This is a genomic window from Arthrobacter sp. 01N442 (genome assembly GCF_056399345.1).
The window spans coordinates 499689-557359 of sequence record NZ_JBFTRD010000002.1; the positions used below are offsets into that span (position 1 = coordinate 499689).

46 protein-coding genes and 2 tRNA genes (2 of these 48 cut by a window edge) are annotated in these 57671 nt (G+C 65.5%); 25 read left to right on the forward strand and 23 right to left on the reverse strand.

The features are described from left to right. Together AC1DNC_RS04765 and pknB are read left to right on the forward strand one after the other, a co-directional pair. Positions 1–1700, forward strand: the 3' portion of a protein-coding gene (locus AC1DNC_RS04765; protein WP_476861400.1) for a protein kinase domain-containing protein. Its footprint begins 112 nt before the window's first position; the window shows 1700 of its 1812 coding nt (coding positions 113–1812); the start codon falls outside the window, past its left edge; it ends in the stop codon at positions 1698–1700. A gap of 5 nt (positions 1701–1705) precedes the next feature. Further along, positions 1706–3688: a Stk1 family PASTA domain-containing Ser/Thr kinase gene (pknB, locus tag AC1DNC_RS04770; RefSeq protein WP_476861401.1), complete on the forward strand. Its 1983-nt coding sequence runs from the start codon at positions 1706–1708 to the stop codon at positions 3686–3688. 12 nt (positions 3689–3700) lie between these two features. Here pknB and AC1DNC_RS04775 read toward each other — a convergent pair whose 3' ends face one another. Further along, a complete protein-coding gene (locus tag AC1DNC_RS04775) occupies positions 3701–4342 on the reverse strand; it encodes an aminodeoxychorismate/anthranilate synthase component II (RefSeq protein WP_476861402.1) in 642 nt (213 codons plus the stop codon). Between the two features lie 171 nt (positions 4343–4513). Beyond that, the gene (locus AC1DNC_RS04780) at positions 4514–5323 is read right to left on the reverse strand and encodes a class E sortase (RefSeq protein WP_476861593.1); all 810 of its coding nucleotides are present in this window, start codon (positions 5321–5323) and stop codon (positions 4514–4516) included. 180 nt (positions 5324–5503) lie between these two features. Here AC1DNC_RS04780 and AC1DNC_RS04785 point away from each other — a divergent pair, with 180 nt between their 5' ends. Both AC1DNC_RS04785 and AC1DNC_RS04790 read left to right on the forward strand, forming a co-directional pair. Then, positions 5504–5758 (forward strand): cell division protein CrgA, encoded by a 255-nt coding sequence (locus AC1DNC_RS04785; protein WP_476861403.1) that lies wholly within the window; start codon positions 5504–5506, stop codon positions 5756–5758. A gap of 121 nt (positions 5759–5879) precedes the next feature. Further along, entirely contained in the window at positions 5880–6485 is a 606-nt protein-coding gene (locus AC1DNC_RS04790; protein ID WP_476861404.1) for a DNA-3-methyladenine glycosylase I, read from the forward strand. A gap of 1130 nt (positions 6486–7615) precedes the next feature. Here AC1DNC_RS04790 and AC1DNC_RS04795 read toward each other — a convergent pair. Together AC1DNC_RS04795 and AC1DNC_RS04800 are read right to left on the reverse strand one after the other, a co-directional pair. Further along, positions 7616–8509, reverse strand: coding sequence for a rhomboid family intramembrane serine protease (locus AC1DNC_RS04795; protein ID WP_476861405.1), 894 nt, complete (start codon positions 8507–8509; stop codon positions 7616–7618). 8 nt (positions 8510–8517) lie between these two features. Beyond that, entirely contained in the window at positions 8518–9063 is a 546-nt protein-coding gene (locus AC1DNC_RS04800) for a peptidylprolyl isomerase (RefSeq protein ID WP_476861406.1), read from the reverse strand. 154 nt (positions 9064–9217) lie between these two features. On the opposite strand from AC1DNC_RS04800, the gene AC1DNC_RS04805 reads away from it, so the two are divergent. Together AC1DNC_RS04805 and AC1DNC_RS04810 are read left to right on the forward strand one after the other, a co-directional pair. Further along, positions 9218–10168: a hypothetical protein gene (locus tag AC1DNC_RS04805; RefSeq protein WP_476861407.1), complete on the forward strand. Its 951-nt coding sequence runs from the start codon at positions 9218–9220 to the stop codon at positions 10166–10168. A gap of 155 nt (positions 10169–10323) precedes the next feature. After that, positions 10324–11199: a glycosyltransferase family 2 protein gene (locus AC1DNC_RS04810; protein ID WP_476861408.1), complete on the forward strand. Its 876-nt coding sequence runs from the start codon at positions 10324–10326 to the stop codon at positions 11197–11199. A gap of 30 nt (positions 11200–11229) precedes the next feature. Here the strand turns inward: AC1DNC_RS04810 and AC1DNC_RS04815 are convergent, their stop codons facing one another. The 12 genes from AC1DNC_RS04815 to dnaA form a co-directional block, all read right to left on the reverse strand. Next, positions 11230–12144 (reverse strand): DMT family transporter, encoded by a 915-nt coding sequence (locus AC1DNC_RS04815; RefSeq protein ID WP_476861409.1) that lies wholly within the window; start codon positions 12142–12144, stop codon positions 11230–11232. Positions 12145–12262: 118 nt separating this feature from the next. Further along, a tRNA-Ala gene (locus tag AC1DNC_RS04820) sits at positions 12263–12338 on the reverse strand. A 69-nt stretch (positions 12339–12407) separates the two neighbouring features. Next, positions 12408–12545: a DLW-39 family protein gene (locus tag AC1DNC_RS04825; protein ID WP_476861410.1), complete on the reverse strand. Its 138-nt coding sequence runs from the start codon at positions 12543–12545 to the stop codon at positions 12408–12410. A gap of 38 nt (positions 12546–12583) precedes the next feature. Further along, a tRNA-Ile gene (locus AC1DNC_RS04830) sits at positions 12584–12657 on the reverse strand. A 98-nt stretch (positions 12658–12755) separates the two neighbouring features. Further along, positions 12756–13379, reverse strand: coding sequence for a DUF3566 domain-containing protein (locus tag AC1DNC_RS04835; RefSeq protein WP_476861411.1), 624 nt, complete (start codon positions 13377–13379; stop codon positions 12756–12758). Next, positions 13376–16084, reverse strand: a complete 2709-nt coding sequence (gene gyrA / locus AC1DNC_RS04840) for a DNA gyrase subunit A (RefSeq protein ID WP_476861412.1) — start codon at positions 16082–16084, stop codon at positions 13376–13378. Before gyrA ends, AC1DNC_RS04835 begins: the two co-directional genes overlap by 4 nt. A gap of 59 nt (positions 16085–16143) precedes the next feature. After that, on the reverse strand, positions 16144–18231 hold the full coding sequence (gene gyrB, locus AC1DNC_RS04845) for a DNA topoisomerase (ATP-hydrolyzing) subunit B (RefSeq protein WP_476861413.1): 2088 nt from the start codon (positions 18229–18231) through the stop codon (positions 16144–16146). A gap of 430 nt (positions 18232–18661) precedes the next feature. Then, positions 18662–19219 carry a DciA family protein gene (locus AC1DNC_RS04850; protein ID WP_476861414.1) on the reverse strand — a complete coding sequence of 186 codons (558 nt, stop codon included), beginning with the start codon at positions 19217–19219 and terminating at the stop codon, positions 18662–18664. Continuing rightward, positions 19216–20415, reverse strand: coding sequence for a DNA replication/repair protein RecF (gene recF / locus AC1DNC_RS04855; RefSeq protein ID WP_476861415.1), 1200 nt, complete (start codon positions 20413–20415; stop codon positions 19216–19218). The genes AC1DNC_RS04850 and recF overlap by 4 nt, the downstream gene beginning before the upstream one ends. A gap of 21 nt (positions 20416–20436) precedes the next feature. After that, a complete protein-coding gene (gnd, locus tag AC1DNC_RS04860; RefSeq protein WP_476861416.1) occupies positions 20437–21321 on the reverse strand; it encodes a phosphogluconate dehydrogenase (NAD(+)-dependent, decarboxylating) in 885 nt (294 codons plus the stop codon). Positions 21322–21489: 168 nt separating this feature from the next. Next, complete coding sequence (gene dnaN, locus AC1DNC_RS04865; protein ID WP_476861417.1) at positions 21490–22614, reverse strand: DNA polymerase III subunit beta; 1125 nt, start codon at positions 22612–22614, stop codon at positions 21490–21492. A gap of 601 nt (positions 22615–23215) precedes the next feature. Beyond that, a complete protein-coding gene (dnaA, locus tag AC1DNC_RS04870; protein ID WP_476861418.1) occupies positions 23216–24637 on the reverse strand; it encodes a chromosomal replication initiator protein DnaA in 1422 nt (473 codons plus the stop codon). 466 nt (positions 24638–25103) lie between these two features. Between dnaA and rpmH the strand changes: the two genes are divergently transcribed. The 8 genes from rpmH to AC1DNC_RS04910 all read left to right on the forward strand — a co-directional run bounded on the left by rpmH (position 25104) and on the right by AC1DNC_RS04910 (position 30902). Beyond that, positions 25104–25241, forward strand: a complete 138-nt coding sequence (gene rpmH / locus AC1DNC_RS04875; protein ID WP_003800212.1) for a 50S ribosomal protein L34 — start codon at positions 25104–25106, stop codon at positions 25239–25241. Between the two features lie 41 nt (positions 25242–25282). Next, positions 25283–25693, forward strand: a complete 411-nt coding sequence (gene rnpA, locus AC1DNC_RS04880; protein ID WP_476861419.1) for a ribonuclease P protein component — start codon at positions 25283–25285, stop codon at positions 25691–25693. Further along, complete coding sequence (gene yidD / locus AC1DNC_RS04885) at positions 25686–26093, forward strand: membrane protein insertion efficiency factor YidD (RefSeq protein WP_476861420.1); 408 nt, start codon at positions 25686–25688, stop codon at positions 26091–26093. Before rnpA ends, yidD begins: the two co-directional genes overlap by 8 nt. Before the next feature lie 16 nt (positions 26094–26109). Then, positions 26110–27081, forward strand: a complete 972-nt coding sequence (gene yidC, locus AC1DNC_RS04890; RefSeq protein WP_476861421.1) for a membrane protein insertase YidC — start codon at positions 26110–26112, stop codon at positions 27079–27081. Continuing rightward, complete coding sequence (locus tag AC1DNC_RS04895; RefSeq protein WP_476861422.1) at positions 27081–27704, forward strand: Jag family protein; 624 nt, start codon at positions 27081–27083, stop codon at positions 27702–27704. The genes yidC and AC1DNC_RS04895 overlap by 1 nt, the downstream gene beginning before the upstream one ends. A gap of 16 nt (positions 27705–27720) precedes the next feature. Further along, a complete protein-coding gene (gene rsmG, locus AC1DNC_RS04900) occupies positions 27721–28371 on the forward strand; it encodes a 16S rRNA (guanine(527)-N(7))-methyltransferase RsmG (RefSeq protein WP_476861423.1) in 651 nt (216 codons plus the stop codon). Positions 28372–28456: 85 nt separating this feature from the next. Continuing rightward, positions 28457–29524 (forward strand): ParA family protein, encoded by a 1068-nt coding sequence (locus AC1DNC_RS04905; protein ID WP_476861424.1) that lies wholly within the window; start codon positions 28457–28459, stop codon positions 29522–29524. Positions 29525–29591: 67 nt separating this feature from the next. Continuing rightward, on the forward strand, positions 29592–30902 hold the full coding sequence (locus AC1DNC_RS04910) for a ParB/RepB/Spo0J family partition protein (RefSeq protein ID WP_476861425.1): 1311 nt from the start codon (positions 29592–29594) through the stop codon (positions 30900–30902). Positions 30903–36481: 5579 nt separating this feature from the next. Here the strand turns inward: AC1DNC_RS04910 and trxA are convergent. The 5 genes from trxA to AC1DNC_RS04935 form a co-directional block, all read right to left on the reverse strand. Further along, entirely contained in the window at positions 36482–36808 is a 327-nt protein-coding gene (gene trxA / locus AC1DNC_RS04915; protein WP_476861426.1) for a thioredoxin, read from the reverse strand. Positions 36809–36845: 37 nt separating this feature from the next. Continuing rightward, entirely contained in the window at positions 36846–37802 is a 957-nt protein-coding gene (gene trxB / locus AC1DNC_RS04920) for a thioredoxin-disulfide reductase (RefSeq protein ID WP_476861427.1), read from the reverse strand. 185 nt (positions 37803–37987) lie between these two features. Beyond that, positions 37988–39541 (reverse strand): ABC transporter substrate-binding protein, encoded by a 1554-nt coding sequence (locus AC1DNC_RS04925; protein ID WP_476861428.1) that lies wholly within the window; start codon positions 39539–39541, stop codon positions 37988–37990. Positions 39542–39712: 171 nt separating this feature from the next. Further along, complete coding sequence (gene murJ / locus AC1DNC_RS04930; RefSeq protein ID WP_476861429.1) at positions 39713–41809, reverse strand: murein biosynthesis integral membrane protein MurJ; 2097 nt, start codon at positions 41807–41809, stop codon at positions 39713–39715. Between the two features lie 100 nt (positions 41810–41909). Beyond that, positions 41910–42410, reverse strand: a complete 501-nt coding sequence (locus AC1DNC_RS04935; protein ID WP_476861430.1) for an NUDIX hydrolase — start codon at positions 42408–42410, stop codon at positions 41910–41912. A gap of 218 nt (positions 42411–42628) precedes the next feature. On the opposite strand from AC1DNC_RS04935, the gene AC1DNC_RS04940 reads away from it, so the two are divergent. The 5 genes from AC1DNC_RS04940 (at position 42629) to AC1DNC_RS04960 (ending at position 48581) form a co-directional block, all read left to right on the forward strand. Further along, a complete protein-coding gene (locus AC1DNC_RS04940; protein ID WP_476861431.1) occupies positions 42629–44101 on the forward strand; it encodes a CCA tRNA nucleotidyltransferase in 1473 nt (490 codons plus the stop codon). After that, on the forward strand, positions 44102–44686 hold the full coding sequence (locus AC1DNC_RS04945) for a histidine phosphatase family protein (protein ID WP_476861432.1): 585 nt from the start codon (positions 44102–44104) through the stop codon (positions 44684–44686). 673 nt (positions 44687–45359) lie between these two features. After that, entirely contained in the window at positions 45360–45500 is a 141-nt protein-coding gene (locus AC1DNC_RS04950) for a hypothetical protein (RefSeq protein ID WP_476861433.1), read from the forward strand. 163 nt (positions 45501–45663) lie between these two features. Further along, positions 45664–47133, forward strand: a complete 1470-nt coding sequence (locus AC1DNC_RS04955) for a glycosyltransferase family 87 protein (RefSeq protein ID WP_476861434.1) — start codon at positions 45664–45666, stop codon at positions 47131–47133. A gap of 5 nt (positions 47134–47138) precedes the next feature. Next, positions 47139–48581, forward strand: coding sequence for a phytoene desaturase family protein (locus AC1DNC_RS04960; RefSeq protein ID WP_476861435.1), 1443 nt, complete (start codon positions 47139–47141; stop codon positions 48579–48581). A gap of 18 nt (positions 48582–48599) precedes the next feature. Here the strand turns inward: AC1DNC_RS04960 and AC1DNC_RS04965 are convergent, their stop codons facing one another. Next, positions 48600–49298 (reverse strand): ABC transporter ATP-binding protein, encoded by a 699-nt coding sequence (locus tag AC1DNC_RS04965; protein WP_476861436.1) that lies wholly within the window; start codon positions 49296–49298, stop codon positions 48600–48602. A gap of 53 nt (positions 49299–49351) precedes the next feature. Then, positions 49352–50449 (reverse strand): ABC transporter permease, encoded by a 1098-nt coding sequence (locus tag AC1DNC_RS04970; protein ID WP_476861437.1) that lies wholly within the window; start codon positions 50447–50449, stop codon positions 49352–49354. A 199-nt stretch (positions 50450–50648) separates the two neighbouring features. Between AC1DNC_RS04970 and AC1DNC_RS04975 the strand changes: the two genes are divergently transcribed. From AC1DNC_RS04975 to AC1DNC_RS05000, 6 genes are all read left to right on the forward strand, one after another. After that, entirely contained in the window at positions 50649–51920 is a 1272-nt protein-coding gene (locus AC1DNC_RS04975; protein ID WP_476861438.1) for a sensor histidine kinase, read from the forward strand. Beyond that, complete coding sequence (locus AC1DNC_RS04980) at positions 51917–52573, forward strand: response regulator transcription factor (RefSeq protein WP_476861439.1); 657 nt, start codon at positions 51917–51919, stop codon at positions 52571–52573. The genes AC1DNC_RS04975 and AC1DNC_RS04980 overlap by 4 nt, the downstream gene beginning before the upstream one ends. Positions 52574–52627: 54 nt before the next feature. Further along, the gene (locus tag AC1DNC_RS04985) at positions 52628–54604 is read left to right on the forward strand and encodes a penicillin-binding transpeptidase domain-containing protein (protein WP_476861440.1); all 1977 of its coding nucleotides are present in this window, start codon (positions 52628–52630) and stop codon (positions 54602–54604) included. Positions 54605–54643: 39 nt separating this feature from the next. Beyond that, positions 54644–56326, forward strand: coding sequence for an ABC-F family ATP-binding cassette domain-containing protein (locus tag AC1DNC_RS04990; RefSeq protein WP_476861441.1), 1683 nt, complete (start codon positions 54644–54646; stop codon positions 56324–56326). Between the two features lie 68 nt (positions 56327–56394). Next, on the forward strand, positions 56395–57168 hold the full coding sequence (locus AC1DNC_RS04995) for a DeoR/GlpR family DNA-binding transcription regulator (RefSeq protein WP_476861442.1): 774 nt from the start codon (positions 56395–56397) through the stop codon (positions 57166–57168). Beyond that, positions 57165–57671, forward strand: partial view of an MFS transporter gene (locus AC1DNC_RS05000; protein WP_476861443.1) — the 5' portion only. The gene runs 681 nt beyond the window's last position; the window shows 507 of its 1188 coding nt (coding positions 1–507); the start codon lies at positions 57165–57167; its stop codon lies off the right edge, out of view. Before AC1DNC_RS04995 ends, AC1DNC_RS05000 begins: the two co-directional genes overlap by 4 nt.

The window sequence follows — 57671 nt, forward strand, 5'->3', positions numbered from 1 at the left end:
TCGTGGCGATCAAGGTCCTCAAAGAGGAATACACCGGGGACCCGGGTTTCCTGCAGCGTTTCCGGGCCGAGGCGCGGCACACCGCCCTGCTGAACCACGTGGGCATCGCCAACGTCTTTGACTATGGCGAGGAAGAGGGCTCCGCCTACCTCGTCATGGAACTCGTTCCCGGACAGCCACTGAGCAGCATCATCGAGCATGAACAGGTGCTCTCCCCGGACCGGACCCTCTCGATGATCTCCCAGACGGCGCGCGCCTTGTCCGTTGCGCACGCCCAGGGCCTCGTGCACCGCGACATCAAGCCGGGCAACCTGCTCATCACCCCGGACGGCCGGGTCAAGGTCACCGACTTCGGCATCGCGCGGCTGGCCGACCAGGTCCCGCTGACGCAGACCGGCCAGGTGATGGGCACGGCCCAGTATCTGGCTCCCGAACAGGCCACCGGCCAGACGGCGACCGGCGCTTCCGACATCTACTCGCTCGGCGTGATCGGCTACGAGTGCCTCACCGGGCACCGTCCGTTCTCCGGTGAATCCCAGATTGCGATTGCGCTGGCCCAGGTCAACGACGCCCCGCCGCCTTTGCCCGACACCCTGCCCCGGCCCGTCCGTGCGCTCCTGATGTCGATGCTGGCCAAGGATCCCAAGAACCGTCCTGCCGACGCGATCAAGCTGGCCGAGGCATCCGACGCCATCCGCAACGGGGATATCGCCGCTGCGCACGCGGCCGTTCCGGGCATGCTGCTCTTCGAAGCGGCCACCGGGCCGATCACCGCTCCGGTGAATCTCCCCACCGCCGCGACCGGCGTTATCTCCGCGGAGGACAGGTCGACGTCGGCGTTGCCGGTGATCGGCGCCGCAGGTGCGGGCGCTGCGGCCGGCCTCGCTGCCGGCGCCGCCGCCGCGAGCGGTCACGGCGCCCGCAGTGCCCTCTCCCGGGCCGACGCGCTGGCTGCGGAGCGCAGCTGGGTTCCGGAGGAGGAAGACGACTATGACGGCTATGAGCCGGAGGAGCAGGAGCCTCAGCGCAAGGGCCGCAGTCCGTGGACCTGGCCGTTGATCGCACTGATCCTCCTGGTGTTGTTTGCCTTGGTGGGCGTGGTCCTCTCGCAGGCGGGAATCTTGTTCCCCTCGTCGCCGGCCGCCACCAGTACCAGCGCCAAGGCCAGCACCACGAGCGCTGCGCCGACCTCCAAGAGCCCCAGCCCGACGGTTAGCTCGGCCACGCCGACCCAATCGACTCCGGCCGCCATCAACCTGATTCCGGACGCCTACAAGGGCCGCCCGTACAACGACGTCCGGTCCGAGCTGAACGGCCTCGGGTTGCAGGTCAAGGGCAATCAGATCGCTGACCCCGCCGCTCCCGGCACGGTCCTCGACATCGATCCGTCGGGGCCGGTACAGCCGGGCGACACTATCACCGTGAGCTACTCCAAGGGACCGGAGAAGGTTGCCGTCCCTTCATTCGAACAGGGCGCCAGCGAGAAGCAGGTCCAGCGCGCGATCGAACAGGCCGGCCTGCGCTGGCAGAAGGGTGATCCTGTGGCAGGCGACGGAACCCAGCCCGAGGGCACCTTCGTAAGCTCCGAACCCGCATCGGGTTCGCAGGTCCCCGCCGGTTCCGTAGTGACCTACCACCTAGCCGCCGCGCCGACGCCCGCCACGGACTCGCCCTCGCCGAGCGCCAGCTCCACCAAGTAGGCCCCGTGTCAACTTCACCCCGCACTCCATCGCACCGGGAGGACCGCAGCCCGGCGTCGGCCCAGCGCGTCCTCAGCGGTCGCTATGAGCTGGGTGAGCTGATCGGCCGCGGCGGCATGGCTGATGTGTTCCGCGGCCTCGATACCCGGCTGGGCCGGACGGTTGCCATCAAGCTGCTCCGTCCGGACCTGGCTCGGGACCCGCAGTTCCAGGCCCGGTTCAAGCGGGAGGCCCAGGCCGTCGCGGCACTGAACCATCCCTCCATCGTTGCGGTCTTCGACACCGGGGACCATGCGGTCCCGGGCGGTCCCGAGGACAACGTGCGCGTGCCGTACATCGTGATGGAGTACGTCTCGGGCAAGACCATCCGCGACCTGATCCGGGCCAAGGAAGTCACGATCGACCAAGCGATCGATTTTTCGCTTGGCGTGCTCTCCGCCCTCGAATACAGTCACCAGGCCGGAATCGTGCACCGCGACATCAAGCCCGCAAACGTCATGTTCTGTCCCGATTCCAACAGCGTGAAGGTGATGGATTTCGGGATAGCCCGTGCCATGGCCGACTCCTCGGCGACGATGACGCAGACCCAGGCTGTGGTGGGGACGGCCCAGTATCTTTCCCCCGAGCAGGCCCGGGGTGAAACAGTCGACGCGCGCAGCGACCTCTACTCTGCCGGCTGCCTGCTCTACGAGATGCTGACCGGACGTCCGCCTTTCGTCGGCGACAGCCCGGTCTCCGTCGCCTATCAGCACGTACGGGAAATTCCGGAACCGGCCAGCCGCCTGAACCCGGACGTGTCCGCAGCGCTGGACAGCGTGCTGGCCAAGGCGCTGCAAAAAAACCGGGCGGACCGGTTCCAGGACGCTGCTTCTTTCCGGCGGGCGCTCCGGGCAGCCCGCAGCGGCGTCGCTGTGGCGCTCCTGCCGGCCAGCGAGGCACCGACCGATCCGAACAACACGGTTGCCGGCACCGGCCAGGTGGCGCCCACGGCGGCCTTGGCGCTGACCGGGGCCAAGTTCCTCGATGACGCCCCGTCCGGACGTATCCCGACGCCGTTCTCGGTACCTGACGACGAGGCTTCCGCCGCCCAATCCGGCCCGGCCCCGCACAGCGCACCGGACACCGATGGCCTCGAACTGAGCCTTCCGGCCGAACGCGAACCCACCCCCCGGCAAAAGTCCCGCCGCCGGATGTGGATTGCCACGCTGGTGATCTTCACCCTGCTGGTCCTCTCCGGTGGCGGCCTGTGGCTCTACAACATGGTCAACCAAAAGCCTGCACCGGTAGCCAAGGTGGACGTCCCCCCGGTCACCTCGCTGACCGAATCCGAGGCGCTGCAAAGGCTCTACAACGCCGGCCTGAAACCGGAACTGAAGCGCATCCAGCACGAGAAGATCCCCAAGGGCATCGCCGTCGGCACCGAGCCGACCGCCGGGAGCTCGCTGGAAAGCAATTCGGAGATCACCCTTAACATCTCCGAAGGTCCCAGCGTGATCACGATCCCGAAGGACCTGCCCGGCCGGACCGAGGCGGACGCCCGGGACGAACTGCGCCGGACCGGTCTGACCGGCGCCCCAACAACCACCCTGAACAACAGCCCCAATGTGCCGGCTGGAATCGTCATCACCACCAACCCGGCGCCTGCCCAGACTGTAGCCGTGGACAGCACCGTGGAGATCATCGTGTCGACCGGCAAGGTGGCGGTCCCGCAGCTTATCGGCCTGCCGAAGGCCGAGGCGCAGGCTGCACTGAAGAAGGTCGGCCTCCTGGCCATCATCAAGGAAGTCGAAAACACGCAGGTCCAGCCGGGCAAGGTGACGGCGCAAAGCGATGCGGCTCAGGCCGCCGTCGAACAGGGCAAGGCGATCACCGTCACCGTGGCCAAAGCGCCGCCGCCCCCGCCGACGCCTACGCCCACACCGACGCCTTCGCCGACCCAGACGGATGTCACGGAAGGCGTCGGCAAGCTGCTGGACCCCGGCGCCTAGCAGCGCACCGGGTTAGTGCTGAATTAGCGGGCTCAGTGCCGCTGCCCGCGCCGCCGCTCCTGCCATGCCGAGTGATTCGAGCCAGTTCCCCAGCATCAGATAACCACCTTCGGTGAGGACCGACTCGGGGTGGAACTGGACGCCGCACAGCGGCGCAGTGCGGTGCTGCAGTCCCATCACGACGCCGGTGCCCGTCTCAGCGGTGATTTCCAGGACCTCCGGGATGCTTTCGCGCACTGCCGCGAGTGAGTGGTAGCGCGTCGCCGTAAAGGGCGACGGCAGGCCGCCGAAGACGCTGGTCCCGTGGTGTTCGACGAGCGAGGTCTTGCCGTGCATCAGTTCCGGGGCGTGAGTGACGGTTCCGCCATATGCCTCAGCCAGCGCCTGGTGCCCGAGGCAGACGCCCAACATGGGCTTATCGTGGCTGCCGCACCATTTGATCAGCTCGATGCAGACTCCGGCATCCGCCGGTGCACCGGGACCGGGGGAGATCAGGACGCCGTCGCGGGCCTCCGCCATTTCGATCGCCTCGGCAAGCGTCACGTCGTCGTTGCGGACCACCGTGGTCTCCGCGCCGAGCTCCTGGAGGTAGCCGACCAGGGTATAGACAAAGCTGTCGTAGTTGTCTACGACCAGGATCTTGGTTGTGCTCATGGGTGCCTTGCTAAACCAATCGTCGAATCAGTGAACGGGCCAAATTGCGCCATCCAGGGAAATAGGAACTGAACCATCAATACCAGCACGCCGCCCAGCAATACCAGCGACGTGACAATCCGCAGCCACAGAGGTCCGGGGAGCTTGCGGAAAATCCATCCGTACATCGGTCTAGCCCTCCCCGAGGGTGTGGGCCACCTGGGCGGCTATTTCAGCCGGGGGCCCGGCGGAAGCGGGCTGCCAGCGCTCGAGCACGGAATAGGCGATGATCCGCTCCTGTGAACCGAAACGCGGGTTGCAGCTTGTCATAGTGAGGTAGCTTTCCGTCGGGGTTGCGGCGGACTGGCCCGGCACGGGCAGGAGGACCTCCGTGGCGGTGGGCAGCACGATCTCGCTGTTACGGAAGCGGTAGACGTAGTATCCGTCGCGGGTCTGCACGTAGATCCTGTCGCCCGGAACCAGGGTGTCGATGTTGTCGAGGACAGCGCCATGGGTTTGCCGGTGCCCGGCCAGGGCGAAGTTTCCCGCCGCACCGGGCATCGCGGTGCCGCCGTAGTGTCCAAGCCCCAGCGAGTCCAGGACCTCGGGCGTGGTTCCCTGAACCACGGGCCGCGTGTAGTCGGCACCGAAGCGTGGGATGTAGACGACGCCGATTGTCGTGCCGGGTGCCGGCTCAGGGGCGACAGCGGCCCTCCCGGGGCTTGAAGCAGCCGGGCCGGGGTTGGTTCCGGAGTTCGGCCCGCTGGAGCCGGGGGCGGCGGGACCGGCTTGGTCCCGCGCGAAGACCTTGACGACCTCGCGTTGCCGGGCGTCGGCGTCGAGGTTCGTCCACCACAGCTGCCACGCCACAAACAGGAGGAGGATTACGCCCGCGGTCAGGAGCAACTCGCCGCCAAACTGGAGGGCAAGGGACAAAGTCCCCCGTGGAGCTTTGTCCGCGCCACGTGCAGGCGCGGCCAGGGATTCGGCCTTCTCCTGCAGCACCGTGGGCTCTCCTTAGGACATCGGCAGCGGGCGGGGTGTGGCCTGAACTACAGCTAGAATTGGCTGCGATTAGGATTTCAAACTTCACCAAGGGCGCGTTGACCGCCGGCTGTTCCGTTTCCTGCAGGATATCAAGCCGAGGCGCCGCACCCGATCCAGCCCCGTCAAGGAGGACCCGTGCCCGAGTCGAAGCCGCGAAAGAGGACTGCCAGCGTCGCACAGCAGACTTCTGCGACGCAGGCCTACAAGCCCAACCCCGTCTGGTTCAAGCCGGTGATGTTCGGCCTGATGATCATCGGACTGCTGTGGATCATCACCTTCTACATCAGCGAAGGCACCCTCCCGGTCCGGGACTGGGGATCGTGGAACATCGTCGCTGGATTCGGCATCGCCATCGCGGGCTTCCTGATGACCACGCGCTGGCGTTCCTAGGCGCCATTTCCATTGAGCAGCAGGCCGGCACACCCAGTGTGCCGGCCTGCTGCGTTAAGCGCCCACTGCTTCCTGGGCGGGCGATAATGCTGGAAGCCAACTCTTCAGCAAAGGAATCCAGATGACCCCCGACGTCAGCGGCTGCATCATCGGCGACGATGGTTTGGCCAGGCCGGCCTGGGCAGCCACAAACCCGCTCCTGCGCGACTACTACGACACGGAGTGGGGGCTGCCGGTCCGTGACGAACAGGGCCTCTACGAACGGATCAGCCTCGAGGCGTTCCAGGCCGGCCTGTCCTGGGCGACGATCCTGCGCAAGCGGGACGCCTTCCGCGCGGCGTTCGCCGACTTCCACCCCGACACGGTGGCCGCGTTTACCGAGGACGACGTCGAGCGCCTGCTGAAGGATGCGGGCATTGTCCGCAACCGACTGAAGATCCGCGCAGCGATAACCAACGCCCAGGCCACCGTGAACCTCAGGGACGACGGCGGACTGGTGGACTTCGTGTGGAGCTTCCAGCCCGACAGCACCCCGGAGCCCACCGCATTGGCCGACATCCCCACGAGCTCGCCGGAATCGGTCGCGCTCTCCAAAGCCCTGCGCAAGCGCGGCTTCGCCTTCGTCGGCCCCACGACGATGTACGCACTCATGGAGGCCATCGGGATGGTGGACACCCATCTGCTCGACAGCCACCGGCGCGGCACCTCGGGTGTCTGGCTCGGCTAGCGAAGCCCCCGCATCCACAGCTGTGCACAACAATCAATAAGTTATCCACAGGCTGTTGATTGACCGTGCGGAGAACCACGTCCGGGAACCGGCACGATTGGCTGGCCCGCCCACTCAAATCAGGGGACCAAGGCGCTCCCGCCGGCTGAATTACAGGGCTGTGAGTTATTAACAGTGTGGATTCTCTGTGGATAACTGCCGTGGTTCCCAATCTGGGTGCACTCCGCGGGGTGCGCAGCCGTTGGCTCGGCCATTCGGCGGGCCGGGCCTGGGTCTTGCGACCCTGCGGATGGCTTGGGCGGTGAAGGGATATGCCCGGGGCCGGGCCCTGGGCACTTGTCCACTTAATAACAATCCGCTACCCACAACTTATCCACAGGTGGGGATAAGTCAGCACCCTTCAGCTCCCTCTGGCGTCGTGAGAGCCCGCAGCGGCGCGTTCCCGGTGACGAAACTCAGAGCATCAAGTTATTAACACTGTGAAAAACCCTGTGCATAACCGGATATAAATCAGATAAATGCGCAACCCCGCCTCCGTACTCCTGGCTGAGCCAGGGTGTGCAGCCAATGGCGCGGCCGGCCCGGACAGCAACTTCCGGCGCCGGCGGCTGACGCGGGAAAACAGGACCGTGCGGTGGCGACAGCGCCGTCTCTGAACCGTCGGTGGGGAGCGGATTCATCGTTCCGGGGGAAGCCCGCCACCGAATGCGAAGTTGTCCACTTAACCACAAGCGATCCCCAGTGAGTTATCCACAGGTGTGGAGACTTGTGGGGGCCCTGTGCCGAATTTGCCAGCTGGGGCTGTCAGCTCCGGCACGCCCAGCTGAACTACAGGCTTGTAAGTTACCAACAGTGTGGATAACCCCTGTGGAAAAGTTGCCGGATCGGCCCAGGCGGAGCGAGGGGCGAGGGGTGCTGTGGTTGCGAAAGAGCGCTGCGGATCCGGGAGCAGGGCATCCCGGATCCGGGCAGCATCGGTCCAAGGCCGTAGCGGGGAGTGGGCAGGCCGCAGCGGGGGCGGGCAGGAGCAGGGGCGGGCCGGGGAGCGGGCAGGCCGCAGCGGGGGCGGGCCGGAAGTGGGCGGGCCCTGAAGCGGGCGGGCCGAGAGCGCGCAGAGCGGGGCGGTGAGCCTAGGCAGGCACGGAGGTTGCCGCGGCGTGCAGGGCGGTGGCCGCTATCAGCAGGCACAGCACCACGGCAAGGCCGGCTGCCTGCGTGAGGCCCTGGCGACGGCCCCGCGGCACGTACGCGATCACCGCCGCGCACAGCGCTCCGGTGACCAGGCCGCCGAGGTGCGCCTGCCAGGCGATTTGGGGGATCACAAAGCCAATGACGCCGTTGATGGCGATCAGGACCCAGAGTTGGCGGGTGTCGCCGCCCCGGTGGCGCTGGACCACCAGCATGGCGCCGAAGAGGCCGAAGATGGCGCCGGAAGCTCCCACCACACCGGTGACTTCCTGGCCCGGTGCATAGGCCGGGGTCAAAAGCAGGTAGCCGACCGATCCGCCGATGGCGGACAGCAGGTAGAGGGCCAGGAAGCGGACACGACCCAGAAGGGGTTCCAGCGCCTGGCCGAACATCCACAGCATGTACATGTTGAGCACGATGTGGAGGATAAAGCCTTGGGAATGGAGGAAGGCGGAGGTCAGCATCCGCCAGGGCTCGAATGCCCCGTACGCGGGGTTGGCGTAGGGCGTGGCGAAGGCGAAGTCCTGGTAGACCCCGTCGTTGGGGACTATCCACTGCAGCACATACACCAGTACGCAGGCCGCGATGATGGCGAGGGTGGCCAGGGGCCTGCCCAGCGCGGCGGCACCGCCGTAGACCGAGCGGGACGTCGGCGTCGTACGTTTGGTTTCGTTGACACAGTCAACGCACTGGAATCCGACGGCGGCCGCCCGCTGGCAGTCGGGGCACGCAGGGCGCCCGCACCGCTGGCACCGCACGTAGGCAGGCCGGTCCGGGTGCCGGGGGCACACCGGGATCTGCGCGGACGGCTCCGCCGCCGGAATTCCGTAGCTCATGGCTTGGGTTAGAGCTGTTCTACGTCAATGCTGTTGATGACGACGTCTTCGACGGGGCGGTCGCCCATGCCGGTGCGGACACCTTCAATGGCGTCGACAACCTTCTTGGATTCCTCGTCCGCCACCTCGCCGAAGATGCTGTGCTTGCCCTGAAGCCAGCCGGTCGGGATGGTGGTGATGAAGAACTGGGATCCGTTGGTGCCCCGGCCCATCTGGATGCCCGCGTTGGCCATGGCCAGCTTGTAGGGTTCGTTGAAGGTCAGCTCCGGGTGGATTTCGTCGTCGAACTTGTAGCCCGGTCCCCCGATGCCGCGGCCCAGCGGGTCGCCAGCCTGGATCATGAAGTCCTTGATGATGCGGTGGAAGATCGTGCCGTTGTAGAGCGGCGTACCGGTCTTGTCCTCACCGGTTTCCGGGTGCGTCCAGGCCTTCTCACCGGTGGCCAGGCCAACGAAGTTGTCGACCGTCTTGGGTGCGTGGTTGCCGAAGAGATTGACGACGATGTCGCCGAGGCTCGTGTGGATAGTGGCTTTTGCAGTTGCGTTGGCAGTCATGGCCCTATTCTTCCACGGCGGGCCCTCGCGCACGGGGCCGCATTGTCAGTTCCGCGCTGGGTGAAATCGGGCCGAAATCGCCCCTGAGAATAGCCGGTGGAGTCCGGGACACGTAGGCTAACTGCAGAACCGTCACATTAATCGGGAGGTAGTTGTGAAGAAAACGGATCGTATTGCCCGTGAGCTGGAGCAGTCAGTCAGCACCGCAGTGGAAAACGCCAAGGACTGGGCAGGCCCGCGTGTTGAAGCAGCAGTTGACTGGGCTGTTCCCCGTCTGCAGCAGAGCCTGGATACCGCTTCTCCCAAGATCCAGGAGGGCTTGAAGTCAGCGGCCCACAACCTGGCCGACGGCGTAGCTACCGTGACCCCCCGGATCCAGGACGGACTGGCACAGCTGGCCCCGAAGATCCACGATGCCGTTGAAAGCGCCACCCCCCGGCTGCACGATGCCCTGGACAAGGCCACGCCGGTGATCGCCAACGCCCGCGACCGCGTCGTGGTCGAATACCTGCCCCGTCTTTCGGACCAGATCGGCCACGCCTCCGACGCCGTGCACCGCACCCTGGAAGGTGCCCCGGCCCACGTGGACGCTGTGGCTCAGCGGCTGGTTGATTCCGGCGTCGTCCACAACATCCAGGAGCAGGCGCAAACCGCTGGCCAGCAGATCAAGGCCGCTGCTGCCGAAGCTACGCGTGCCGTCACCGGCGAGATCGCGAAGCCGCAAAAGCCCAAGCACCGCGGCTTCCTCATCTTCGGCGTCATCGCAGCGGCCGTGGCCGCGGGCGTCGCCGCTTGGAAGGCCTCCAAGCCGATCGAGGACCCCTGGAAGACTCCCGCTCCGGTCATGCCCGCGACGCCGGCTCCGGTGCCGGCGTCGACGGTCACCGACGTGAAGGAAGACGTCAAGAAGAGCGTCAGCGAAACGGCCGAAGATGCCGCCGACGCAACCGTTGCCGCAGCAGACAAGGCGGCCGAAGCGTCCGCTGACGCTGCCGACGCCGTTGCTGCCCAGTCCGGCGATTCCTCGGCAAAGGTTGCGACCGACGCCAAGACCGCCGTACGGAACATCGCCGCAAGCCTGAACGGCGACGATAAGACCAAGTAGCCCGCCGTCTGCCGGTGACACAAACCGGCAGCCCAAGGCCCGCTCCTTAAGGAGGGATTCCGCCGCTGGCGGGGTCCCTCCTTTTGGTTTTCTTTCGCCGAGCGAGTCGCCCGGCTAAGGGCCGCATAAACGGCGCAGGTGCTAAATTTGGGGGGATGTCACCCGTTGAGCCCTCCGTGGATGCCCCACACGATGCTGAGCCGCCCCCGGCCGTCTCCATCGTCATTCCGGCGTACAACGAGGAAAGCGTCATCCGACAGTGCCTCATTGCCGCCATCTACCAGTCCGTGCCGGCCCACGAGATCATCGTGGTGGACAACATGTCCAAGGACCGCACCGCTGAGATAGTCCGCCAGATGCGGCAGGAGTACCCGGAGAGCCCGATCATCCTGATCAGCCAGGATAGGGACCAGGGACTCATCCCCACCCGGAATTTCGGCCTCGACCATGCCAGCGGCGATATCCTGGGCCGGATCGACGCCGACTCGGTGCTGGAACCGGACTGGGTCGAACAAGTCCAGCGGGCCTTCGCAGACCCGTCCGTGCACGCCGCCACCGGCCCCGTCGTCTACTACGACATGCCGATGCGCCGCTTCGGCCTCAAAGCCGACGACAAGATGCGCCAGCTGATGCTCAAGCTGGCCAAGCACCAGTACCACTTCCTTTTCGGCTCGAATATGGCGCTCCGCCGTTCCGCGTGGGAGACCATTCGGCTGGAGACCTGCCGGGACGAGAAGGATGAGATGCATGAGGACATAGACCTCTCCCTCCACCTCGCCGACCACGACCTGCGGATCCAGTACTGGCCGCAGATGGTGTCCGGGATGTCCGCGCGCCGGCTTGAGGACTCACCCCGCGACTACCGCTACTACGTCACGCGCTTCGACCGCACCTACAAGGCGCACAACGTCAAGAAGATGGCCCTCAAGGCGCCTATGGTGGTGTTCTTTTCGGTGTATTTCCCGGCCAAGCTGCTACGCGCCATCCACACCGTGAACACCGCCCAGCCGGCCCGTCGCGGCGGTCAGTAGACCCGGCAGGCACGGACCCGACCGCCGACGTTAGTCGGTCCCCAACTCCGCGAGCCGGGCCGCGCTGCGCCGTACGGCGCGGGAGCGGCGCTGGCCCATCACCACGACGGCGAGGCCCACAAGGATCATCCCCAGGCTGGCGTAGGTTCCCGCCGGCAGTGTCTCGCCCAGGAACGCCGCCGCCAACAGCGCCGCGCCCGGGATTTCCAGCAGGATGATCATCGAAACCAGCAGCGGGCTCATCGTCGCCAACAGGTGGTTGAAGGCCGTGTGTCCCACCAGCTGCGCACAGACCGTAATGGCCAGGATGCCCAGCCAGCCGGTCGCGTCGAAGCCTGCCAGCGGCTGACGGGTGGCCAGCGCCAGCACCGCAACCAGAGCGGCACACATCCCGTAGCAGAGCGTCGTGTAGACGCCGGTACCCATGGTCTGGCGGGCCTTGCCGCCGGCCAGGGTGTAGATACCCGCCAGCACGCCTCCGGCAACCGCTAGGAGGTCCCCAACCAGGGCCTGCGGCGAACTGCCCATGTCGAAGCCGGTGATGGCCACGACGCCGCCGAAGGCGAGGCCGAGGCCGGCGAGGACCTGCCAGCGGTGCCGGACCCCGCGGAAGAGCTGGAAAACGGCGATCCAGCCCGACTGCAGGCAAACGAGGGCAGTCGCGGCCGCAACCGAGGTCAACTGCAGCGAGGTGATGAAGCAGGCGAAGTGCAGTGCCAGGGCCACCGCCGCCGCCAGCGACCAGCGGAACTCGCTGCCGGTGACCCGGCCGAACTGGCGGGGCTGGCGAACCAGCACGGGGCCGGCCATCACGGCCGCACCGATCGCGTTGCGCCAGAAGGCAATGGCGAGGGCGCTGACAGACGTGGCGCCCAGGGTGGCGGCAATCAAGGGGCCGGAGGAGGCGACACCCAGCACGCCAAGGGCGGCGAGGAAGAAGTTCACGCTCCCACAGTAGTGTGCCGGCGCCGGCCTCCCGGTTACCTGGTCGACCGTTACGGGGATCCGGGACTTAACGCAAAAGGTCCCGGCCAGCGTTTCCGCTAGCCGGGACCTTTCCCTATGGTGGAGGCACGGGGACTCGAACCCCGAACCCCCTGCTTGCAAAGCAGGTGCGCTACCAATTGCGCCATGCCCCCATAAGAAGCAACCCGTCAATCATACCCCAGTGCCGGGGAGCCGTTGCCAGCTCCTGCCGGGGTTCCGGGCTAATCAACCGTGTCGGTCGAATCGCTCCAGACTGCCTTCCGGGCCTCAGATTCCTGCACCTTCCTGTAGAGCAGGACGCCTGCGATCGTGGCTGCAACAACCAGCAACTTCTTCACACGCACCCCGTTCCGGTCCACATTTAGGTGGACCTTTACAGGAACCAGTACAGGTTCCGTGGGCGTACCAGGACTTGAACCTGGGACCTCTTCGTTATCAGCGAAGCGCTCTAACCGCCTGAGCTATACGCCCCGATGCCTCATCGGGCCGAGATATGACTTTACAGCACATCCCGGCCCGATCTCAAATCGAGGCATTTCCCCGGAGAATATCCGGGAAAAGTACGGGTTTTAGTCGTCCGTGAGGGTGACGCCGATGCCGCCGACGAGGGTGGCAGCGATGTTGTACAGCACCGCCGAGAGCATCGACAAGGCCGTCAGCAGCACGACGTTGATCACCGCGATAATCACCGCGAAGGACGCCACCTGGCCGAGGGAAGCGACCTTCTTCAGCTCAAAGCCGCCGCTTTCAGTGCCTGCGAGCGTTCCGAGGAGCCCGTCCACCTGGTCAAAGATGCCGGTGAGGTCCAGAACGGTCCAGAGAACAATCGCGGCGACGACGGTCACGATACCGAGCGCAACGGAGAGCAGGAATGCCATCTTGAGCACGGACCAGGGGTCGACCTTGCTGATCAGCAGGCGTGCGCGGCGAACCTTGGCCTTCGGAGCCGGCTTGACCAGTCCGGGTGCGCCCTGGGCGGGGCGCTGGCCCGAGGTCTCCGGCCGCTGGCCGGCGACGGGGCGCTGGCCCGGAACGGTCGGACGCTGGCCGGGGGCGGCGGGGCGCTGGCCGGAGCCTGCGGCAGCCGGGCGCTGCTGCGGGCGTGACGGGGCGTTCACCCGCGGGGCGGCGGTTGGCTGCCGCGTCCCGCCGGGGCCGCTGCTCGACTTGGGATATGAGTCGGAATTACTCACGCGTTACCTCCGGTATTGTCTTCGTCCAGTTCGGCATGGCCTGATGACTCATCTGACTCCGGGGCCGGTACTGATTCTGTCTCTGCGGACCCCTCGCGCGGTCCGGTATCTCCAGCCAACGTTACGTCATCCTGCTCCGTAGCCCGACTTTCATCCTCGGTTTCGGAGGCTGTTTCGTCGGTCTCGAGGCCGCGTTCGCTGTTCCGGGCGACGGCAATGATGCGGTCGTTCTTGTCCGGCTTGGCGAAGATTACGCCCATGGTGTCGCGGCCCTTTGCGGGGACGCCGGACACCGAGGAACGCACCACCTTGCCGCCTTCCATGACCACCAGGACTTCGTCTTCCTCGTTGACGATGAGGGCACCGACAAGGTGACCGCGCTCCTCCTGGTACTTGCCCACCTTGATACCAAGGCCGCCGCGGCCCTGGAGGCGGTATTCCTCCACCGCGGTCCGCTTGGCGAAGCCGCCTTCGGTGACAATGAAGACAAACGATCCGTCCTGCACAACGTCGGCCGCCAGCAGCTCGTCGTCCTCACGGAACTTCATTCCGGTCACGCCCGACGTTGCCCGGCCCATCGGACGAAGGGCCTCGTCCGTTGCCGTGAAGCGGATCGACTGGCCCTTGCGGGAGACCAGCATCAGGTCATCGGTTTCGGACACCAGCTGGGCGGAGACAAGCTCGTCACCGTCGCGCAGGTTGATCGCGATCACGCCGGCGGAGCGGTTGGTGTCGTAGTCCTCCAGCCGGGTTTTCTTGACCAGACCGCGCTTGGTGGCCAGCACCAGGTACGGGGCGTGCTGGTAGTCGCGGAGGTCCAGCACCTGGGCGATGTGCTCATCCGGCTGGAATGCCATCAGGTTTGCCACGTGCTGGCCCTTGGCATCTCGGCCGGCTTCCACGAGCTCGTACGCCTTGGCACGGTAGACCCGGCCCAGGTTGGTGAAGAACAGCAGCCAGTGGTGCGTCGTGGTGACGAAGAAGTGCTCGACGACGTCGTCGCCGCGCAGTTGCGCGCCCTTGATGCCCTTGCCGCCGCGCTGCTGGGAGCGGTAGTTGTCGCTGCGGGTGCGCTTGACGTAGCCGCCGCGGGTGATGGTGACGACCATTTCCTCTTCGGGAATCAGGTCCTCGATGGACATGTCGCCGTCGTAGCCCAGCAGGACCTTGGTGCGGCGGTGATCGCCGTGCTTGGCAACAATCTCGGCGAGTTCGGTGCTGATGATCTCGCGCTGGCGTTCCTCGGAGGCCAGGATCGAGTTGTACTCGGCGATCAGGGATTCGAGTTCGGCGTGCTTGTCCTGGATCTTCTGGCGTTCCAGGGCGGCGAGACGTCGCAGCTGCATGTCCAGGATGGCCCGGGCCTGCACGTCGTCGATCTCCAGCAGCTCCATCAGCCCGTCGCGGGCTTCTTCGGTGGTGCTGGAGGCACGGATCAGGGCGATGACTTCGTCGAGTGCATCCAGCGCCTTGAGGAGGGCCCGCAGGATGTGTGCCTCTTCCTCCGCCTTCCGCAACCGGTACCGGGTGCGCCGGGCAATGACGTCCATCTGGTGCGTCACCCAGTGCCGAATGAAGGCATCGAGGCTGAGCGTGCGCGGCACGCCGTCGACGATTGCCAGCATGTTGGCGGCGAAGTTGTCCTGCAGCTGGGTGTGCTTGTAGAGGTTGTTCAGCACCACCTTGGCCACGGCGTCGCGCTTGAGCACGATGACGAGGCGCTGGCCGGTGCGGCCCGAGGTCTCGTCCCGGAGGTCGGCGATGCCGGAGATCTTGCCGTCCTTGACGAGCTCGGCGATCTTGATCGCCAGGTTGTCCGGGTTCGCCTGGTAGGGCAACTCGGTGACCACGAGGCAGGTGCGGCCCTGGAGTTCCTCGACGTTGACGACGGCGCGCATGGTGATCGAGCCGCGTCCGGTGCGGTAGGCGTCCTCGATGCCCTTGTGGCCCAGGATCGTGGCGCCGGTCGGGAAATCGGGTCCCTTGATGCGCTGGATCAGTTCCTCAAGCAGCTCTTCACGGCTCGCGGTCGGGTTGGCCAGGTACCACTGGACACCGTCGGCGACCTCGCGGAGGTTGTGCGGCGGAATGTTGGTGGCCATACCGACGGCGATGCCGGAGGAGCCGTTCACCAGCAGGTTCGGGAAACGCGCCGGCAGGATGGTCGGTTCCTGGTTCTTGCCGTCGTAGTTGTCCTGGAAGTCGACGGTTTCCTCGTCGATGTCGCGGACCATTTCCATGGCCAGCGGGGCCATCTTGGTTTCGGTGTACCGCGGGGCCGCGGCGCCGTCATTGCCGGGCGAACCAAAGTTGCCCTGGCCCAGCGCGAGCGGGTAGCGCATGGTCCAGTCTTGGATCAGGCGGACCAAGGCGTCGTAGATCGCGGTGTCGCCGTGCGGGTGGTACTGGCCCATGACTTCGCCGACCACGCGGGCGCATTTGTTGAAGGACCGGTCCGGCCGGTAGCCGCCGTCGAACATCGCATACAGCACGCGGCGGTGAACCGGCTTGAGGCCGTCGCGGACGTCCGGCAAGGCGCGTCCCACGATGACGGCCATGGCGTAGTCGAGGTAGGAGCGCTGCATCTCGGTCTGCAGGTCGACCTGCTCGACGCGGTCGGTCAGCACATCGGTATCAAGGACGGTGCCCTCGAGCACGGGTTCCGCGCCGGAAGCGGCCGGGACCTCGGGTGTTTCGTCACTCATAGTCTATATTTTCCGTTTCAGGTATATATCGGTTCTGGAATATGCGGCTGGTTTGGCCGCTAGATGTCCAGGAACCGAACGTCCTTGGCGTTCTGCTGAATGAAGTTTCGGCGGGATTCCACGTCCTCGCCCATCAGGACGGAGAACGTCTGGTCCGCCGCCAGCGCGTCATCCATGGTGACCTGCAGGAGGGTGCGGTGTTCCGGGTCCATGGTGGTGTCCCAGAGTTCCGTGTAGTCCATTTCGCCGAGGCCCTTGTAGCGCTGGATACCGTTGTCCTTGGGGATGCGACGACCGGCCGCCTGGCCGGAAACCAGCTTCGCGTCGCGTTCGCGGTCGCTGTACACGTAGTCGTGCGGGGCGTTGGACCACTTGATCCGGTACAGCGGCGGCTGGGCAAGGTAGACGTAGCCGTTCTCGATCAGCGGGCGCATGTAGCGGAACAGCAGCGTCATCAGCAGGGTGGTGATGTGCTGGCCGTCGACGTCGGCATCGGCCATCAGGACGATCTTGTGGTACCGGAGCTTGGCCAGGTCGAAGTCCTCGCCGATGCCGGTACCGAACGCGGTAATCATGGACTGGACCTCGGCGTTACCCAGGGCCTTGTCGAGCCGGGCGCGCTCGACGTTCAGGATCTTGCCGCGCAGCGGCAGGATGGCCTGGGTCTCGGGGTTGCGTCCGCGCTTGGCCGAACCGCCGGCGGAGTCACCCTCCACGATGTAGACCTCGCACTTCTGCGGATCCTTCGAGGAGCAGTCTGAGAGCTTGCCGGGCATGCCGAACGATTCCAGCGGGCTCTTCCGTCGCGCATTATCGCGGGCCTTGCGGGCGGCCATGCGGGCCTGGGCCGCGGAGATGGCCTTGCGGATGACATCGCGGGCCGGGCCCGGGTTGCGCTCCAGCCAGTCACCGAGGCCGTCAGTCACCACGCGCTGGACGAAGCCCTTGACCTCGGAGTTGCCGAGCTTGGTCTTGGTCTGTCCCTCGAACTGCGGTTCGGAGAGCTTGACCGAGATGACCGCTGTCAGGCCCTCACGGATGTCGTCGCCGGTGAGGTTGTCGTCCTTTTCCTTGATGATGCTCTTCTCGCGCGCGTAGCGGTTGATGAGCGAGGTCATCGCGGCCCGGAAACCCTCTTCGTGGGTGCCGCCCTCGTGGGTGTTGATGGTGTTGGCGTAGGTGTGGACGCTCTCGGAATATGCGTTCGTCCACTGCATCGCCATTTCCAGGGCGATGTGCCGGTCCTTGTCCTCGGTTTCGAAGGCGATGACGTCCTCGTGCACGACGTCGACCTTCTTGCCCGAGTTCAGGTGCTTCACATAGTCCAGCAGGCCGTCGTCGTACTGGTAGACCACGGTGTGGAATTCCGCGGGGACTTCGCCTTCGGTTTCGACGACGTCGAGATTGAGGTCCGCGTCCTCGGACGGTTCCGCGGCGGCCTGGCGCTCGTCGGTGAGCGTGATGCGCAGGCCCTTGTTCAGGAAGGCCATCTGCTGGAAGCGTGCACGCAGGGTCTCAAAGTCGAATTCGGTGGTTTCGAAGATGCTGCCGTCCGGGTAGAACGTCTGGGTGGTGCCGGTTTCCGTGGTTTCTTCACCCTTGACCAGGCTGCCCTGGGGCTTGCCGCCGTCGGCGAAGGACATCCGCCAGACATGGCCCTGCCGGCGGACCTCGGTATCAACGCGGCTGGAGAGCGCATTGACCACCGAGATACCGACGCCGTGCAGGCCGCCGGAGACAGCGTAGCCGCCACCGCCGAACTTTCCGCCGGCGTGCAGGATGGTCATGACAACTTCCACCGTGGGCTTGTGCTCGGTGGGGTGCATGTCCACGGGAATTCCGCGGCCGTTGTCCACGACTTTGACGCCGCCGTCAGCCTGGAGAACGATTTCGATGTGCGTGCAGTAGCCGGCCAGCGCTTCATCGACCGAGTTGTCCACGACTTCATAGACCAGGTGGTGCAGGCCGCGCGGACCAGTGGAACCGATGTACATGCCGGGGCGTTTCCGGACCGCTTCCAGTCCCTCAAGCACAGTGATGTCGCTGGCACCGTACTCGCGGGGCGTCGCCGTCTCGTCGGGGCTGGCCGCCGAAGCACCTCCCGCCGCTGGGTCCGCTGCCGGGAAATCTGTATTGTCGTTAGCCACAGGCGCTTTCGACTCCTCTATGTTCGTTGAAGGCCGGCCGTCGCCGCCTCCGAAGAGGAACGGTTACCGCCAACAGGCACGTCACTGTCGGCGCCGCTGTCTTGACCGCGTGAGCCTATTCCGCGCGCAAAAATTGCGTCGGAAACGGACTCAGTCGACGTTTCACCGGCGCCCAGTTATCTATCACGATTCTACCGTGTTATAGGGCGGATTCCTGCATTCCAAGGGCCTGTTGAGCAGCTAAAGTGCCGCTGAGAGGCCATTGGCTCCGTCTGCACGGCCCCCGGGGTGCTCCCGCTGGGTTCCTATACGCATCCGGGGCGTTGGAGCGCCCTACACGGCGTTTGCGGATTTTTCAATAGGTTTGGAAGAAGTGCTTCATACCCGGGGCTGGGGACACCCCGGACTCCCACGTCGGATGCCGCGCGGCCTACCCGTAGGTGTCCCGCGGGCCGCGGCCGTTGACCGTCCGCGCCCCCTTGCGCCAGCTGGGCGCCGCCGGACCGAGCACCTGGATGCTCGTCACAACGCCTTCGCCTAGCTCGACGCGGAATTTCTCCAGCAGGCTGAGGCTGAGCAGGCGCAGCTGGGTGGCCCAGGCCGTCGAATCGCAGCGGACATGGAGGGTGGTGTCGGTGAAGCTCTCGGGGGTGCAGTGCGCGGAAATTTCCGGACCCACGAGTGCGGGCCATTGCGCCATGACGGAACCCACCGCCACCGGCGAGCTCCAGCCGCGTTCCGCGACGAGCCGCCCCACCACTTTGCCGAGCCCCAGCGGGTCCCGTCCGGTGCCGTGGAACTGGCTGAAGCCCCGGGTTCCGGAACTGCGGTTCGGTTTTTGGGCGGTGCCCGGCCGTGGGGGCGCTTTGCGGCGGATCTCGCCGCGGGCTGCGGCGGCATCGCGCATCCGGTTCAGGGCCGCCTGGGCCGCGTCGATGTCATCGGGGTCGCGGCCGGGCTGCAGGCCGCCGTCGGTATCCTTATTCATCGTTGGTCCGGCTCATCGATTCCTCCCGGAATGACCTTCACCCGCCGTCCGGCCAGCTCTGCCGGGATGTCATCCTCGACAGCGGCGGTCACCAGCACTTGTTCCGCGCCGGAGACTATAGCCGCCAGTTTACGCCGCCGCTGGACGTCCAGCTCGGCAAAAACGTCGTCCAGGATCAGGATCGGGGCGGAGCCGCCGGTGCGCGCATCGTCCAGCATCACGTAGTACGAGGCCAGCCGCAGCGACAGGCACATGGACCAGGTTTCCCCGTGCGAGGCGTAGCCCTTGGCCGGCGCCTGGCCCAAAACCAGTTCCAGTTCGTCACGGTGCGGGCCTACCAGCGAGATGCCGCGTTCCAGTTCCTTGCGGCGCGACGACGCAAAGGCGTAAACATAGCGTTCGGTGAGTTCCTCGACGCTCAGCTGCCGGAGATCCTCAGCTCCGGCCGGGCTGCCGGATCCGCCCGCGGACGCCTCACCGTCGTCGTCGAGCACTCCCTGCAGGGTGGACCGGTAGACCGCTCCTGCCTCCTTGGACCCGTCGGTGAGCTGGGCGTAGGCATTCCTGAGATGGGGTTGCAGTAGTTCCACCAGTTCAAGCCGGGCGTGCAGCAACTCTGCCCCGGCCCGGGCCATGTGCTGGTCCCAGACATCCAGGGTTGCCTCGTGGCCTGCGGTGAATTTGCCGGCGCGGCCGGACTTGAGCAGCGCATTGCGTTGTTTCAGGACCCGTTCGTAGTCGCTGCGCGTGGCCGCGTGCCGGGGAGCAAGGCTGACCAGCAGCTCATCGAGGAAACGGCGCCGGTTGGAAGGATCTCCCTTGACCAGGGCGAGGTCTTCGGGGGCAAAGAGGACCGTCTGGCAGATCCCCAGGATGTCCCGCGCCCGCACCGGATTGCTCCGATTGATGCGCGCCCGGTTGGCGCGGCCGCCGTTGATTTCCAGTTCCAACACCGTGGACTGTTCACCGCGGACCAGTTTGGCCCGGATCATCGCCCGCTCGGTACCAAACCGAAGCAGTGGCGCATCGTTACTGACCCGGTGGGAACTCAGGGTGGCCAGGTAGCCAATGGCTTCCATCAGGTTGGTCTTGCCGATGCCGTTGGAACCCACCAACACCGTGACACCGGGTTCCAGGCTGAGGTCCACCTGGGCGTAACTGCGGAAATCGGTCAGCGAAAGTTGTTCTAGGTACACGCCGCTTCAGGATTTCAGGTGTTACTTGGCCGGCCGGGTGGCGTGTCCGCCGAACTGGTGGCGCAGGGCGGACACCATCTTCATGGCAGGAGAGCTGTCTTCGCGGGAGGAGAAGCGGGCGAACAGCGCTGCGGTGATGGCCGGGGCCGGCACCGCGTTGGCAATCGCTTCCTCAACGGTCCAGCGTCCCTCGCCCGAGTCCTCGACGTAGTCGTCGATGGACTCCAGCCCGGGATCCTCGTCCAGGGCCTTGACCATCAGGTCCAGCAGCCAGGACCGGACAACGGTGCCCTTCTGCCAGGCACGGAAGGTGCCGGGCAGATCGGTGACAATGTCCTTTGCCGCGAGGAGCTCGTACCCTTCGGCATAGGCCTGCATCAGGCCGTACTCGATGCCGTTGTGCACCATCTTGGCGTAGTGTCCGGCGCCCACGCCGCCCACATGCACGAAGCTGTCCGCGCGGTCGCCTTCCGGCCGGAGGGCGTCAAAAACCGGCAGCGCCCGTTCGATGTCAGCTGCGTCGCCGCCGGCCATCAGTCCGTAGCCGTTCTGGAGTCCCCAGACCCCGCCGGACACCCCGCAGTCGGCGAAGCGCACGCCCTTTTCGGCCAGGGCGGCAGCGTGCTTCTGGTCTTCGGTGAAGCGGGAGTTGCCGCCGTCGATCACCAGGTCGCCTGCGTCGAGCTTGTTGCCGAGTTCGGTGATGACGGCATCGGTGATGTCTCCGGACGGAACCATTACCCAGATCAGGCGCGGGGCCGGCAGCGCAGCGATCAGTTCGTCAACGGTGGGCACGTCGGTGATGTCCGGATTGCGGTCGAAACCGGTCACCTGGATTCCGCCGTTGCGCAGACGTTCGCGCATGTTGAAACCCATTTTTCCAAGGCCGATTAGTCCGATGTGCACGGGAAGATCTCTTTTCTGCGCTGGTGGTTCGGTGGGCGGCGGCCCAACTGCGTGGGCCCACGCCGCCAGGGTTCCCTGGCCGTGGAGCCCCATCGGCGAGGGGCCCTGCCTGAGCTTGCGAAGGCTGGGAGCCGATGGGGACTTGCGAGGCAAGGGTGGCGGTGGGGACTAGTTCGGCAGGCGAACCGGCATGACCAGGTAACGGTAGTCGTCCTGGTCCTCACCGTCGGCGTCCTGCTGCGCGGTGATCATTGCTGGCTTCGGTGCCGTGGTGAAAGAGAACCGGACGAACTTCGTCTCGATCACGCTCAGGCCCTCGATGAGGTAGTGCGGGTTGAAGGCCACGGTGATGTCTTCACCGGTCAGCTGGGCTTCAAGTTCTTCGGATGCCTGGGCGTCCTCGCCGGTTCCGGCGTCGAGGTGCAGCTGCCCCTGGGTGAACGCGAGCCGCACCGGGGTGTTGCGTTCGGCCACGAGGGACACGCGGCGGACCGCTTCGACCAGTTCCTGGGTCTGCACGGTGGCGTGGATGGGGGTGGAATCCGGGAACAGCGAACGGATTTTCGGGTAGTCACCATCCACCAGGAGCGAGGTAGTGGTGCGGCCGCCGCTTTCGAAACCGATCAGCCGGCTGTCATCGTCGGCGAGGGCGAGGTTGATGTCGCCACTGCCGCCAAGCGTCTTGGCAACTTCGTTGAGGGTCTTGGCCTTCACCAGGGCACTGGTGGAGATGCCGGGAGTTGCCGGCTTCCACGGAACTTCGCGCATGGCGAGGCGGTAGCGGTCGGTGGCGAGCAGCGTGATGAGGTCATCCTCGATCTCCATCCGGACGCCGGTGAGGATCGGCAAGGTGTCATCCTTGCTGGCCGCGATGATCACCTGGGACACGGCCTGCGCGAACGAATCGCCCGGCACGGTGCCGCTGATCGGGGGCAGCGCGGGCAGTGGCGGGTATTCGGCTTCCGGCATCGTGGCCAGGTGGAAGCTGCTTCGGCGGCAGCTCAGGGTGACCTTGTTGCCGTCAGTTTCGATTTCAACCGGGGCCGAGGGCAGGCTGCGGCAAATGTCGGCGAGCAGGCGGCCCGAAACCAGGATCGTGCCCTCGGTGGTGATGTCCGCCGGGATCTCCAGGCGAGCCGAAGTCTCGTAGTCAAAGCTCGAGAGGCTGACAGTGCCGGCTTCGGCCTTGAGGAGCAGCCCGGAAAGCACGGGAACAGGCGGCCGCGGAGACAACGACCGGGCGGTCCAGGTCACGGCTTCGGCCAGGACGTCCCGTTCGACTCTGAACTTCACGGAAGGGTGCCGCCTTTCATTGCTGCTGATATCGCTAAAACTCACAGGGCCATGGTGGTGCCGGACGCTTCGCCGGAGCCGCCAAAAAGTTGGGTGCCGTAAACCCGGGCCTTTCGGCGCTCGCTCTTCGTTTCCGGGTTGCGAATGACAAGAGGGTGTCCGGGACGGACGCACTGCAGACAGCTTAGCCCCAAGATCCGACTTCTCCCATCCCCGGGGTTACACCCGTGTGGTTCCGAACCGCGTTCAGGAGTTTGGCTTCTGAGCGCCGGGGCCGGTGGTGGAGGGTCGGATCGAAACTGTTGTTTGAGGGAATTTCATTTTCTTGGGATTAGTAGTGTTAATAACTGCTGTGGAAACTGTGGATAACTCGGTCTGGCCGTGCAGTTCCGGGGTTAAGCCCTGTTCATGGACTGTGGGTGGAGCAGGTTTTAAACAGGGTGTGGATGGGGACAACATTTTTGGCCGATTTGCCGATCCACAGGCGCCTTAAGGGTTTTAAGCCCATTAACCGCGGTTGTCCCCATAACTATCCACAGGCTTGTCCACAGGCACCTGTTAATAAGGTAAGAGTGCGCGTCTGCTCAGGGCAGGAACCAGCTCAGGAATTGCGCTGCTGCTGCTTGATCCGGTTGGTCAGCTCGGTCACCTGGTTGTAGATCACACGGCGCTCCGCCATCAGTTCGCGAATCTTGCGGTCGGCGTGGATCACAGTGGTGTGATCGCGTCCGCCGAGCTCCTGCCCAATCTTGGGCAGTGACATGTCCGTGAGCTCCCGGCACAGGTACATCGCGATCTGCCGGGCCGTGACCAGGGTCCGCGTGCGGGACTTGCTGCAGAGCTCTTCCATGCTGAGCTTGAAGTAGTCAGCCGTCTGGGTGAGGATCTGGGCCGAAGTGATCTCCTGGGCGCCGTCGTCAGTGATCAGGTCCTTGAGCACCATCTCCGCGAGGGCCACATCGACCGGCTGCCGGTTCAGGCTCGCAAACGCCGTGACACGGATCAGCGCACCTTCCAGCTCGCGGATGTTGCTGGAAATCTTTGAAGCGATGTATTCCAGGGCGTCGTCCGGGGCGGAGAGGCCTTCGCTGAGGGCCTTCTTGCGGAGGATCGCGATGCGGGTTTCCAGTTCCGGCGGCTGGATGTCCGTCAGCAGGCCCCATTCGAAGCGGGACTTCATGCGGTCTTCGAAGCCGGCCAGCAGCTTGGGCGGCTGGTCGGAGGTGATGACCACCTGCTTGTTGTTGTTGTGCAGGGCGTTGAAGGTGTGGAAGAACTCCTCCAGCGTGCGGTCCTTGCCGGCGAGGAACTGGATGTCGTCGATGAGAAGGACATCCACGTTGCGGTAGGTGGTTTTGAAGCTGGTGCCTTCATCGTCGCGGATCGAGTTGATGAAGTCGTTGGTGAATTCCTCGGAGTTCACGTAGCGGACGCGGATCCCGCTGTAGAGCCGGCGGGCGTAGTGGCCGATCGCGTGCAGCAGGTGGGTCTTGCCCAGCCCGGAGTCGCCGTAGATGAAGAGCGGGTTGTATGCCTTGGCCGGCGCTTCGGCAACGGCGACGGCGGCCGCGTGGGCAAAGCGGTTGGAGGAACCGATCACGAAGGTGTCGAAGACGTACTTCGGATTGAGACGGCCGAATTCGTGGGAAGTGCTCGGCAGCATCGGCTGCGGCTTGAGTTCCACCATGGGGTCGGCGGCCAGGGAGAGTTCAGCTGCGGGCTCCGGCTCGACATGGAGCGGCACCAGGTCGGTGTCGACGTCGATTGCACAGCGGATCTCGTCGGAGAAGACGTCCCGCAGGGCGTCGTCGAGGGCTTCCTTGACCTGGGTCTGGAGAACCTCGCGGGTGAGTTCGTTGGGCACGGCCACCAGCAAAGTGGAACCGATCAGCCCCTGCGCCTGGGCGAGAATTACGAAGCCACGCTGCCGGGGGGTCACCCGGTGGTCGTTCTCAAGAAGGCTGACAACCCGCCGCCAGGAACTTCCGACGGTGTTCGCGTGGTTGGCTTCGTCTACCGTCATCAATCAGTTCCTCAAACCTTGCTTGCCTGCGTTACCTGCAGCCGTGGGCCCGGACCAGGCTGCTGGCCCCGGCTTAATCCACAGGGTTGTGCACAGTCCGTGGATAATCGGCTACTGGGACACTCTAGGGGATGGAAAGACTAGAAGATAGCTGGGATCAGCCCTGTGGATAATTACACCGGTGTGGTTCCAAAACCGGGGGCGTGACCCACTTCATCCACAGGCTGGCAGACCGGTTAACCACAGCTGGGGACAGGGGCCGGGGCAGCCGCCGGTTTGACTCTGGAGGCGTTTTTCCCCTAACGTTGTGAAGTCCTTTGTGTCCGCTTTTCGCCTCATTGAATCTCTCCCCGACGCCTGCGTCTTGCGAGTCGAGGGTAGCGGCACATACAAAACTTAGCGTCGGCCAGTTCTTCCCCTTTTTTTGATCGGGTGGGCGCACCTTTGATCCACTGGAGTAACTAACGTGAGCAAGCGGACTTTTCAGCCGAATAACCGCCGTCGAGCCAAGAAGCACGGCTTCCGCCTTCGTATGCGTACCCGTGCCGGCCGTGCCATCCTGGCAGCCCGTCGTGGCAAGGGCCGCACCGAGCTGTCGGCCTAAATAACTGACTCATCGGTCACCATCCCTATGCGAGTTGAACGGTGCTAGCCACCCGGAACCGTCTGAGGACCCCTACCGATTTTTCAACAACTGTACGTTCCGGCGTCCGCAATGGACGCCGGAACTTAGTGTTATATACGGCAGCTCTCGCTGCCGATGAACCAAGCCGGATCGGTTTCATCGTTTCCAAGAGTGTTGGGAACGCTGTTGTCAGGAACCTCGTTAAGAGGAGACTAAGAGAAGCCGGCGCCTTGTCGCTGCAGCAATACCCCAGCGGATTCGCTATCGTGGTCCGGGCACTCCCCGCCTCGGCGGGCGCCGGCTGGGACGATCTGCGCAGTGACTATGACGCCGCCTTGGAGACAACCATGAAACGGTTGGGCAGCCGCCTCCCACAGGCCGCTTCTACAGTTTCTTATGAGACGACACAGGAAGGGACCCCGCGTGCGTAACTCTACCGACGCCGTCGTCCCTCTTTCCGACTCCCGCTTCCGAGCGGGCGCAGCGTGGCTTGGCCTCGCGATCTGGAACCTGCCGCGCAACGTCCTGATCCTGTTGCTGATGGCGTACCGCAAAGTGGTCTCGCCGTTGTACGGGCAGGTTTGCCGTTTCTTTCCCAGCTGCTCGGCGTACGCGCTGGAGGCAATTACGGTGCACGGCGCCGTCAAGGGTAGCTGGCTGGCGGTGCGGCGCCTCCTGCGCTGCCACCCTTGGAATTCCGGCGGAGTGGACCATGTCCCCGCCGGCCACCGGGAGTGGCCCGAAGGCCACACCCCCAGGATTGTTGTACTGAACAACCCGGATAAGTACCTGGCTGCTCAGTCTGATGGAGAAGGCCGCTCGGCGGCCTGACGAATAGGGATAACGTATGGACATCTTTGGAGCAATTCTGGCCCCGTTCAAGTGGCTTGTTTCAGCCATCATGATCGGCTTCCATGACGGACTGAGCGCCATCGGGCTGCCAGCCGCCAACGGCTGGACCTGGACGCTGTCCATCATCGGGCTGGTGCTGGTTATCCGCGCCGCCCTGATTCCCGTCTTCGTCAAGCAGATCAAAGCCCAGCGCGGCATGCAGCTGTTGCAGCCGGACCTGAAGAAGATGCAGGACAAGTACAAGGGCAAGACCGATCAGCTTTCCCGCCAGGCCATGGCGCAGGAACAGATGGCCCTGTACAAGAAGCACGGAACCAATCCCTTCTCCGCGTGCCTGCCGATGCTGATCCAGATGCCGTTCTTCTTCGCCCTGTTCCAGGTGCTGTCCGGCATCAGCTCGGCCAAGGCCGGCGGCACTGGCATCGGTGCGATGAACATCGATCAGGTCAGGCAGTTCGATGAGTCGAGCATCTTCGGTGCCCCGCTCTCCGCGGCGCTGCTGCATGGCGGCGCCGGCAACGTCGCGGTCGTGGTGCTATCGATCCTCATGATTCTCGCGATGACCGCCTCGCAGTTCATCACCCAGAAACAGATCATGGCGAAGAACATGTCCGAAGAGGCCATGGCCAGCCCGTTCATGAAGCAGCAGAAGATGATGCTCTACATCCTGCCGCTCGTCTTCGGCGTCGGCGGCATCAACTTCCCCATCGGCGTCCTGATCTACTGGACCACCACTAACCTGTGGACCATGGGCCAGCAGTTCTTTGTGATCCGCCGCATGCCGACTCCGGGCTCGCCCGCCGCCAAGGCCCTCGCCGAGCGCCGCGCCGCCAAGGGTCTCCCGGCATTGCCCCTGATGGGAGCCAAGAAGGCCGACGCCGAGGCTGAAGCGGCTGCCGCTGCTGCCGCCGTCGCCGCCAAGAGCCAGCGCGTCCAGCCCCAGCGCAAGAACAGGAAGAGGAAGTAATGTCCGCCGAGAGCACCGAACACGCTATTTCCGCCGAAACCCCCGATCAGGAAACCCTTCAGGAAGACGTCCAGGACGTCGTCCGGGAAAACGGCTCTGAAGAGGCCGGGACCGATTCCAAGGAGGCCGCTGCCGGTTCGGGCAAAGCTAGCTCGGCAAGCCGCCTGGAGGAGGAGGGCGACGTCGCCGCGGACTACCTCGAGGAACTCCTGGACATCGCCGACATCGACGGCGACATAGACATTGAGGTCCGAAACGGACGCACTTACATCTCGATCGTCGCCGAGGAGGACTCCTCCGGCCTGGAAAGCCTCGTGGGCCGCGACGGCGAGGTGCTCGAAGCCCTCCAGGAACTCACCCGCCTTGCCGTGCTCTCCGCGACCGAGAACCGTTCCCGCCTCGTGCTGGACATCAACGGTTACCGTGCCGATCGGGCCGGCGATCTGCAGCAGATTGCCGAAGATGCCATCGCCTCGGTCAAGGAAACAGGCAAGTCCGTCGCACTGGCACCGATGAGCGCCTACGAGCGCAAGATCGTGCACGACGCCGTCGCTGACCTTGGGTTCGTCAGTGAATCCGAAGGCGAAGGCGCTGAGCGGCACATCGTTGTTTCCGCAGACTGACGCCCCGGGTAGCTTGATGGTGGAAATTACCGCGGCCGAATTGAAGGCCGCAGAGTCTATTTTTGGTGACCGGCTGGAACTGGCGAAGCGCTACGTTGAGCACTTGGCCACGTCAGGTACCGAACGCGGCCTGATTGGACCCCGCGAAGTCCCCAGGCTGTGGAGCCGGCATGTCCTCAACTGCGCCGTTATTGAGCGCAAAATCGCCCAGGGAAGCCACGTTGCTGACGTCGGCAGCGGGGCTGGGCTGCCAGGTCTTTGCCTGGCCATCGCCCGGCCGGACCTAGAGCTGACGCTGATCGAGCCACTGGAGCGCCGGGTCATCTGGCTGCAGGAGGTGGTTGACGACCTCGGCCTGGAGAACGTCACGGTGATGCGGACCCGTGCGGAACTGGCCGTTGGCCAGGTGACGGCCGATGTGGTTACGGCGCGGGCAGTTTCTGCGCTCTCCAACCTTGCCGGGCTCACCATTCCGCTACTCGGTGGCAAGGGCGAGGTCGTTGCTATCAAGGGTCGGAGCGCCGGCGAGGAGATCGAGAAGGCCGCCAAGGTCATCCGGAAGCTCGGAGGGGTGGAGACCTCCGTGGTGGTCGTGGGTGAAGACATCCTCGAGGAACCCACCACAGTAGTCCGAATCGTTGTGAACAAGCCCCGAAAGATTGCGTAGCACCAGCCCGGTGCCCTCGGCCTTGTTAGGGAAGAGGTTAGGCTAGTAACCGGCAGCAAAAGCCGAATGAGAGTGAGAGTGTCAAGTGAGCAGTAGCGAAGCCTCCACACAACGTATTCCCCCGTTTGTGTCCCTGGGGTCAGCACGGGCCTTTTCCGCGCCCGCGGTCGCTCACAATATCTCCTCCAAACAAACTGCATCGGTTGCAGACGTTGCTGTTGCAGCGAGCGTTTCACGTGAAACTTCGGTGGCCTCCGTCGGCAACGTCCTGGACTCGATCGACGATTCCAGTCCGATTGCCCGCGAACTTGCACACGAGAACAAGCGCCGGGAACGGCTGCTGGGACGTGAACTGCCCAAGCCAGAAAAGACCCGCATCTTCACCGTTTCCAACCAGAAGGGCGGGGTGGGGAAGACAACCACCACCGTCAACATCGCCGCTGCCCTCGCCGCAGCAGGCCTGAATGTGCTGGTCATCGATATCGACCCGCAGGGCAACGCCTCTACAGCGTTGGGTATCGAACACCACGCCGACGTCGACAGCATCTATGACGTCCTCATCAACGATGTGCCCCTGCAGGACGTCGTGGCGCCTTGCCCGGACATCGACAAACTGATCTGTGCCCCGGCCACGATTCACCTGGCCGGCGCCGAGATTGAACTGGTCAGCCTGGTAGCCCGCGAACAGCGGCTGCGCCGGGCCATCGACGTCTACGCCAAGGAACGCGCCAAGAACGGCGAGGAACGGCTCGACTACATCTTCATCGACTGCCCGCCGAGCCTGGGGCTTCTGACGGTCAACGCGTTCTGCGCCGCAGGTGAGGTCCTGATCCCGATCCAGTGCGAGTACTACGCGCTCGAGGGCCTGAGCCAGCTGCTCAAGAACATTGAGATGATCCAGAAGCACCTGAATGCTGACCTCGTGGTATCCACCATCCTGCTGACGATGTACGACGGACGTACCAACCTCGCAGCGCAGGTGGCCGCCGAAGTCCGTGAGCACTTCCCGGAACAGGTTCTGGGGGCTGTGGTACCGCGATCGGTAAGGATTTCCGAGGCCCCGAGCTACCAGCAGACCGTGATGACTTACGATCCTTCCTCCAGCGGCGCGCTGTCCTATCTGGAAGCCGCAGCGGAAATTGCTGAACGTTAGAATCTTCTCAACATTGCACTAGCCAGAGCCTGGTCATGCCGGGCTCATCCACTGGAGGGATTTATCCATGAGCGATAAGCGACGCGGCCTTGGCCGTGGACTTGGCGCACTGATTCCAAGTTCCGCCTCGGCAAACGCCTCCGGGAGCGGCGCTGCTCCGTCCCGGCCGGTGGATCTGTTTTTTCCTGAGGCCAGGAAGCGGGCTCCCGAGGCGGCGCTGACGGAAGAGACCACGGAAACGAAGGCAACTCCTGCGGCCGAGACGACGACGTCTTCCCCCGCGACCGCTGCCTCGGATGCTCCCGCTCAGGAAAAGACCGAACCCGCCAGCGCGCCTGCTAAGTCGGCTCCGAAAGCCGCCAGCAAGAGCACACCGCCGAAGTCTCCCGGGAAGAAGGAAGCTGCACCGGCTGACACCAGCGGTGCGCCGGCGCGCCGGGCGACGTCGCCCAAGGCGTCGGCAGTTGCTGAAGACTCCGTGAGCGCGGATAAAGCCGACGCCAAGTCCGATTCATCCGCGGAGGCTTCTGCCGTCGACAACCGGGTGGATCTGGTCGAGGTACCGGGCGTCCGCTTCGCGGAAATCCCGGTCACCGATATCCACCCCAACCGCAAACAGCCGCGCTCCGTCTTCGATGAGGACGACATGGCGGAGCTTGTTCACTCCGTTCGTGAAATCGGCGTCCTCCAGCCAATTGTGGTCCGTACTTCAACTGAAGGCGGTAGCGAACCCTATGAGCTCGTCATGGGTGAGCGTCGGTGGCGTGCCGTACAGGCCGCGGGACTGGACACGATTCCGGCAATCGTCCGCGATACGACCGATGATGACCTGCTTCGCGATGCCCTGCTCGAAAACCTTCACCGCAGCCAGCTGAATCCGCTCGAAGAGGCAGCTGCGTACCAGCAGTTGCTCGAGGACTTCGGGACGACCCATGAGCAGCTCGCTGACCGGATCGGCCGGTCCCGTCCCCAGGTGTCGAACACTCTTCGTCTGCTCAAGCTTCCGCCGCTCGTTCAGCGTCGCGTGGGGGCAGGGGTCATCTCGGCAGGCCACGCTCGTGCACTGCTCGCTCTACCGGACGCGGCTGCCATGGAGCGGCTCGCCCAGAAGATCGTGGCCGAGGGCATGTCGGTCCGCGCCACGGAGGAAGCCGTGACGCTGTACCAGAGCCCGGCGGCGCCGACGAAGAACAACATCCCCCGCCCGGGTGCACGCCACGAGCGACTCGATTACTTGGCCTCCTCGCTCTCAGATCGCTTGGATACGAACGTCAAGATCTCGCTGGGTGCCCGCAAGGGCCGGGTCAGCATCGAATTCGCTAGCGTCGAGGATTTGAACCGCATCATGGATGTGCTGACGCCTGGAGCGCCTAGCTGATTCCGCCGGCATTGCTCCAAAACAGGGTCTGTTTCACGTGAAACAGGCCCTGTTTTTTGTTTCGGGACAGGTGACCGGTCTTCGGCGTGTTTCGAGGCTGCTTTGGGCATTGTTGCCTGGCGGGTTTCGACATTTTCAGTTCCTTGATCGCAATTGCAGCAGCATGGACGGGGCATTCGCATGGCTATTAGGCGGTGTAGAGCGTGCCAGGGACGCTCTGCGGGCGTTCCAGCGGGCTTCACGGGCCTTGAGTCCGCCCGCGGCCTCTTAGGCCCATTCAGCGCCATAGAGGCCCCGGGAAGACTGAAATTACGGCCGTCACGGCCTATTGCGCTGTCGATCTAGGGATTTGGAGCACTTGGGGGCGCTGTTGGAACCCATGTATGCCGTGAGGGTTCCGCTGGGGCTTCATCCGTCTGACTTGCCAGGTCCACGGTCACTTGAGTGCGGGAACGACGCCTAACCGCACGCATGGTTCCAGGGTAAGGCCTTGGCACTTACGGCCAATATCGGCTGGCGCGATGTACGGGTTCCTCGCGGTCTGGGCGGGGTTTTTGGGGGCCACCCCACTGCGAGGTGCCGGCGTTTGAATGCGGACATCATCTACATAGTTGTAGTGCTTCGGGTCTATGTTTCACGTGAAACCTGATCCCGTGTGGTTAGGGATGGTCGCAGTCGATACGTTCAACGACCCGGAATTGATGAGTTGGGGCATAGCGTCCCGTTGTGCGGGTCGTTTCGCGCCTCGCCTGCATCCAGCCGCTGCAGTCTCTGGCCTTGACGTAGGGCCGAAGACCTAGAACGCCGCAGTTTCTCCGAGTCTGCCGAACAGAAGTTGCGCTGGGCTAGGGTATTAGCGAACCGACTCGCTGGACCAACTTGTCTTGGTCTGGCTGTGGTTCCTGGTTAGTGGCCCGCGAAATGAAGCCCGCGGACCGATCCAGCCTCTTCAGGCGCTATATCGAGGCGCCCTATCGGACTGACTGCAGGTCGATTTCTTCGAGCAGGCGCCGGATGCGGCCGGGTTTTGTGCAGCTTCTTTCCGTGGAATGGATCGAAATAGCGTTCTCGGACCCACACGTTCGTCGAAGGAGGGATTCATGCTCCGGACTGTTCGGGAATGGGCGCGCCGTTTCGCTGCGTGTTTCACGTGAAACAACTACGGCCAGTACAGGCCTCGAGCACTATTCGTCTCACACCCTCGGGGAACGCTATTTGTCCGCGCTCATGACTGTCAGGGCAGCGGCTAGACGATTCAGCGCCTGCTCCTAACCCGAGCGAGCAATGGTAGGACCGCCGCGCACCTTGTTCAGTCCCTCGGGGGAACCATGACGAATGGGTGTCCCACGAACTCCGTAGCAGCTACTCGAAGTCCGCGTGCCTTTGCGCAGATCCTGCGAGCACTTGCGGAATGTTCATGTGCGATCGGAGGGGCTCAGCTCGCTCCCCCCGTGCGTGATCTCAGTTCGCAGATTGCTGGCGGGTCGGCAGCGTTTCCCTTTGCCATCCAAGCGTAGATGTTTTGCGAGTGCCCCAACTGGCTCGAGTACCCAGCGACCTCTGGGCGGCTGAGGCGCATCTAAGACTGAGAGCAAGGAGGTGGAGGAGATCTGCGACCCGATTGCCGACTAGGGCGAACGGGCCGATACTTCGCGAGTTCCCCACAGATGGCAGACCTATCCACTCAGGCCAGGCTCCGGGTAATCCCTAAGGCGGGACCAGGGCTCGCGGCTTCCGGATGATGGTCCTGCCTTTTCGGTCTCTGAGGAGGGACCGGCAAGGCGCTCGGCTCATAGTCGTCCGTGCCCATATGGAACGAGAGACCGGAGCGTCTATCGGGCTAGCCTCCCCCGAACTCGCGAGTGCATTCTTGTGGCCAAGCTTCCCGAGGTCACGACCAGACCCAGTCTGAGCTTCCCGATTGGCAGGATCCTGACACTGAGTCCCGGCACCCATAACTATGCACTCGAAGCTGCGGCCGGCGGGACACTAGCGCCTCTGGCTGGGGTTATCGGTGAGTGGGGTGGTGTGTCAGGTCGGTGCACTGCTGACTCTGGGACCTACGCCCGACGGTCGGCTTCTAAGTTGGAGCGACGCCGATTGAAGCATTAACGGCAGGCCCACAGCAAGACGCACATCGTATTGACGGGCGGTGGATATCGCTGTGGATAACTTTGTGGATTACTCCACCGCTCCGGTGGATAGCCAGCGGCCTGGGGAGGTGGACCCAGGCGAGAACCATAGTGCCTCCCCCGGAGGTTCATCGGTCCGCTGCGATGTTTCACGTGAAACCGAGTTCGCGGATTGGAGTCTACGCCGTGAGAGCGGTGTAGCGCCGTCAAAATCCACACGCACTGGTTAATTTCTAGGCTGATTCATGGCTTTGGAGACGGATGACAAGGAGGGCGTGGAGGCAGCGGGTGGACTTAGTCGGAGCCCCGCTGCGGCACTCGGAGTGGCGGGTCACCGAGATACGCGAACCGTGGGAAATCTCACCTGTGGATACTCCTGTGTGTAATGTCTCAGGTGCCTGTGGATAAGTTTGTGCATAACTTCTGTGTAGAACTTGGATAGAGCAGTGACTTGTCCCGAGAACGGACTCTCGGTGATCGCAGATCACCACGCCACCAAGTTCAAAACCGACGACGAAATGTTCCCCCAGGTGATACCTAACGCCAGCGCATGGAGTCAAAGATGCTTGTCCGCGAGTCACTGCATTCGCCGGCGGCCGGCTGAAACCGTGAGCTAAATGCGCGGCCACGGACGTCACTGAGGAGGGCCGAGGCTATAGCCCAGCGCCGGCCACCGTGGCCTACTCCGCTAGTGGAGATCCGTGCCCCGCCCCGCGCTTCAGGATGAGGGCCCATCGGACGCAGCTTGGGAGATGCAGTGGCGCGCAGCTGTCACCTACTCCCCGCCGATGGAAACCTGGTGTCGGCGGGGCCTAGCCCTTCACTAGCTGCAGTATCAGTCGGAGCGATGGAATGTGCCCGCCCTCGCTTCGACAGCCGCGGCCTCTGTCTCTGCGCATGTGGGGTGTAGGCGGAGCACCACATCACTGCATCCTAGCCACCGTGGTCCATTCCCACATTACCCAGCGTCTGCGTTGGCCGAGCACTTCAATACATTGCACCGAGTAGAGGGGATGTCGTCGGGTCAAGCGCCTGCTCCGATGTCATCAGGTAGGGACCTCCGGCTCTTGATCTCGCTGCATTTTCGGAGCGGGACGAGGAGCTGCCTTGGCGTGCCCGTGCGGCTGCAATTCGACTATGGGCAAGTCGCCAAGTGCTATGGGCAGCCCGGTCTGCCTGGACGCGTAGGCCGTGAGTCGGTCACTCGTGTGTGGACAACTACGGATGCCGAACGGGCGGGGCCATATCGGGCCAGCCCAGGGACCCAGTTTCTGTGGAGAATTGGTGCACTGTCCTGCGAGGAGATGAACATGCAGAACCTTTTTGGATGAACGTTCTCGACGACCCCCTGCGCGCATCAACGGGCACAGCGGGCTGAAGGCTTCACGCCGATGCGTCATTGGGAACTAATGCGCCAGCTGGGAGATGCGTCTTGTCGCCGGCCGTCCTATGGAGATCGTCGGCAGTCGATCGAGCTTCGGTCCTACAGACGCTGGGCGCGATGGCTTGGTGCGGCGGTGCAGTGAAGTCGGGCTTATGGCTAGGCGGCAGGCCGGGGATGCTTGTGCGGTCCCGCTCCCCCCTAGAGCTGGAGCAGACAATGCCAGACTGGTTTGCACCCTGGGCCTCGGTATTTCGCATATCGGCGCGGAGCGGGTGTATTTGTCGCTGGTTGAGGGCTTGAATCCTGACTCTATATGGGATTGAGGTGGTGTCCTGGACCGTCCCCATCCTTTGGCATCGACGGAGAGTCTGCACTGCTAGACGGAGCGCCGGCGTTTCACGTGAAACATTGGCAGGTTTGGGTCGTTGCCGGAGGTCTCGTTCAATCTCGCTGATACGCATCCGCTCCATCGCAGCCGGCGGTAGCGGATCGGGGAGAATTTGCCGGGAGGGCCTCGTGGTCGACAGATGAGCCTTTAGCGCCCTCAACTGCCGTCTAGAAGGGCTGCAAGGGGGGTTGTCGACCGGTGAGAACAGCAAATTGCTCCAAACCGAGGGCACCGATCGGAATATTGACGTCTCGCAGAGGAAAAGTGCGCCTTTGAGAACCAATACAAACTGACCCGAAACAGTACAGCCGTCCGTTCCGATAGTGGACTACCGATTGGGTCGATCAGCTGGTGGAGTGTTCGTGGTCCGCCAAGGACTGGCAGCAGCTGGTGGAGTGTTCGTGGTCCGCCAAGGGCTGCCAGGAACCGGGCCGGCTCCCGTAAGGCGCTGGCAGCCATGCATGTTTCACGTGAAACGTGGACTCAGGCGGCGCCGGAATAGCGGTGATCTACCCGGGCGCCTGAGTCCTTACAGGCGTCCCCCGCTGCTAGCGGCGCTGTCCAAGCTGCACGTACGCACGCACATACGCCGGAACGAACCTTGGGGTGCAGCAGGCGGCCAGCCAGGCACTCACGCACACGCACACGACATCGGGTGACACGCAACCAGTCCTAGGCCGCTCTACGGAGCCATGGCTGGGTTTTGCGGGTGAGGTTCGACCAGGCCCGGGACTGAATTTTCTCGTACGAAATCTGGGTAGCATCGAGAGTAAGTAATGTCGAGATTCGGGTTGGCAGACAGTATTTGTCCAGAAGACCCGTCGTTTCACGTGAAACATCCCCCACGTCATCGCTTGGTTGCGCGACAGAAGATCAATCCAAAGGCAGTTGCCGCTTTCGACCCTTGGGAAGTCCGGCTCGTCGAGTGGCTCTCGGCAGGTGTCGTTTCAGCGCCGCGTGGTGCATCGATGGACATCCGTGCACCTAGCGGAGCGATGGCTTGGAAGCGCCGTCGAAATACTGGTCTTTGGAAAGGGATCGAGATTTGATGTTTCACGTGAAACATCGCGGAGAGCGGGCCCTAGTGGTTTCCCGACCTGACTGACACGGATAACAGAGGGCATGGAACTCGAACCAGGATCGCTGCGGGCCAACCTAGGGAGGTCTCCGGTACTCCCCACCCGCCGCAGCGAAAAGCAATACTAGGGGGCGGTGAAAATCCAGCGTCTGGGCAGCTCGAGCAGCGCGCAATATGCCAACAGGCGTGAATTCATGCCTACCCCAGGTCAGGCTGAATCGCCCACTGCCGTTGGCGCTAGGCTGACGAAAAACTAGCAGACAATCAACTGCTTGGTGGTGTATTTACGCCACGGCGATCGGGCCGTTCAGGATTGATGCACCATTGGGGCAGGCTGATGTGAGCGCCCAGTGGGTCGGGCCCCTGCAGACTCCCCGGGGCCCGCCCCCGAACCAAAAAGACGTCCCCCGCTCGACCAAACCCCGGAATCGCACGCACCTCCCCCGAGGACACCCAACCGGTCAGGCCAGGCCAATCCGGGCAGACCTAGTCCCCCGAACCCAATAAGCCCCTGAACCAAAAAGACGGCCCCCACTCGTTCAGTGGGGGCCGTCTTGCCGGCGGCCAGAATCGCGCCGCCGGGGAATCCGCTAGAGGCTAGGACAGGACGTCCGCGAATTCTTTCTCAAAGAACTGCTTGGGCCGCGCGCCGATGACAGTGCCCTTCACTTCCCCGCCCTGGAAAAGGTAGACAGCGGGGATGGAGGTGATGCCGTATTCGGCTGCGATGGCCGGATTGTCGTCAACGTTAACCTTGACGACGTTTACCTTTTCGCTGTACTCGACGGAGATCTCATCCAGAATGGGACCGAGCTTGCGGCAGGGTCCGCACCATTCGGCCCAGAAATCCACGATGACCGGCTTGTCGGCTCCCAGCACGTCGGTGCTGAAGCTAGCGTCAGTTACATCTTTAGCGTTGCTCATAACCTGTCTCTCTCTTGGGTTGCTTGCCGCGCGCTGATTAGGCGTGGAGGTCTGCGAGGTAGTGCTCGACGTCGAGGGCGGCGACACAGCCCGAACCAGAAGCCGTGATGGCCTGGCGGTAGGTCGGGTCGATGACGTCTCCGGCGGCGAAAACGCCCTTGACGCTCGTCTTGGAGGTACGGCCCTGGACGGCAATGGTGCCTTCCGGCGACAGGTCCAGCTTGCCCTTGACGAGGTCGGTGCGCGGATCATTGCCGATAGCCACGAAGACACCCGTCACGGCTAGCTCAGTTTCGGTGCCGTCGACGAGGTTCTTCAACCGCAGACCGGTGACCTTGTCCCCGCCGAGGACGTCCTCTACACCGGTGTTCCAGACGAAGTTGATCTTCTCGTGGGCAAGGGCGCGGTCGGCCATGATCTTTGAAGCGCGCAGGGTGTCGCGTCGGTGCACGACAGTGACGGACTTTGCGAACTTGGTCAGGAAGAGTGCCTCTTCCATTGCCGAGTCACCGCCGCCGATGACGGCAATGTCCTGATCCTTGAAAAAGAAACCGTCGCAGGTTGCACACCAGCTGACGCCGTGGCCCGAGAGCCGCTTTTCGTTGGGCAGGCCCAGCTCGCGGTAGGCGGAGCCGGTCGACAGAATGATGGAGCGGGCCTGGAAGGTCTCCCCCGTCCCGATGGTCACCGTCTTGATGTCGCCGTCGAGGTCCAGTTCGGTGACGTCCTCAAACTGGATTTCAGTGCCGAAACGCTCGGCCTGCTTCTCGAAGTTTTCCATGAGGTCCGGACCCATGATGCCGTCCGGGAAACCCGGGTAGTTCTCGACGTCGGTGGTGTTCATCAACTCGCCGCCGGCGGTAACGGAACCCGCCAGGAGCAGCGGTTTCAGATTGGCGCGAGCCGTGTAGACCGCGGCGGTGTAGCCAGCAGGCCCGGAGCCGACGATGATGACATCACGTACTTCGGACGCGGTGTTTTCTGCGTTGCTCACTGAACGGTGAACCTCTTCCTTTGTCGATGCGCCCGCCTGCGTGGCCGGCCACATGGCACAACTAATGCGGGCAGTCGAATATTCCGCCCGGGCTGGGCACAGCGCAGCCGTACCCATCTCTCAGGGTACCGGTAATGACTTGAATGGACCGTCTTGTTGGCCCGGCCGTTACGCCGGGCCGGGAGCTACTGGATCTTGATTTCGGCGAGCCTAATGCCGTAGCCGTAGCGCGTCTTCGGCGCGGCGAGCTTGGGCAGGCTCTTGATGGAAACGATCACGTACTGTGCCTTGGCCGGTTCCTGCAGCGGCATGGTCAGGTCCGAGGAGGTGAAGCTGTTGCTGCCCACCTGCTTGGCGCCGTCGAGCGTCGGCCGGTCGTTGGTGAAGATGCTGATGTTGCCGCCCGATGCGCCGAGCTGGCTCAAGGTGACCGAGGAAATCTGGGCCGGGGCCTTGAGCTTTACTACCAGCGGCACACCGTCGGGGGCGAAGCCTCCCCATCCGTCGGTGGCAAATTCCATGTCGGACCAGTAGCTGGCGGCGTTGCCGTCGTAGGTCTTGACCAGGTCGCCGTCATAGGTGGCGGCGAAGTCGAAATTGCCCTGCCGGGTGACTGACTCGATGGCAGGCGGGACCGCGGCGGGAGGCGCGCTCTGGGTTGCGGAGGGCGACCCGGATTTCCCGGAAGTACTGGCCGGCGTGGAGGCCGTGGTCTTGGCGGCCTGGGGCGTGCCGCCCTTGAAAAGGCCACCAAGGTTCGTGACGGCGAAAATCAGGCCAATCACCAGCACGGCGGCCAGCAGGGCGCCGACCAGCCAGCGCAGGGACCGCGGCTCGCGCCGGGGTGCGTCGTCATCGTCGTCGTCGTCATAGCCGTCGTAGCGGTCCTCGGACGCGTTGTTCTTCGCAAAGGCCGGGAAGCTGCCCGCTGCTCGGCCCTCTCCGGCGCCCTTAGCGGCTGCCGCCTGCATCGCCATGGTCCGCTGGTCGGGCTGGGCGTCGTCGTAGTCGTCGTCCTCCCACCGGGAGACCTTCGGCGTCTCGGGGGCCGCCTTTTCGGGGGCCGGCTGGACTGGCTGGGCGGCAGTCGGCTGCGCTGCCGCCTGCTGGGGAGCAGTCTTCGGGGACTTCGAAGCTTTGGCCGCGGCAGCTCCTGCGGCTACGCCCGCAGCTCCGGCGGCTGCGGCACCGGCACCACGGGAACCGGCAGCCGGAGAAGCCGCCGGCGGTGCGGGAACGCGTTGGGCGGGAGTCGACGACGTCGGGGGCATATCCCCGGCCTGGCGCTGCTGGTCCCCATAGTTGATGTACCCGGCGTCAACGTCCTCGTCGTCGTACAGGCCGTCGTAAGTCTCAGGCTCCTTGGAGCGCGGCTGGCCGAAGATCTCGCTGCCCAGCGTGTCCGTGAAGAAGGGTTCGACGTAGGGCGGGTTGGAACTCACCACGAGGTCCAGCAGGTCCGCAGCCGAGGTGTGGTTGGTGATCAGGTAGGTGGCAGCGTCGCTGACCCCGAGGTCAAGGATCTGGACGTGGCCGGGCCGTTCGCCGGTGGCGACCTCGCGGGCGCTCTGGGCGACCTGGTCGGCGTTGCCCGGGCCGGCGACGAGGATGCTCACCGGCCGGTTCAGAACCTGGTCCACTCCGTCCAGCACCAGATCCTGGTCATGCGAGGTCAGTACCGTGGCAGTGACCTTGTAGCGGCCGCCAAGTACTGATCCGACATCGATCGGGTGGGACACGGGTTCCTCCTAGACTGTCCGGGAACTGCCGGCCTCGGCGACTTCGTCGGTCACCTAAGGCCCCCGGTAAAGCCGGTTGACCCTTGGTCTGCAACTCCCCTTGTTAGTCTTCGATCCTAGCCGATGCTGTGTCCGCGCCGCGTGATCCCGGCGGCGGTAACCGGCAAGGTTTCATTTTTTCCTTCGCCGGTCGAACGGGAAGTAGGGGTTGTGGCCGGCCTGGCCCTGGTAGGTCCGACGCCCCGGCAATGGAATTTCAGCCCGGCCCTGGCTGGCCTGGGCGGTGCCGGGACGTTCCTCCTCCGGAAGGTAGCCGCGGTCGGCCGCCCAGCCCTGGTTGTCCCCGGCTCCAAGGTCGGGCCCCGCACGGAACGACGCGGCGTCGAATTCGCCCGAGATCCGGGGGATCAGGCCGGTGTCCACAGACGTGGTGGCGCGTTCCGGAACCCGGCGCGGCGGAGCCGGAACCTCGTGGGCGGCAGCCTCACCGGCACCGGTCTCGGTGCCAGTCTCAGGCCGGGTTTCGGGCATTGATTCCGGGGCCGGGGCGCTGCGCCGCAGACGGCCCAGCAGCGGCTGCAGCAGGTCCTGCAGTTCCGTGACCCGGAGGAGCTTGAGCAGGACGAAGTAGACGGCGAGCATGACGGGCCCGACGACGACGACCGTCACGAGGGCCGCGGCCCGGCTGCTCCAGGCGAAGCCGTCGGCGTGGTAGCTGCCCATCAGCCAGAGGGCTCCGGCACCCGCCACTGCCGAGCCGAGCGCCGCGTAGCCCATGCGGATATAGGAGCTGGCCACCCGGGGCCCGTCGAGGTGCCCGAGGAGGCGGCGAAGGAAGAAGGCACTGACCATGACCGAGAGGATGTTGCCGCCGGTGTAGAGGATCGCGATCGCGAAGATGATCTGGTCGAACGGCAGGAACTGGATGAAGAAGGCCGACACCACATTGACCAGGGCCAGCACCAGTTGGATGAAGAACGGGGTCCGGGCATCCTCGTTGGCGTAGAACACCCGGGACATCATGAAGTTTGCGCTCATGAACGGGGTGCTGAGGGCCAGGATGGTAAGCGTCTGGGCCAGCATGACGCCGTCCTGGCGCACATCGCCGGAGAAGAACATGCCCAGCGGACCGGCCAGCGCGAAGAGCGCCAGTGCGCCGAAGACCGTTGCCACGGCCATGGTCCGCAGCCCATGGGAGAGTGCACTGCGCAGCGCGGCCCGGTCCCCGTCCTGGGATGCCCGGGTCATCCGGTTAAACAGCACGGTGGCCAGCGAGAGGGCAATGATGGAGTGCGGCAGCAGGTACAGCTGGCTGGCCACCTCCAGTACCGCGTTGCCCGGAATGTTGGCCGCTGCGGGGTCGCCTGCCTGCTGCAGGCGCAGCCGTTCAGTGCCCGGGATCGTGGCGATGCGCATGACGTAAAGGAATGCCAGCTGCCCGACGGCGGCCGTGGCCAGGGTCCAGACGCTCAGCTTCGCGGCGTGGCCCAGGCCCACCCCTCGCCAGCCGAAGCGCGGGCGCAGCCCCAGGCGCAGCCTGAAGACCGGAATAAGGAGAATGGCGGTCTGGGCGACGACTCCGATCGTGGAGAACCCGGCGACGAGGATCGTCTGGAACGCGCCCCAGTTGTCGATGGTGTGCGGGTTGGTTGCGTTGGCGCCCATGATGCCGATGAACATGCCCAGCCCGGCGATCGCCACAATGTTGTTGATGATCGGCGCCCACATCGCGGGCCCGAACGCCCCGTGGGCATTGAGGACCTGGGTCAGCAGGGCGTACAGGCCGTAGAAGAAGATCTGCGGAAGGCACCAGAACGCGAAGGAGACCGCGAGGGCCTGCTGCTGCGGCGAATAGCCCTGGGTGGTCAGTTGGATGACCGACGGTGCCAGCAGCGTCACCAGCAACGTGAGCGCGAGCAGCACCAACACGGCCAGCGTCAGCAGGCGGCTGATGTAATCCGCCCCGCGGTCCGGCGCCTTGCTGGCCTTGATGATCTGGGGCACCAGGACAGCATTGAACACCCCGCCCGCCACCAGGAGGAAGATCAAGTTGGGGAGGTTGTTGGCATTGATGAAGGTGTCGTTGACGGTGGAGCCCAGGCCCAGGGCGGCCGCCAGCATCCACGTCTTGGCGAAGCCCAGGAACCGCGAAACGAGGGTCCCGGCGGCCATGACGGCGCTCGAACGCGCCTCTCCGGACTGGACGGCTTGGGAATCGGACCGGCCGGAGGGGGCGGACTTTTCGAACGGGGGCTTGGCGGCAGACATTATCTTCATCGTCTCACCCGGGCGCGGCTTTGTGCGTAATCCGGGCACCGGCGGCGCGGGTTCGTGATCTTCCGGGGCGACAGGGCCGCCGCGGTCCGCGTCAGCGGTGTTCGGGCAGGACTTCCCGGGCGAGGTCCGCAATGCGGCGCTCATTCGGGAAGGAGAGCTTGCGGGCGAGTTCGTGGATGGGAACCCAAGCCACGTCCACGGCTTCCTGGTCCGGATCGTTCTCGATGGTCAGTTCCCCGCCGGTGGACTGAAGGAGGAAATGGTGGACGGTCTTGTGCACGCGGTGCCCGCTGACCGTGAACCAGTAGTCGATGCTTCCGAGCGGGGCGAGGATCTTGCCTTCGATCCCGGTTTCCTCCGCAATCTCGCGGACTGCGGCTTCCTCGTTGCTTTCCTTGCCCTCGGGGTGGCCCTTCGGCAGGCACCATTCAAGGCGGCCGCCCCGGTTGAGGCGGGCGATGATGGCAACCCGCAACTCGGCGTCGGAGGTGTCCACCACGACGCCGCCGGCGGAGACTTCCTCGACGGTCGGCAGCGACGCCTGTCCCGGGTGCGGGGCGGGCGCGACGTTGGCACCGATTGCCGATGGCAACGGTGGGTTCGTCCTCCTGCCGGGAGCACTCGGTACGGGATGGGCCATGAAGTCCACTCTAACGACTCTTGCCCGGACTTGATGACCTAAACATGACAGGAAAGTGGCCGGGCGGAAAACTGGACTGGCGCGCCTGCCTGTCCGCGGCGCGCACGCCGGCGGAACGGGGACCGCCCTGGTGTGGTGCTGGCCGGGATTTCTGACAAGCTTAAGAGACTATGGCGCACGCACATCACCAGACTGACTCCCACACCGTCGATTTCCAGGTAGATCCGGTGGTCCTTGAGCTTGGGCAGCGCTTTGTCGACGCCGGTCACGAACTCTCCCTGGTCGGCGGACCGGTTAGGGACCTCTTCCTGGGCCGGGTATCGCCGGACTTGGACTTCACCACGGATGCGACGCCGGACCAGACGTTGGCGCTGATCAAGAAGTGGGCGGACAACTACTGGGAGATCGGGCGCGCCTTCGGGACGATTGGCATGCGCAAGGCCGGGTTCCAGATCGAGATCACCACCTACCGCGCGGAGGCCTACGATCCGGAATCCCGCAAGCCGGTAGTGGCGTTTGGATCTTCGCTCACGGATGACCTGCTGCGGCGGGACTTCACCATCAACGCCATGGCACTGCGGCTGCCGACGCTGGAACTGGTGGACCCGTTCGGCGGCGTCCGGGACCTGCACTCGTCCACGCTCGCCACCCCCGGCTCGCCGGAAGACTCCTTCTCCGATGACCCGCTGCGTATGATGCGCGCCGCCCGTTTCGCCGCCCAGTTGGGCGTAACCGTGCACGACGACGTGCGCCAGGCCATGACGAAGATGGCTGAGCGGATCAAGATCATCTCCGCCGAGCGCGTCCGCGACGAACTGGTCAAGCTCATCTGCGCCCCCCGGCCGCGGACCGGCGTGGACCTGCTCGTGGAGACGGGGCTGGCCGAGTTCGTGTTGCCCGAGGTCTCCGCCCTGCGCCTCGAATCCGATGAGCACCACCGTCACAAGGACGTCTACCAGCACTCGCTGCAGGTCCTGGAGCAGGCCGCGGCGCTGGAATCGGAGGCCGACGGTCCGGTGCCCGGCCCCGACTTTGTGCTGCGGTTCGCTGCCCTCATGCACGACGTCGGCAAGCCCGCCACCCGCCGCTTCGAGCCCGGCGGAGCGGTGAGCTTCCGCCATCACGACATGGTGGGGTCCAAGCTCACGTCCAAGCGGATGAAGGCGCTGCGCTTCGACAACGACACGATCAAGGCGGTGGCCAGGCTGGTGGAGCTGCACATGCGCTTCTACGGCTACGGCGACGCCGGCTGGAGCGACTCGGCGGTCCGCCGCTACGTCACCGACGCCGGCCCGCTGCTGGAACGACTGCACCGGCTGACCCGCTCGGACGTGACCACCCGCAACCAGCGCAAGGCAGAACGGCTCGCCTTCGCTTACGACGATCTCGAGGCGCGGATCGCCGCCCTGCGCGAGCAGGAGTCCCTCGACGCCGTCCGCCCCGACCTCGACGGCGGCCAGATCATGGCACTGCTCGGACTCAAGCCGGGCCCCGTGGTGGGCCGGGCGTACAAGTTCCTGCTCGAGGAACGGATGGAACACGGTCCGCTCGAGCCGGCCGTAGCCGAAGCCAAGTTGCACGAATGGTGGGCGGCGCAGCCGGAAGCTGCCGCCGTCGACGTTTCCCCGACAGAGGAGTCCTAAGTGATTGCACCTTCCAACGGCCCCCGCCCTCAGCTCTGGATCCTCCGCCACGGTGAAACGGAATGGTCCAAGAGCGGGCAGTACACCGGCCTGACCGACCTTCCGCTCACGGTGGAAGGCGAGCAGCAGGCCGTGGAGGCGCGGAAGGTGCTCGACGCCGTCGACTTCGACCTTGTGCTGACTTCCCCGCTGCGCCGCGCCCGGCGCACCGCGGAACTCGCAGGATTCCCGGACGCACAGCAGGAACCCCTGGCGGTGGAATGGGACTACGGCGAGTACGAAGGCATCAGTTCGGACCTGATCCGCAAGGACAATCCCGACTACCTCATCTGGACCCACGGGGTGCCTAACGGGGAAAGCCTCGACGACGTCGCCGCCCGCGCCGACAAGATCGTGGCCCGCGTGCTCGAATCCGGCTTGGACAATGTGCTGGTTGTGGCGCACGGCCACTTCTCCCGGATCCTCACCGCGCGCTGGCTGGGACTCGACGCCCACGAGGGCCGCCACTTTGTGCTCGGAACCGCGAAAGTTTGCACGCTCGGCTGGGACAAAAAGACCCCCGCGATCGTCCGCTGGGGCCTATAAACTGCGTTTCCGAAAGTTTTTCTAAAAAACTTTATGAATTCGGTGGTCAAACACTGTATTCGTGGTGTATTTTTATTTCTGACCCCAGAGCGACTTGCCAGGGTCACGGCGCGCGTCGCCCGGCCTGTCAGCCGGAGCCACGGCAGGACAGAAAAGGAGGTTGGGAAAAATGATTACTTTGACTAGCGGATGGATGTTTACCTTCACCGCCACCCCGGCCTCTGACGCTGCCGCGCGCCCGAAAGTCGGACTGCCCGCCTGCTAGCTTCCATCACCGGCTGAGGCCGGCGCAGGAAGATTGCCAGGCCTGTCCCCCCGGGGATGGGCTGCGGACGGTTTGACCCGACGGAAGCACGCTTGGCGCGGCATCCCTAGCTGCAGCATCCCCATAGTTCGGAACCCAGCTTCTTGTTGGGGTTGCGCACTCGGCAGCAGGGGCCCATCTTTCGCTTTGCGAAAACAATCAATTAGCATCGGGCATTTCTATGCCCAATTGAGGCTGAATTCACTCTAATTTCGAGGGCCTTAATTGTCATGCCCAATTACTTTTAGTTCCACAACAACGAAAGGCTCCATTGTGACTCTCGCGACCGGTCCAACCGCCCGAACCGCCACCCGGCGGGGCATCGGGAACCAGCTTTCACGCCAACACCCCCGGAGGGAGGTGACCACCATGATCCGACAACTGCAGGACGTGCTGATCTTCAAATCGCAGCCGGTACGCAAGGACAGGACGCAGTTCAACGCCCAACTGCTTGAGCAACGGCGCGAAGACATCTTCCTCGCAATGCACCAGATGGGACTGATCCGCTGATGACAAGTACCGGAACCGATCCGCAAGGAGCCCACGCGGCGACGCGTGGGCTCCCCCTTTTAACCGCCCTTTAGCGGCCGGCCCTGCCGCCGTATCCATCCCCGGCTGCCGGGGCCCGGGGTCCTGCCGCCGCACAGCGCAGCCGCCCCGGTAAGCTCAAGGCATGCAGGAGACAATGCCGCCGGAGAACCGCAAGCGGACCCGACTGGTAGTCCCAAGCCGCAACGACCTGCTGCTGCGGAATTTCACCGAACTCATCGGCGGCCCGCTCGGCCGCCGCACCGCCCCCGGCATCGTCTCCCCCGGGTTCTTCACGGTTGAACGCGTCCTCGTCCTGCTCACCGTTTTGGCCGCACTGGTGGGGATCCTGCTGAAAAGCTACTGCCGCAGCAAGGGCTGGGCATCCCCCGGACAGTTCTATGCGACCTGCTACTCCGATTTCCCCGAACTGTTCAGGAACCGAGGACTCGGCGACGGAGCCTTCCCCTTCGTTACCGCAGGCAGTTTCTTCGAGTACCCCGTGCTGATGGGCTTCATCGCCGGCGCCACCGCGCTGCTGGTTCCCGGCGAGGGCGTAAACAACTCCCGGGTGCTGGCCTACTTCGACGTCAACGCCACCCTGATCGCCGCTGTCTGGATCGTCACTGTGCTGGCCACCGCACGCACAGCCCGACGCCGGTCCTGGGACGCCGCCATGGTGGCCCTCGCCCCGGGCATCGTGCTCGCCGGCTTCATCAACTGGGACATGTGGGCGGTCGCGCTCCTGGCCCTTGGCATGTATTTCTTCTCCCGGAACAAGCTGCTGCTCGCGGGCATCTTTATTGGACTCGGCACCGCGACCAAGCTCTACCCATTGCTGATCCTCGGCGCCGTGCTGTTGCTGGCGCTCCGCACCGGCAAGATCCGCGCCATCTTGGTCACGGCAGGCTCCGCCGTCGCGGCCTGGCTGGCCGTCAACCTCCCGGCGGCCGCCGTCGACCCGGCCGGCTGGAAGTACTTCTACCAGTTCACCGAATCCCGGCCCGCAGGCTACAGCTCCCCCTGGTTTGCCTTCAACCTGGTGGCCGGCCGCCTGGGCTGGATGCCGTTGCAGGCCGAGACCATCAACAGCGCCGCCCTCAACCTCTTCCTGCTTGCCTGCGTGCTGATCGGGGCGCTGGCCCTCGCGGCACCCCGGAGGCCGAGGTTGGCGCAGCTCGTGTTCCTGATCGTCGCCGCCTTCATCCTCACCAACAAGGTGTACTCGCCGCAGTTTGTGATCTGGCTGATCCCGCTGCTGGCGCTGGCGCGGCCCCGGTGGCGGGACTTCCTGATCTGGCAGGCCATCGAGGGCCTGCACTGGGCTGCCATTTGGATGTACCTGGGCCAGGTCACCAGCGGAGGGCCCACCCAGCACAACATCGACATGCCCTACTACGTCCTTGCCGTCGTGGCCCACATGCTCGCCACCGGCTACCTCATGGTCCGTGTGGTGTGGGACATCCTTGATCCGAGCTACGACGTCATCCGCCGCGGGGGCGTTGATGATCCGCACGGCGGACCCTTCGACGGCGCCGCCGACTGGTTGCGGCTGGATCTCCGGCGACCAGCGGCCTCCGTGCTGCCGTGGCGGCGCACCCATGCGGACGCCTGATTCCCATGCCTGACGTCGCCGTCGTTGGTTCGGGTCCGAACGGGCTGGCGGCCGCAGTCACGATGGCCCGCGCGGGGCTGGCGGTACACGTCTACGAGGCGGCCCCTTCCGTTGGCGGAGGGCTCCGGACCTCGGAGTTGATGGAGCCTGGACACTTCCACGATGTGTGCTCCGCGGTGCACCCGATGGCCCTTGCCTCGCCCTTCTTCCGAAAGTTCGAGCTGTCCGAGCGGATCCGGATGGTGGTACCCGAGCTCTCCCACGGCGCGCCCCTCGACGGCGGCCGGGCGGCGCTGGGTTACCGCTCGCTGGAGCGGACAGCAGCGGGCCTCGGGCGCGACGGCGGGGCCTACCGGAGGCTCATGTCGCCCCTGCTGGACCGGCTCGACGGCGTCGCCGACCTCACCCTTAACCAGCTGCTCCGGATACCGCGGGACCCGTTGGCGGCCGCGATGTTCGGACTGCGGACCCTCGAGCAGGGCACCCGCTGGTGGGGCGCGAGGTTCCGGGAAGAGCTGGCGCCGGCCCTGCTCAGCGGAGTTGCCGCGCACGCCGTGGCCCCCCTGCCGACGTTGCCCGCGGCCGGCGCCGGCCTGCTGCTGAGCACACTGGGGCACGCCGGCGGCTGGCCCGTCCCAGTGGGCGGTTCGGCGTCCATCGCCCAGGCGATGGTGGCTGACATCGAGGCCCATGGCGGCGTGGTGCAGACCGGGACACGGATCGGTTCGCTGGCGGAATTGCCTCCGGTCCGGGCCACCCTGCTGGACGTCGCTCCGCCCGGATTGCTCCGGCTTGCCGGGTCCCGCCTGCCCTCCCGCTACCGCCGCGCACTGGAGTCGTTCCGCTTCGGAAACGCAGCCTGCAAGGTCGATTTCATCCTGTCCGGTCCGGTGCCGTGGGCCGCTGCGGAGCTCGCCGACGCCGGCACCGTGCACGTGGGCGGAACCCGGGCCGAGACGGCGGAGGCGGAACGCCTGGTGGCTGCCGGCCGGCACCCGGAACGGCCCTACGTCCTGGTCTCCCAGCCTTCCCGGTTCGATCCCGGCCGGGCCCCCGCCGGCCGGCACATCCTCTGGAGCTACTGCCACGTTCCCGCCGGCTCCACCGTGGACATGGGCGAGGCCGTCACGGCCCAGTTGGAACGTTTCGCCCCCGGCTTCCGGGAGCTGGTGGTGGCCTGCCGGGTGACGACGGCGGCGGAACTCGGCGGCTACAACGAAAACTACGTCGGCGGCGACTTCAGCGCCGGTGCCATGGATTTGCGCGGCCTGCTTCGGCGGCCGGTCCTGAGCACCGTGCCGTGGCGCACACCGCTCCCGGGTGTGTACCTGTGCTCCTCGTCGACACCTCCCGGCCCCGGCGTGACCGGAATGCCCGGTTTCCACGCCGCCAGGTATGCCCTGAAAGACGTGTTTGGCATGCCGGTTCCCGGGCTGGGGAGCCCCTAACTAGGGGCTAAGCAGCGGCTACGGCGCCGGGGCGAGAACTCCGGCCGCGGAGAGACGGCCATCGCGCATCGTGGCCACGGCGTCGGTGTAGGAAACCATTCCGGTGTCATGCGTGACCATCAGGGTCGCCACGCCGAACTCGTCCGTCACCCGGCGCAGCAGCCGGACAATCTCCTCGCTCCGGTCGTGGTCCAGCGCCGCCGTCGGCTCATCGACAAGGAGTACCGCAGGGCTGGCCATCAAGGCCCGGGCAATGTTGACCCGCTGGCGCTGTCCGCCGGAAAGCTGGTGCGGGCGCTTGTCGAGCACCGATCCGAGGCCAACCCGGCCCAGCAGGTCCGCGGCCCTTTGCCGCGCCTCGTGGAGCGGCTCGGTCCGCAGGTGGGCGGCGATCAGGAGCTGTTCAACCGCGGTCAGGGACGGAAGGAGGTTCGGCTGCTGGAAGATGATGCCGATGCTGTCCCGTCGGAGTGCGGTCAGCCCGGCATCCGGGAGGGCGCCGGCGTCGTGGCCCGCCACAACGACGGACCCTTCGGTGGGCCGGACCAGGGTCGCGGCCACGGCGAGCAGCGACGACTTTCCGGAACCTGACGGTCCCACCAGCGAGACGAATTCGCCGCGGCGGACCTCCAGGCTGACGTCGTCGAGCGCCCGCAGGATTTCCTCGCCGTCGGGATATTCGAGCGTGACGTTGCTTAGTTTCAGGGCGGTTTCCATAGATATGCCTTTCAAGGAATGTTTGAGTGCCGAGCGGAGTGGGTAGGGAATGGTTAGTTGCCGCCGAGCGCCAGCAGGGGGTCGACGCGCGTGATGCCCCGCACCGCCAGGGCAGCGCCGGCCAGGCCCAGGAGCACGATCCCGGCGACCGGCAGCAGCGTGGTTTGCGGGGTGGTGAGGAACGGGGCGGCACCGGCGGCCAGCAAACCTCCGAGCACGCCGGCGACTCCCCCCACAGCCGCCCCGGCCACGAGCACGACCGCAGCCTGCACCATGGCGTCCTTCAACACGTAGGCCGAGGAACCGCCCAGCGCCTTGAGCACGGCGATATCCCGCGTCCGTTGCACTGTCCAGACGGTCAGGAAGGCCACGATGACCAGGGCGGAGATGCCGTAGAGGAACGCCTGCATGAGCATGAGCGAACCGTTTTCGCTGCGGTAGGAGCCGAGCGCCTGGAACGAGCCGTCCCGGGTGGTGCTGACTGTTCCGGCCGCGGCGTTGGCGGCGGCGACGTCGACCTTGGCGCCGCCGTCGAAGCTGACCGCGATCACGGTGCCGAGGGCGTCCTTCCCGGCCAAGTGGGCCAGCTTCCGCCAGTCCGCCAGGGTGGTCCAGACGACGCCGGTGTGGGAGTACCACTGGTCCGGCACCACAGCCGATACCGACAGCTCGGTGCCGCCCACCGAGACCCGGCTGCCGGGGGCGAGGTCCAGCTCCTTGGCCAGCCCGGCCCCAACCGCAACGGTGCCCTCGGCCACCGGGGCCGGGGAGAGGGCACTGCCGCCGCCGACGCCGAACACGGCGACGTTCGCCGTGCCGGCAGGGACTCCCCCGGCGCCAAGGCCCTGCAGCCTGCCCTGGCTGATGCCCAGCGCCTCGGCGGTGCTGACGCCGCTGCGGGCGGACCAGCTGGCCACCTGCGCGCCGGTGACCTCGGATGCGGTGAAGGAGGCCTCGGGGCTGCTCCCGGCGGGGGCGCCGAAGACCACCTGGTCCGCCGGGAGGCCGGCGATGGCGGAGGTCGACTGGTTGCCGAGTCCGGCCGTCAGGCCGGAGAGCAGCACCAGCAGCAGGGTGATGAGGGCTACGACGCCGCCCATCAGGGCGAAGCGGCCCTTGGCGAAGCGGATATCGCGGATGGCGAGAAACATGGGTGTCCTTTTTCTGGTGGTGGTTGGCCTCGCTTCCACTCTCCCGGTGCGCGGCGTCCGTGCCATCGGGCCTCCGGATGGTCCGCCGCGGCCGTTTGGTTGGTGCGTGGATCAACCAATTGGTTGATCCTGGTCCGACGGCGGCGTTTTGGGCGCCTTCGCGGGGTGCGGCCGGCGGCGCCGCGGCTAGGCTGAAACCATGGACGGCGGAAGCAGCGGGGCAGCGGGAGAAGGCACCGGTGCAGCGGTCATCCTGCGGGTCCTGCGGGTCAGCCTGCATGTGGGATTCGCTGTGCTGCTTCTCGTGGCGCTGGCCAGGCTGCTGGCCGCCGGCCTGGACCGGGCCGGATGGCTCAGCCTGGTCCTGGTCCTGTGCCTTGCAGGGGTGTATCTGGCCGGCACCGTGCTGGAGAAACGACACTCCGTCCGGCCGGGACGCTTCGATCCGCGGCCCTACTCCACGTGGTGGCTGGGCGCGGTCTGCCTGCTGTGGCTGCTGCTGGTCTGGGGCAGCGCCGACTTCGTCTGGCTGGCCTTCCCGCTGTTCTTCCTTCAACTGCACGTGCTGCCCCGCCGTGCGGCACTGCTAGCGATCGCTGCCAGCACCCTGCTAGTGGTTATCGCGCTGTGGCTGCACAACGGCGGTCCGGAAACAGCCCTGCAACTGCCCATGCTGCTCGGCCCCGCGTTCGGAGCAGCCTTCGCCGTCGTCACCGGCCTGGCCTACCGCGCCCTGTACCTGGAGGCAGAAAACCAGCGGCTCGCCGCTGAGGAGCTGCGCCGCACCCGCGCGGAGCTGGCGCGCAGCCAGCACGACGCCGGAACCGTGGCCGAGCGGACCCGGCTGGCCCGGGAAATCCACGACACCCTGGCCCAGGGTTTCTCCAGCATCGTCTTGATGGGACGTTCGGCCGAGCACGCGCTGGACACCGGGGATCTGGCAGCGGCCAGGAGCCGGCTCCGGACCGTCCAGGACACCGCGGCCGCCAACCTTGCCGAAGCCCGCAACTTTGTCCGCGGCCTGCAGTCCCCGGAACTGGAACAAGACTCGCTGGTCAACAGCCTCAGGCGCCTGTGCGCAACCACGGAAGCGGAGGCGGCCGCCCAAGGCAACGCCCTGCGCTGCAGGCTTGAAATCGAGGGCGCTCCGGCGGAACTTCCCAACCCGTACCGGACCACACTGCTCCGTGCCGCCCAGGCCAGCCTCGCCAACGTGCGGAGCCATGCCAAGGCCGGCAACGCGGTCCTCACGCTCTCCTTCCTGGGCGCCGAAGTGGCGATGGACATTTTCGACGACGGTTCCGGCTTCGACCCCTCGGCGGTGCCGGTCCGGGGGGACGGATCCGGCTTCGGGCTGCAGTCCTTGCGCGGGAGGGTCGCGGCACTGGGCGGAACCCTCGACCTCGAGTCCGCGCCCGGGGAAGGTACGGTGGTGGCCATCCGGCTGCCGCTCGGAAGGGAAGAACATTGAACGAGATCCGCGTCCTGCTGGTCGACGACCACCCCGTTGTCCGGGCCGGCCTGCGCGCCATGCTCACCGATTTCGAGGGCATCACCGTCGCCGCCGAGGCCGCCGACGGCGCCGCTGCCCTGACCACGCTCGGGCGGCTGCACACGCTGGGCGAACCGGTCGACGTCGTGCTCATGGACCTGCAGATGGGCCCCGGTATGGACGGAGTCACCGCGACGGGCAAGATCAAGGCCGGCGAGGCCGGGACGCCTCCTCCTCCGGTGCTGATCCTCACCACCTTTGATTCCGACGCGGACATCCTCGCCGCGGTGGAAGCGGGCGCGAGCGGGTACATGCTCAAGGACGCGCCGCCGGACCAGATCCGCCAGGCGGTGCTGGCCGCCGCGGCGGGCCAGACAGCCCTGGCCCCGGAAGTGGCCGCACGCCTGCTGGGGCGGATCCGGAACCCCGAGCCGGCCCTTTCCGCCCGCGAGATCCAGCTCCTCGAACTACTGGCAACCGGCCTGGGGAACCGGGCCATCGCCAGGCAGCTCTTCATTTCCGAAGCGACGGTGAAGACACACCTCGTGCACATCTACGGCAAGCTTGGCGTGGACAACCGGACCGCGGCCATTGCCGTGGCGGCGCAGCGGCGGATCATCCGGCGGGGCTAGCCGCGGCAGTCCCTGTGACACGGGCCTGTCCCTGGCTCGGGGCATAATGGCGCCATGGGGAAAATTCAGAAGCTCTCGCTCGCTCTTGTCGGTCTGGTCCTTGGCGCCTCGCTGGTGGCGTGCGACGACGGCCGGTCCGGCGCGCAGGACGCAGCGAAACAGCTTGCATCGGCAGTCGCCGCACTCGACGTCGGCACCGTGGCATTCGACGGCAAGGACTCCGGCGAGGCGAACGAGCGGCTCAAGGCGGTCTTCAAGGCCCTCGACCCGGCCAAACCCGCCATCGCGGCCGGGGAACTGAAGCTGGACAAGGACACCGCCACGGTCCCGCTGGACTACAGCTGGAAGATCGGCGCGGGTGAGTGGAAGTACACCGTCACCGCGCAGCTGAAGAAGGCGGACGGGAAGTGGAAGACGGTCTGGAGCCCTGAGCTGCTGGTGCCCAGCCTCGCCGAAACCGAAGTGCTCGGCACCGCGACCGATTCCCCGCAGCGGGCCGACATCCTCGGCGCCGGCGGCGCAAAGCTCGTCACCTACCGGCCGGTGGTGCACGTCGGCATCGACAAGACGCAGCTCGAAACCGCGGATCCGGAAGCCTCGGCGGGCAAATTGGCCCGCCTTGTGGGCGTCGACCCGGCCACCTACACCAAGCAGCTCGCAGCATCGGGGCCCTCGGCCTTTGTCCCGGCCATCACCCTGCGCCAGGCCGGCCGGACCATCACCGACCAAGAGATCACTGCGATACCGGGCGCCCGGGCCATCCCCGACACGCTGCCCTTGGCGCCCACCCGCAGCTTCGCGCGGGCCGTACTCGGCACCGTCGGTGAGGCCAGCGCCGAGCAAATCGAAAAGTCCGGCGGCGCCCTCCGGGCCGGCGACACCACCGGCACCGGCGGCCTCCAGCAGCAGTACGACGCCCAGCTGCGCGGAGCCAGCGGCGTCCAGGTCTTCGCACAGACCGAGGGCCTGACCGCGGAGCAACGGCAGGAACTGCTCAACAAGGGCCGCCGCATCCTCTTCCAGGAGCCGATGAAGCCCGGAACCGCACTCAAGACCACTTTGGACCCGCGCCTTCAGCAGCTGGCCGAGGACGTGCTGGCCGACGTCGGCCCGGCGTCCGCGATCGTCGCACTCCGTCCCTCCAGCGGCGCGGTCCTCGCCGCCGCCTCCGGCCCCGGCAGCAACGGTTACGACACGGCCATGCTCGGCCAGTACGCACCCGGTTCCATTTTCAAAATGGTGGACTCGCTCGCCATGTTCCGCAACGGCATGACCCCGGACAGCAAAGTCGACTGCCCGCCCACCCTCACCGTGGACGGCCGGAAGTTCAAGAACGCCGAAGGCTACCCCGCCACGTCCCTGGGGTCCGTGACCCTGCGCGACGCCTTCGCCCACTCCTGCAACACGGCCTTCATCAACGCCCGGGGCAAGGTCAGCCAGGCCCAGCTGGAGTCCGCGGCCACCTCCCTCGGCGTTGCGGTGGAGGCGCCGTCGCTGGGCGCGGCCGCCTTCCTGGGCTCCGTTCCGGGCGAGGCCGAGGGCACCGAACACGCCGCCTCCATGATCGGCCAGGGCAAGGTGCTGCTGTCCCCGCTGTCCGCCGCCGTCATGGCCGGTTCGGTGGCCAAGGGAGCGCCGGTGTCACCGCAGCTGGTGCTCAACCCGAACGCCGCGGCGGCAGGGAGCCCCACGCCGTCGGCGGGCCCGACGGTGACACCCTCGACGTCGGCGCCGGCTCCCGCCAAGGCCTCGGGCACGCCGGTTACTGCCGCGGAAGCTGCCTCCCTGGCGGACATGATGCGTGCCGTGGTGACCTCGGGCCACGCCGGTTTCCTCGCCGACGTGCCCGGCGCCCCCGTCGGCGCCAAGACCGGCACGGCCGAATTCGGCAAGGACAACCCGCCGAAGACGCACGCCTGGATCGTCGCGGTTCACGGGGACCTCGCCGTCGCCGTGTTCGTGGAGGACGGCGGCCTCGGTGCCACCACGTCGGGGCCGCTGCTCAAGGACTTCCTCACCGCCGCCGGCTGACGCCCGGCCCGGGCAGGCCCGGCGTGGGAAGATTGCTGTGTGGCTCATATTGACGTTTCCGGCATCGACTACTTCCTCTCCGACGGCACCCAGCTGCTCAACGGGGTGACCTTCAAGGTCCCGGACGGCACCAAGACCGCACTGATCGGACCGAACGGAACGGGTAAGACGACGCTGTTCCGGATCATTTCCGGCGATCTCGTGCCGGATGAGGGCGTGGTTGGCCGTTCCGGGAACATGGGCATCATGCGCCAGTTCGTGGGCCAGGTGCGGGACGACTCCACGGTCCGTGACTTGCTGGTGTCCGCCGCTCCGCCTGCGCTGGCGGCGGCCGCGCGCGCCGTGGACGAGGCCGAGCTGGCGATGATCGAGCACGACGACGAACCCACCCAGATGCAGTACGCGCAGGCGATCGTGGACTGGGGCGACGCCGGGGGCTACGACGTCGAAACCGTCTGGGACGAGGTCTGCATGGCCGCCCTCGGCCTGCCGTTCGAGCGCGCGCAGCACCGGCCGGCGTCGAGCCTTTCCGGCGGAGAGCAGAAGCGCCTGGTCCTGGAGGCGCTGTTCGCCGGTCCCGACGAATTGCTGCTGCTCGACGAGCCGGACAACTACCTCGACGTACCCGGCAAGCGCTGGCTCGAGGCCAAGCTCAACGACTCCAAGAAGACCGTCTTCTTCATCAGCCACGACCGCGAGCTGCTGAACAACGCCGCAGGCCGCATCGTGACCCTGGAACCGGGCATCAACGGCGCCGGCGCCTGGATCCACGGCGGCGGCTTCGGCTCCTACGTTGACGCCCGCGCGGACCGCAACGCCCGCTTCGAGGAACTCCGCAAGCGCTGGGACGAGGAGCACGTGAAGCTCAAGGAACTCGTCAACATGTACAAGAACAAGGCCGCGTTCCGCTCCGACATGGCCAACCGGTACCACGCCGCGCAGACCCGGCTGGCAAAGTTCCTCGAGGCCGGCCCGCCCGAAGCGCTGCCGATCGAGCAGAATGTGCAGATGCGGCTCAAGGGCGGCCGCACCGCCAAGCGCGCGATCGTGGCCGAGAAGCTGGAGCTCACCGGGCTGATGAAGCCGTTCTCCACCGAGGTCTGGTTCGGTGACCGCGTCGGTGTGCTCGGCTCCAACGGCTCCGGCAAGAGCCACTTCCTGCGCCTGCTCGCGACCGGCGGCACCGACCCGGAGCGCGAGCACCTGCCCGTGTCCGACGTCGAGATCGCGGAGGTTCCGCACGAGGGCACGGTGAAACTCGGCGCGCGGATCCGGCCCGGTTTCTTCGCCCAGACTCATGTCCGCCCCGACCTGCTCGGCAAGACCCTGCTGGAGATCCTGCACCGCGGCGACGAACACCGCTCCGGCCTCGGCCGCGAGGCCGCCGCGGGTGCGCTGGACGGCTACGGCCTGGCAGCCCAGTCGGAGCAGAAATACGAATCGCTCTCCGGCGGCCAGCAGGCCCGGTTCCAGATTCTGCTCCTGCAGCTCTCCGGCGCCACCCTGCTGCTGCTCGACGAGCCCACGGACAACCTTGACCTGCACTCGGCCGAGGCGCTGGAACGGGCCATCGACCACTTCGAGGGCACAGTCCTGGCCGTCACCCACGACCGCTGGTTCGCCCGCACCTTCGACCGTTTCCTGGTCTTCGGCTCGGACGGCAAGGTCTACGAGTCGGCCGAGCCGGTGTGGGACGAGAAGCGCGTCGAACGAGCCCGCTGACGGGAAACCCCTAACAACAGCCGTGATCATTTGATGATCAAATGATCACTGGCTGTTATCATTTAGTCATGAATACGGATGAGCGGCATCGCCACATCGGCGAGCTCCTTCGCCACCGGGAACACGTGAGCGTGGACGAGCTGATGGCCGCCTGCGCTGCCTCCGGCGCGACAATCCGGCGCGATCTGGACGTCCTGGCCGGTCACGGCGTCCTGCGCCGGGTCCACGGCGGAGCAATCAGCCTGCTGCTGCAGGGCGAGAACCCCGGGTACGGGCAGCGCGAGCTGGAGGAGCATGTAGCAAAGGTGCGGATCGCCGCCGCGGTTGCGGCGATGCTCAAGGACCGCGGCCGTGTCTGGCTCGACAGCGGCACCACGGCCACGGAGATCGCCCGACAGCTGCAACAGCGCGACATGACAATCATGCCTATGTCGCTGCGGGCCGTCAGCGAGCTGACCGCAGACCAGTTCCAGTCCGGGCGACGCCCTGAGCTGCTGCTGCCCGGCGGGAGCCTCGCTCCGGGCGAATTGTCCTTCCGCGGACCCATGGCGGAGGCGAATATCCGCTCGCTGCGCTTCGACACAGCCGTGCTCACCCCCTGTGCGCTGGACCTCAGGGACGGACTGCTGGCCCATGATCTCGAGGACGCCGCGGTGAAGCGCGCCGGGCTGGAATCGGCGGCCAGAGTGATCGTGGCCTGCTCCGCATCCAAATGGAACGCCAGCGCCATGGCCCTGGTTGCGCCGCTGGACGCTGTCGACGCCGTCGTCACCGACAAGGCCCTCAGCCCCGACGAACTCACCCTCCTTGCCCAAAACTCAGTGGAAGCAGTGATCGTATGACCCGGACCTCAACCGCCCCGCAACTGAAGGCAGCGGCCGCGGCGACGTTCCTGATCTTCGGGATCAATGGACTCGTGTTCGCCAGCTGGGCCGCCCGCATCCCGGCGGTCACCGAGACCCTGCACCTCAGCTCCGGGCAGATGGGTAGCCTGTTGCTCTGCGTCGCGGTCGGCTCGCTGACCGCCCTGCCGACGGCCGGGTGGGTGGTCGGCAGGCTGGGAACGGGCAACACCGTGCGCGCCGCCGGGTTGCTCGCGGCCGCCGCCGGCGTCGGCATCGCACTCTCCCTCAACGGCGGATCCGTGGCGGGAACCGCCGTCTCGCTCTTCTTCTTCGGCATCGGCATCGGACTCTGGGACGTGTCCCAGAACATTGAGGGTGCCGACGTCGAACACCGGCTGGGCCGGACCATCATGCCCCAGTTCCACGCTGCCTTTAGCGGCGGCGCGTTCGTAGGTGCCTTGGCAGGTGCTGGGCTTTCCCAGCTGGGCGTCGGCCTCCCC

What these genes read in the sequence shown, in the direction of transcription:
- AC1DNC_RS04775 (WP_476861402.1), bottom strand. Translation starts at nt 4,342, where the DNA reads ATGAGCACAACCAAGATCCTGGTCGTAGACAACTACGACAGCTTTGTC.
- AC1DNC_RS04795 (WP_476861405.1), bottom strand. Translation starts at nt 8,509, where the DNA reads ATGAGCTACGGAATTCCGGCGGCGGAGCCGTCCGCGCAGATCCCGGTG.
- dnaA (WP_476861418.1), bottom strand. Translation starts at nt 24,637, where the DNA reads ATGACGGTAGACGAAGCCAACCACGCGAACACCGTCGGAAGTTCCTGG.
- AC1DNC_RS04970 (WP_476861437.1), bottom strand. Translation starts at nt 50,449, where the DNA reads ATGTTTCTCGCCATCCGCGATATCCGCTTCGCCAAGGGCCGCTTCGCC.
- AC1DNC_RS04985 (WP_476861440.1), top strand. Translation starts at nt 52,628, where the DNA reads ATGGGGAAAATTCAGAAGCTCTCGCTCGCTCTTGTCGGTCTGGTCCTT.
- yidC (WP_476861421.1), top strand. Translation starts at nt 26,110, where the DNA reads ATGGACATCTTTGGAGCAATTCTGGCCCCGTTCAAGTGGCTTGTTTCA.
- AC1DNC_RS04950 (WP_476861433.1), top strand. Translation starts at nt 45,360, where the DNA reads ATGATCCGACAACTGCAGGACGTGCTGATCTTCAAATCGCAGCCGGTA.
- AC1DNC_RS04810 (WP_476861408.1), top strand. Translation starts at nt 10,324, where the DNA reads ATGTCACCCGTTGAGCCCTCCGTGGATGCCCCACACGATGCTGAGCCG.
- AC1DNC_RS04995 (WP_476861442.1), top strand. Translation starts at nt 56,395, where the DNA reads ATGAATACGGATGAGCGGCATCGCCACATCGGCGAGCTCCTTCGCCAC.
- AC1DNC_RS04790 (WP_476861404.1), top strand. Translation starts at nt 5,880, where the DNA reads ATGACCCCCGACGTCAGCGGCTGCATCATCGGCGACGATGGTTTGGCC.
- AC1DNC_RS04965 (WP_476861436.1), bottom strand. Translation starts at nt 49,298, where the DNA reads ATGGAAACCGCCCTGAAACTAAGCAACGTCACGCTCGAATATCCCGAC.
- AC1DNC_RS04940 (WP_476861431.1), top strand. Translation starts at nt 42,629, where the DNA reads ATGGCGCACGCACATCACCAGACTGACTCCCACACCGTCGATTTCCAG.
- rsmG (WP_476861423.1), top strand. Translation starts at nt 27,721, where the DNA reads ATGGTGGAAATTACCGCGGCCGAATTGAAGGCCGCAGAGTCTATTTTT.
- AC1DNC_RS04910 (WP_476861425.1), top strand. Translation starts at nt 29,592, where the DNA reads ATGAGCGATAAGCGACGCGGCCTTGGCCGTGGACTTGGCGCACTGATT.
- AC1DNC_RS04975 (WP_476861438.1), top strand. Translation starts at nt 50,649, where the DNA reads ATGGACGGCGGAAGCAGCGGGGCAGCGGGAGAAGGCACCGGTGCAGCG.
- AC1DNC_RS04955 (WP_476861434.1), top strand. Translation starts at nt 45,664, where the DNA reads ATGCAGGAGACAATGCCGCCGGAGAACCGCAAGCGGACCCGACTGGTA.
- AC1DNC_RS04960 (WP_476861435.1), top strand. Translation starts at nt 47,139, where the DNA reads ATGCCTGACGTCGCCGTCGTTGGTTCGGGTCCGAACGGGCTGGCGGCC.
- AC1DNC_RS04895 (WP_476861422.1), top strand. Translation starts at nt 27,081, where the DNA reads ATGTCCGCCGAGAGCACCGAACACGCTATTTCCGCCGAAACCCCCGAT.
- AC1DNC_RS04850 (WP_476861414.1), bottom strand. Translation starts at nt 19,219, where the DNA reads ATGAATAAGGATACCGACGGCGGCCTGCAGCCCGGCCGCGACCCCGAT.
- murJ (WP_476861429.1), bottom strand. Translation starts at nt 41,809, where the DNA reads ATGTCTGCCGCCAAGCCCCCGTTCGAAAAGTCCGCCCCCTCCGGCCGG.
- AC1DNC_RS04800 (WP_476861406.1), bottom strand. Translation starts at nt 9,063, where the DNA reads ATGACTGCCAACGCAACTGCAAAAGCCACTATCCACACGAGCCTCGGC.
- trxA (WP_476861426.1), bottom strand. Translation starts at nt 36,808, where the DNA reads ATGAGCAACGCTAAAGATGTAACTGACGCTAGCTTCAGCACCGACGTG.
- gyrA (WP_476861412.1), bottom strand. Translation starts at nt 16,084, where the DNA reads ATGAGTGACGAAACACCCGAGGTCCCGGCCGCTTCCGGCGCGGAACCC.